The following is a 57,671-nucleotide window of genomic DNA, read 5'->3' on the forward strand; positions in this document are numbered from 1 at the left end:
GGCCAGATACATGGGGATACTTGCATCGGTATTTGGACTTGCAGATGTCTTGGGGCCCATTCTAGGCGGTGTAATTACCGATACGTTAGGTTGGAGATGGGTTTTCTTTGTAAATGTTCCAGTTGGGATTGCTGCTGTAACCCTGATTTTTCATTCCCTTCCAAACTTTAAATTGCCAGATGTTAAAAAAGTCATTGATTACCCTGGAATCCTTACCTTCACATTAACCCTAAGTGCACTGTTTCTGGGATTAACACTTGCAGGCGATCTAAATAGATACTCATTAACGGAGATAGGCGGATTTCTCATATTTTCAGGATTCATGTTCACCCTCTTTATCTTGGCTGAGAAAAAAGCTGTGGAACCTATTTTCCCATTACACCTCTTCAAAAATTCAATATTCACTGTATCTGCTGTAGAAAGCTTTTTAGCAAGTGCATTAATGTTTTGTGGGATAATCTACGTTCCATTATTTGCTCAGGGTGTTTTAGGCATGAGTGCTACAAATTCAGGTATTCTAATGATTCCCATGCTTTTTAGCCTTACAATGACCTCAGTAATAACAGGACAGATCATATCCAGGGTTGGAAAATATAAAAAGCTTGTCGTTGTTGAATTTATCATAACTGGAATAGGGGTTGTGCTCCTTGCTACAATGAATGTGAATACACCTTATTCTCTCTTGGTAGCATATTCAACAGTTCTGGGTATTGGTTCAGGAATGGCCTATACCATATTCAATGTTGCAGTGCAGAATGCATTTACGCTGCGAGAAATAGGTATTGTAACAGCTTCTGTGCGATTTTTCAGAAATATAGGTACCATTGTATTCGTTCCAGTATTCGGGTACATAATGAATTTCACTTTAGGAAGTTCAGCTGGGGTTACTGCAAGTTATACTCAAGCTTTAGCACTTTCTATCCAGAATATTTTCCTTATAGCAATAGTACTGGCATTTGCAGGATTGATCGTTGCATTTTTCCTCAAAGAACTACCTTTGGGTGAAAATGCACCTACTAACTCATGATACAATTAAAATTTTAACTGGAGATGGATGAAATGATTAAAGTGGCTGTAACAGGTGCAAATGGAAGAATAGGTTCTAAAATAATTAAAGCCATACTTAAAGAGGAAGATATTGAAGTTGTGGCAGCTATAGGATCACCAAATACTACACTTGAAGGAAAAGATGTAGGTGAGGTAATAGGTGTAGGAAAGATGGGTGTTCCAGTAAATGGTGCACAAAAACTTGCTGAGGTTTTAAAGAGAAATAAAGTAGATGTTCTAGTTGATTTTACTGTAGCAGATGCTGCTGTGAATACCATCAAAATTTCAGCAGAATGTGGTGTTGATGTGGTGGTAGGTACCACAGGATTTTCAGAAGAACAATTAAGTGAAATTAAAGAGTCCATAGAAAAAAATAAGATAAAAGCAGTTATCTCTCCCAGCATGGCTGTGGGAGTTAATGTTTTCTTTAAAGTCATTAGAGACCTTGCAAAAATACTGAATGATTATGATATGGAAATAATAGAAGCTCATCACAAAAATAAAGTGGATGCACCTTCAGGAACAGCCCTTAAAACCTATGAAATTATAGCCGATGAACTGGGAAGAAATAAAGATGAATCTGGTGTCTATGATAGACAGGGAATGGTAGGTGCACGAACTTCTGAAGAAATAGGAGTACATGCAGTTCGGGGCGGAGATATTGTTGGAGATCATACTGTACTCTTTGCAGGTGATGGTGAAAGGTTAGAAATTATCCACAGAGCACACAGCAGACAGTCATTCGTAAAGGGTGTGATTAAAGCGTTACGTTATGTTTTGGAAGCTCCTGAAGGAAAAATTAGTGATATGGCTGATGTTCTTGGTATAAAATAAAAAGATGAAACTTATTTTTTTATCTAAATACATTATAAAGCATCTGAAATTCAAGAAGATGAATGGAGTAGTTTCTTAGTACTCCTAAAAATTCCTAAAAATTATTTTATATTCATACAATCCCTTAGATATTGTTTGGACTCATCTCTTCGTTTAGGATATTGATTCTTACCAATTTTTCCACTTAGCACAGGGTAATTACTTAAAGGTTAGAAAAATTACTTTAATTCATGTCTTAAATAATGATTTGTTTATGGTGTTATAGATCTTTGAGAAATTTTAATAGAAGAAAATGATGATCATAAAAAAAATGAGGATTATAAAATGAATGACATGAAAATTAGAGGGAGATACAAATAATGGACTTTTTTACACATTTTCTCGTTCCATATATCATTTTATTTGCTATTAAGAGCAAAAACAAACTTGAAGGGGCATTTGGTGGTATTTCACTTGACCTTGATACCATCTTCATAGCATGGATAGGATTTTTAGTTCCATATCTCTTTGTCTTTTCACACAGGGGAATTACACATTCTTTTATCTTTGCTGCAATTACCTCTACACTGTTTTTGTATGTGATATCCAGACGGAGTATAAACGGATTCATAGGAAAAATAATAAAACGAGACATATCAGTTGAATTCACTTTAAAAACCGTTGGAATAGCATATTTTGGTGCTCTTACCCACTTGTTCCTGGATTTCTTAACTTCAAAGGGCGTACCCCTTTTATACCCCTTCACACTTCAAAGATTCAGCGCTGAAATATACTACTACATCGACGTTACAACAGCAGTTATCGCCCTTGCTGTTCTGTTGATCCTCTATTTAAGAATGGATATGAAATACAAGAAAGCTGCAATGGTAATTTTTATGATAATCCTGGTGTCATTTGGAGGTATTAGAGCCTATGAGAAGAATGCTGCCCTTGCTGAAAACCCTGTAAGTGAAAACCTCGTTTATTCTGCAGCTTATCCTACAGCGGACATGTTTACATGGACCGTGGTTCAAAGTGACAGTTCAAACAGCACATATTATTCCTTCAACTACAATACACTGAATAAAGAAAAATCAGATGTTAAAAGGGTTCAAAGTCTAACTGTGCATGGAGGCACGGTTCAATCTGCTCAAGAAGCCATTGATAAAGCAGATGAACTGCCAGCAATTCAAAATTTCAGATGGGATGCCTATGATCCATGTATCAACGCCAGTTACAATGGAAAGGAATGGAAGTTAACCTACTTCGATGTTACAGACGACGGATATCGCAGCAACAACATAACAGTGACTGTATAATTAATTTTTTACCTATTTTTTTATTTTTAGACAGTATTTTTCATGTAGTAAGATTCATATTACTAAACTTCGCCACTTACCAATTGGTAATTACCCAATGGTTAGAAAAATTACTTTAAATTAGTTTAATATTTCAAAAAATAGTGGATTAATTAATAATTTGATTAATTCAGGTTTTAAAAGCTTTTTAGATTAGAGGATCCGGTATTTTGGCGTGGGCTTTGTCTTTTAATCCTCCAATTTTTTCTAGTCTTGTTTTTAGGAATTTTTCTCCAGCTTCTGTAGCTCCAAATATAGGTACAGATGCACCGACCTTGAAGACTTCCCTCTCTTTACCCACTTCGTTGATGTATTTGGATGCACAGCTTGTGATAACATCTGCAGTGTCGAACAGGGTTTTTGCATCTTCTTCTGACATTTCAGTTACATGGGCTGCAAATATGTAAATATTGACGTCTTCATTTTCCTTTTCGATTTCACGAAGCTTTTTGGTATCCTCTGCTGATACAACTGAAACTGCAATGTTCCTGTAACCCATGTCAATGGCCTTTAAAACACCTTTTATCTGGTTAATTTCAGCTGTTTCCGGGTTGAGAACATTTTCAGGTCCAATAGTTTCTATGATCTTGGTAATGGGTGTTGTGCTTATGAAAGCTGATATTCGACCGGCCATTCCCTGAACAAATTCAGGATCTGCTAAGATCACTGTTCCGCACCCTTCACTGACGATAACAGCACAATCGATCATGTTTTCATCGAGTAGTGTGCTCAAGGTTTCAGATACTCCGAAGGATAAAAAATCCTTCATACGTAATTTTCTTTCAGGTGTGCACATTCCAAAGTCTTTAATTCGAAATTCTATATTTTTTTGCACGGCTTCAGATGTGATCTCTTTGATCCCTCTGTTTTTATCAAAAATAGGACAGTAATTAATTTTAGGCTCTCCCACCTCAACAACCTTTCCATCCCTTACAACAACCCGTGTTCTACCAAGGGCTTCAATTATATGTTCATCCATATGTTACCACCTGTAAAGAATTGATGTAATATAATAAGTGAAAAGACAATTTAACTCTTTTTAAAAACAGTTGAATAAACTAAATTCCCATTTTTAGTACCAAATATTTTAAATGAATGTTTTCAAAAAGATGTGCAGCTCCGTGGGTATGAAATGGGACCACACAAGTAAAAATAGGGTTTATTTTTTTGTATAATGAATAAGTAAAAAAATTCCAGTTAAAACAAAGTCACCTTAAACTGGTATTTTTTAGAGAAAATGATGATTAAAAATAGGTTATATGGTAATTCCCTGTGATCATTCCTCTGATCCTATAGCAGTACATTCCCAAGGTTGGGCTTCGGTATCAATAGTGGCGAATAGATCAGTTTCTACATCCTCGAATAGATCCTCACAAGTGAATTTTAAATCTTCAGATTTTTTAACGGGATACATTCTGCCTCTTGCACTTTTAACAACTATATCACCCTCTCGGGTTATACCAACTACTAATTGTTTTATCTCTTTTGCCATAATCCCACACTCCCATTTTCAGAATTGATTGTTTATTGTAATTACTTAAAAAAATCTCTAGAAAACTAGGTTTTTCCATTTACATATTATATTAATCAACATATAAGTAGATTATTTTAATGAATTAATGGTTCAACTAGAACTATGAAATAAAAATAAGATGATCAATCGTTGAATTTCTCTTCTAGCTCATTAGCAGCAGCATATATTAATTTTGTTAATTCGATCCCTTCTTTTTCTCCCAATATTTTGGAATATCTTTTGTATAGGTTTTGCCAGCATTCCTCTATTTCTTCTTTCAAATTTTCTCCTTTTTCTGTGGGATAGATATGTGAAACTTTTCCTTCGGCCTTTCTGGTGGCTAATCCTTTGATTTCAAGTTGATCTATAAATCTTGAGGTTGTTGAAGGTTTGATATTTAATATTTTACTTAATTCAATTTGTGGAAGTCCAGGTTCTGTGTTAATGGCCATTAAAGCAAAGGTATGGGATGTTGAGAGTCCTATCTTTTTAAATTCTTCATCAGCCATTTTGTTTATGAGTCTGTTGAGTTTATTACTTGCAAAATATAGGCAGCTGCATAGGGTGTCTTCGCATCTGGCATCTTTTTTCATCTAAATTCACCTGATTTTATAGTTCTCTTGGAAAGGATATATCGAAACGTTTATATATTGTTTGTGCATACAACATAAAATTAGTTGTACATACAATTAACTGTGGAGGAAGAAGTATGGAAAAAATAGATATAGGAAGGAATGGATTCGTTTATCCAATGCCAGTTGCACTTTTAGGAACAAAAGTAAATGATAAAACCAATTTCATGGCACTTGGATGGGTGATGAGGGCAAGTATGAATCCCCCACTTTTAACTGTTTCTGTAAATAAAAATCACCTCACAAACAAAGCTATTCGTGAAAATAAGACCTTCAGCGTCAATTTTCCAAGTGTAGACTTGATGGAGAAAACTGATTACTGTGGATTGGTATCTGGAAAAAGCACAGATAAATCAGAGCTATTCGAGATCTACTATGGAAACCTAGAAACAGCACCACTGATTGAAGAATGCCCATTGTCTTTGGAGTGCAAGTTAAACGATATTTATGAAATGCCTACAAGCGATCTCTTCATTGGAGAAATAGAAAGCACGTACACTGAAAAACAATATTTATCAGATGGTAAACCAGACATCAAAAAGATGAACCCTGCAGTTTTAACCATGCCCGATAACAACTACTGGGGTGTGGGTAAAAACATAGGTAAAGCCTGGGACATTGGGAAAAACCTAAAAAAATAGAAAATTTAACCTATAAACCAGAGTAAAGAGGTTTTTTCAGGATTTTTTTTAAGCCAAATTGGAGATATTCCTCTTTGACCGAAAAGGTTTATAACACCAAATTATAATAGTTGCTTAAGCAATGATTATGGGGTGTTCCATGGAAAAAAATGAATTGACCGATCTGGATGATTTCTTGATATACCAAATATATGGATCCGCACGTTTGTTACGGTTTCACCTTCAAAAGTTATTGGATGCAAATGAACCAAACTTCACGCCAGAACAGGCCTTTTTACTCTACAAATTGTATATGGAGGATGGTCAGTCCCAGAGACAGCTTGCAGATAAAATTCTAAATGATTATCCTAACATAACTAGACTTATTGACAAACTAGAAAAGAAGGGATACGTGCGCAGGGAAATCGCTGAGAACGATCGTAGAATGTTTAAAATTTACATGTCAGAAAAGGGTAAATCCCGTTTTAATAGTTTTATTCCTCTAATAATGGATGAAAGAGAGAAATTATTGGAGGGTGTCAGTTCTGATGAGGAAAAAATTGTTAAAAATGTTTTAAAACGTATAGAAGAAAATGTACGGAAATATTCCTCATAATCTTTTGTTATTTTTTCCAGTTTTCCAGACTAAATCTTTAAATAATAGTTGCTTAAGTAACTATTATAAAAGTAACCATTACTAAAGTAACTGAATTAAATATATTAAAATCATGAAGAGATTGGCTTCATTTTTAGTCAATAAATTGTACAAACTGTTGAAGAGGGTCCAATGATAAAAGAAGCAATTAAAATATTTAAAAATGATCTTAAAACGATTAAAAACCTCCCATTACTTATAGTTTTTTTGATAGTGATTATTTCTTTACCTTCACTCTACATCCTGCTCACTGTTCCATCGGTATGGGATCCATATTCTCAAACCTCGAATATTAAAGTTGCTGTGGTTAACAATGATTTAGGTTACACCACTAATGGAACATACTACAATGTTGGAAATACATTGTCAGATGAATTAAAAAATAATAGAAATTTAAGCTGGCAGTTCGTTGATAAAAATACTGCATTATCTGGTGTTAAAAATGGAAAATATTATGCAGCATTAATAATTCCGAGTGATTTTAGTGAAAATTTGCTTTCCATCGAAACCACAACTCCTCAACGGGCTAAAATAGGATACATAGACAATGAAAAATTGAGTCCCATTGCAACAAGACTTACCAGTGCTGGAGCAGATGGGGTACAAAACAAAATTAACGATGAAATAATTAAAACCATTGACGGGATCATCTTTGGTAAGCTTAGTGATACAGGGAAGTTAGCTAAAGAAAACAAAGCACAGTTCCTTAAATTAAGATCATCAGTAAATGAGTTAAATGGAAAGATTGATACTATTGATGCATCGATATCCGAAGCAAATTCAGATATGAATACTGTAAACCAGATATGGCCCAAAGTTAGCACAGCACTGCCTGAAATACAAAAATATTCCAATTATGCAAGAAAAAATTATGATTCTCTCTACCATCAGATCTTATCTGATCCACAGAAATCTTTAACCAAAGTTCAGAACATGGAATCACAGGTCAACACCACCATAACTGGCCTCAAATATGTTGATGCTATTTTAACCAGTTTATACAACACAACAGGGGACCAAGAATTAAAACCAGTCATCGCCCAAATTGAAGACAACATCACCAAAGCAAATCAAGTTCTCGTTGTTTTGAAAAATGTAGAAACTGCTATAAAAGATGGTAAAAATCCAAAAGGAAAACTGGCAGAGTTAAAATCTTTAATTGACCAGATGGATGATGGAGTAAATACCTTAGCAGCCAATAAAGCAGGTATAAACCAGAAAATTAATAATGCTGCTGCCACATTAAGTTTGGTTAACTCAAAATGGCCTACAATTAAAAGTGCTATTCCAATAGCTGCAGCTAAACTTAACTCAATAGATGAGAATGATATAGATAAGTTGATCTCATTTTCAGATACTGATGAGGAGGATGTTAAAAATTATTTTGAAATTCCTGTGGAATTGGATAAAAAAAGTATGTATCCTGTGAACAATTATGGGTCCGCCCTTGCTCCATTTTACATTGCCCTATCATTGTGGATAGGGTGTCTTATATCTGTGGCCATAGTATCTGTGCGTTTGAAATCGAATAAAAAATATGGGGCTAGAGCTGCTTATTTTGGAAGAATGAATTTATTTTTAATGATAAGCATATCCCAGGCGTTATTAATTGCATTGAGTGCATTGTTCCTGAATGTACAAACTTCATCAGCAGCACTACTGATCTTAACTGCACTGATGATAGGTGCGTGCTTCATGGTAATCTTGTATTCACTGGTTTCAGTCTTTGGAAGTCTGGGAAAGGTCATGGCAGTTGTATTGTTGATTTTACAAATTGCGTCATCAGGAGGAGTTTATCCTGCAGAACTGCAATCTGGTTTCTTCCAAGTTATACAGCCATTTTTACCAATGACCTATGCTATTAGAGCCATCAGAGAAGTGGTTGCAGGAGTTTTATGGACGAGTTACTGGTACAACCTGGGGATATTGTTCATATTTACAGGTGTAACCATGGTGTTAACTTTGTTGGTTGTGGGAAAAATAAAAGATTCTCAGGGTCTTGAGGAAAAATTAAAGGAAAGTGGTTTGGTTGAATAAGTTCTAAAACATTTATTTTTCCCTCTTTTTTCCTCATAATAACCTATTGCCAGTATCTTCATCCATTCTTTTCCCTTTTTCAATGAAAAATGCCCAGAGAATCAAAATATTATAATCCCCAACTGATTTAACTTTTGAGTAAACAATTTAACTGAAGAAGTACTCAGGGAAAGATCCAGGGATAGTGGGATCATAATAATAGAAAAGATTTATATTATTAAACTTTTAATTAATCTATGGGGTAACCTACGAAAAGATGAAATCCCCTTCCTTTTCCATTGGAGGTGAAAGAATAGACAATAAAGTTATTGCAGCAATAATAATAGTTCTTTTGATTGTAGTTGGAGCAGTTTATGTTTTTGAAACTCAAAACTCCAGCACGCCCATGAATAATACCACAAATACAACCAATGATACAATTACACAGTCCAATGCCACAACCTCAACACAGAACACCACCACTAAGACAGAAAAAGCAACTAACACAACAAATAACAAGCCACATGTAAAAATATCTGCAGCAGAAGCAAAAAAACTTGTAGAACAAAACGGGCAAGATGGAGGAGTCCCAAGTTCCTATAAAGCAGGCACGCCTACTTTAATTAAAGTTGCAGGGGAATATTACTGGAAAGTACCCTACTTCGGTGATTACATGTATGTGAATGCAAACACTGGTGATGTGGACGCGCTATTATAAGTTTACTCTCCACTTTTTTTTATTTTAGAAATTTAGAAATCCTGATGTCTTTTCAACTTCTATATAGAAAATCATTGCAGGTTTATCACTTTAATTTTCTATAATTCTACTGAATGATGCTTGAAGGTTCTGTAATCACACCACTTAACACTGCTAAAAATACAATCACGACATTCACAATCAATTTTAATGGATTCAATGTATAACCGCAATTACTGTAACGGGTTGCGCAGGATTTTTCACTTCTCTTTAAAATTTTACCAATTTCCTTAAAGTTATAACCTTTCTCACGTAGTTTACACATTTTAATATCTTCATCAAAGGTCCATCTACAACCTAAACGGCTGTCCTGATTCTCACTCATTATAACCATCTTCTAAACAAATTAGAATTATACAGTTTTTTATCTATAGATGTCTATTATATCTGGCACATTTAAATTGATCTTTATGGATCAAAATTTAAAGATTTATGAATAATTTTTGTCAAGTGGAACTGAAATTAAAGATCTAAATTTACTTCGTTAGGATCGATTTTTTTTACTGCAAAGTTGTTATTTTAATTGAAAGTTTAAATTTAATAACTTTTAAAAAAAAATTATTTGATATTCTTAAGTTTATTCAGTTATCAAAACATTACAAACATGCAATAAAATAATGTTTGTACTGTTTATACTGTTATAATAAAAAACATGAATTAATACGAAGAATTTAAAAAGCTTCCATTTGTGAATAATAAAATTCCGGACAATATAAGTTTACTTGCAGGGCCCTTTTTTGATGAAGGTGAAAGAAATTTTAAAAGTTATATGTCAAGGCACAAATTTACTTCGTTAAACTAACCTATAATGGATTATACAGTCGTTATATTTATAATTAATAATTAATAAATAATATTATATGAATCCTGAAGATGAAGAATTAATTGAGCAATGGTTTTTACGGAGGAATATTAGTTCAGGAACCCAAAAGAGTTACCTGATAGCAATTAAATCTTTTTCTGAACTTATGGACAAAACACCATCGGAATTAATTGATGAAGCCGAAACTGAAGAAGATGCTGGTATTCGCCCACGAAAACGTAAATTATACTCTCATCTCCTTAAATATAAAAAACATCTTGAAGAAAAAGTGGCCTCTTCCACTGTAAATCTCTATTTTTCAGCAATTAAATCATTTTATAAAGCCTTTGACATAACACTCCCTGAGATAAAAATGGACAAAGGGGATATTGGGCTTGAAAAAAACATTGGGAAGCCTCTTACACGGGATGATATTCGTAAATTAATTGGTGCAGCGTCGATTAGGGAACGAGCACTCATATATTTGATGGTCATGTCAGGAATGGGTCAAAACGAGGCGAGAAATTTATCAATTAAAAAGTTTTTGACTTCTGCCAGTGTTGCCATAAACAAAGAGTTAAAGAATCTTGATGATCTATTTCAAAACGAAAATGAAGTCTTAAAAGAAGTTATAACTATTGAAATTCGACGTGAAAAGGTAAATTATCGTCATCATACATTCATACCTCCTGAGGTTAGTCGAGAGATCATAGGTTACCTTAAAGAACGTTGCTACGGGACTAATGAAAAAATTCGTATTAAAAATATCAATGAACCAATATTTGTAAATAAAAAAGGTAAAGAATTATCTAGAGACAGTGTAGTTACTAATTTCCGCCGAATAGGACAAGATGCAGGTTTTCAGAAAGAAGATGGAGCTTATGCATTCTGGAGAAGCCACGCACTTCGAAAATTTTTCATCTCAACTATCATAAACAAAAGAGGCGAAAAAATCATAGCAGACTACATGGCAGGACATAAAATAAACGACCAAGATCGCACATACTGGCAAGCGAATCCAGATGATTTGAAAAAAAAGTATATCCAAACATTACCTTACCTCTCTATAGATGAAGCAAAGGTTAAAGATGTAGAAACTGAAGAATTTAAAACCTTAATAGCAGATTCAAAGAAAAAGGACAAAGAGATTGATACTCTTGAAAGGAAAGTAGATGTTTTGGAGTCTTTAGTAGATGGGTTGATAGCTCGAAATGAATTGGATAAACCTAAAGACTAACCTTTTTATTTTTATAATTATTTTTAGATATTTTTCTTAAGTTCATTTTAACACTATTTTTTTAAAAAACCTTTTTATCCTTCTTGATTTTAAATTAGGCTCTTATAACAGGATTTATTTTTAATTTAATAATATTATTATAATTATTAGTAATACTTATATTCCAGAAACTTCATAAAAACTAGCACAACTAGTATGAGGTGATTGTTTTTGAAAGTTGCAAAAAGCGTGACATTGGATCTAAAAGACATGCATAAAATAGAAGAAAAGATAAAAAAAGGTGAAACAAGTAATTTCAGCCATTTTGTAAGGTTGGCAATTCAGGAAAAGCTTGAAAGGTGAGATAATGTCGGCGAAATTCAACGATAAGCTGAAAAGTATTTACCAAACCTACAAAGATGATGAAAACCCTCCCGTACCCATTAGTAAAATAAAAGAATATCTGAAACTTTCAGGCGTTGAACTGGATGAATAACCTCCGAGGTTTCAAATGTCTGAAGAACGAATGAATGGTGTTTACAGTGGGAACCCTCCAAATGATTCAGTATTAGACAATGGATTGGCAAAGTTACCTGAGAAGCTGAACTCCCCACCTGTACCCCATTTTAGAGGCAAACCTGTACAGCAGGCAGGTGATGGTTTTAGTTTATTTTTTAAAGAAGTCAATGGGTATGAGTACTGGCTGTCCGAGGAGAAAAGAGGTTCCTTTTACCTTGTGCAGTGGCTGGAGCTCACGGATTCTGAATCAAGAAGGTTTCACAGGAAGATCTCAAACCGTAACGGTCTGGACGTGGAAAACAAAAAACGGGACGTTAGTTTAACCAATTATCTTCATGATAAAACAGGGGTAGAAAAGGCAGAAATTTCCCAATATCTGGAAGAAGTGGGTATATTCATAGGGGAAAACAGGCTTGAACTCTCTCCAGTATTTGAAGAACCTGAATTACATGAAAAAATTCCACCAGAAAAAGAAGCTGACGATATCCCTGAAGAAAAAAGGAAAGAACTGATACAACTTTTAAAACGGCCTGACCTTCTAAGTTTTATTGATGAAGCCCTATATGAAAGGTCCCCAGACGACGGTTTTATCATAGGTGAAGTGGAGTCGAAGCACACCCTTAATTTTAATTGTTTGGGAGCTAGGTTGGGATTATCAACTATAAACACCCTGAAAGGAGACTCTTCTATCGGTAAAACCAACACAGCCAACGTGGTGACTGGACTGCACCGCACCAAGAAGGTTGGGAGTCTCTCTGACACTGCACTGAAGTACGCTGACGATTTAGAAAACATCGACATTCTCTACATTCAGGAAACCCTGGAGGAGGAGTTCAAGAACAAGGAAACCAGGCTAATGTCAGCAGATGATGGAGGGTTCATTGCTGAGACAACTGTTAAAAACCCTAAAACAGGACAGTTCGAGGTGCAGCAAACAACCATACCAGTTAAAACACTTGTTACAACCACCACAGCTATTGAACTTGACCCTGAATTCGCCAGCAGGAACTTCATAATACCTGTAGATGATAGTGAAGAACAAACAGAACGGATTTTGGGGGAAAACTTCAGATCCACAGAGAAAAAGCTCCAGGAGTTAAAGGGTGAGATCGATTTTAATCATAAATATGAACTTCTTAGGGAATCTTATAAAATATTAAACCCTTATCTTGTCTTGATTCCTTATGAAACCGATTTAATGGACATCTTTCCAACTTCCAACCCTAGGGCCCGCAGAGATTCTAAAAAGCTTATGCAACTCATAAAGGAGAGTGCCCTGCTCTTCCAGTATCAGCGATGTACAGCAGAACTTCACGAAAAACATGTGCTTGTGGCTTCTTGGGTTGATCTGGCCCATGCTATCCTCCTGAGTGGTCCAATAATGGAGGCAACGATTACGGGTTTTGATAGAAGACTGCTTGAATCCCTGCCCATTATATATGGAATAATAGATGAAACAGGGTACGTCACCACTAGATCGCTACAGAAAGAACTTAGAAAATCATCAAAATATGCCTGGCAAATATTGAACTTCTTTGAAGATAACTCGTATATCTGTCATGACAATGAGACAAAAAGAGAGTATGGCATCAAGGGAAAGACTAAAGTTTACGTAAAAACTGAATCAAACAAATATAAAAGTCTGATTTTAGATATCGGAAATATAGATTGGATTAAAATTAAAAATAAAGAGGAAAAATTCATAAAAACACAAATTCCAAATTCCTCACACACAGTAATAGATGAAATATACCTGCCACGATACGACCCATCTGTTCCAAACCATGTGGTTTACAACAAAGTCTCTTTATCTTCTGAGGAACTTAGAAATTACAGAACCAACGGCAGACACGAAGCTAAAATTCATAATAAGCAATCAGAAAATCTGATAGAAGATAATAGAATTGAAAATAGGGATAAAGTTGTTAAACAGGTAGATGGCGCCGACATTGATTACAGGAATCTGACAATTATAGAGAAGGCCGTGCTCACAGAACTTGCCAGCTTCAGCAAACATTCAATCAGATCCATCATCAAGGAGCTGAAGGACCGCTTCCACACAGACGAGATAATGAGTACTATAACCCACATGGAGGGTAAAGGATGGTTACAATAAGCCAAACCAAACTTTCTAACCTGCCAAAGAAGTGTAAGGTAGAAAATCAAAAACCTGAACTTTTACTGAAATGGGATGGAATTAGGCCAGATTTGAAAAAATTTGTTTTGTTACACTTGATCATGGTTGTTGAAGATTACAGGAACCCCTATGATAAATTAACTGTTAAAAAATTGATTAAGGAGTTAAGCAGGAACATGGGTGGAATAGTCAAGTCCCAGGTGAAGATTTTCGTTGAAAATTTAATCTATGGTGATTACATAGCTGAATCCTACATGGATGGTGTCGTTACCCTGACTGACAAGGTTTACACTGACTTGAAGGAGATCGACAGACTCATTTCTGGAAAGAATCTCAAAGAGAATGAAAATCTGGAGGTTGGAACATGAAGGGACTCCAAGCTTTCTACAATGATTTTTATGGGGGTGCATTTCACAGGCACTTCAGGCGTCCACCTGACTTCCACCAGCCCAAGTTCAGGATCCAGTTCACAGTTGAAAACCCAAAAAGTCTGTACCTCCATGTAGATAGGAACAGTGGCAACCACCCATGTTACGTGCACCTGTACGATCATGGAAGTAAGCGTAATTTAAAACTAGGAAACCCCAAGAGGATGGTTTTTGATAGGGCTTTCTTTGATTTTGATGTGATGAATAACAATATCAAAAAAGTTAAGAAAAAACTGGTTGAACTTAGAAGCCACGGCATCAACCACAAAAAGGATGAACAGGAGAAACTCAAGGAACATCTCCAGAACATGATAATAAAAGATAAAATAAGTGAACCTGCAGTAAAAGAAGCCAAGAACTTTGCAGTTGAGTTTAAAGAAACCTTTGGCAAATATCCAATGTTATTCTTTAGCGGATGCAAGGGCTGCCATGCCTACACTTTTTTCAGGGCCACAGGGTTCATAAGCCTCAACAGAACTATCTCGTGGTTTACAGAAAACGCCAAAAAAGCCTACAACTACCAGACCCTTGACACAGCAGTTTCCAAGGATGCCCAGGCCAGGCTCTCAAGGGTGCCCTACAGCAAACACCAGTTAACGGATTTAACTGTTGTACCCTTCACAATAGATGATAGTTACGATGAAATTATTGAAAAATCCTTGAATCCCAGCGTCGAATCCTTTGAAAGGGAACATTATTCAACGAATTTCCATAAACACCTTCAAGAGATAGATGTTGTTGAGGAGTATAACACTAAAATGAGGAAACCTAAAGAAACAGTTAAAAATCAGTTTAAGGGTTCGAAGGACTCTGGACCTGTTGAAGATCACCGCGTATTCTTCAAATCTTTACTGGGAGATCCTGTGAGGGAGTATCCTGAGAAGGAATATGTGATGTACCAATGCCCTTTTTCAGACCATGAGGATCTTAAACCTTCTTTTAGGGTACATAAAACTGGTTATTACTGTTATGGGTGTCAGAGGAGGGGTAATTATTGGCAGTTTTTGAAGGATTGTTATGGTTGGGGCTATGAAGAGATTAAAATACGATTAATATCTAAAAAAAATTAAGAACAACAAAAATTGGGGTTAAATTAAAACACTCTTATTAATGTTGAATGAAATATTGATAAAAGATATTTGAATTATAGGATGAAATATGAAAAAATATGTATTTATAAGCTTTAATTTACCCGTTTAAATTATTATGGGGGGACTTGTTTGTACAAAAATATTGATGCTGTTGTAAAAGGAGAACATGATCCTGATATTTTATATTTTTTTATTAAACAATCTATTAAAAATTTAGGAAAGGAAAAAAGGATAGATATAACGGTACCGGAAGAAAAAAAATTGAAAATTAATCTTATATTTGATTTAGAAGTATTCCGAGCAGTTATGCAATATATTGAAGAGTTTGGAATTTATTTTTTATCTAACATAAATAAATCGAGTGATTTATCCAAGAGTATAGTTGAAACTAGACCTAATGAAATCAAAACTGCTTTTCAAAACTTTATTGATGATGGGCATAATGATTTTGCTAAAAAGAAGGGTTATAAAGATTATAAAGATCTTTTAAAGCAAGTATTTAGCATAACTTCACAGTCAATCAATGCAGACAGAAAAGAAGTGTATGGTAACTTAAAAAACTGTATTGATATGATTGCATGGTTTTTCATATATTATTCAGATTTGTATAATGCAATAAAACATGGATCTAGAGTATTTCCACAAAATTATCATAAAATGGATATAATTGATAATAAAAACGAGACAATATTAACTGTCAATATAGATGAACCTTATTTTGAAGCTATTTGTAAAGATAGTAAAAAGAGTACTAGTGATGTATATGCAATGATTTATCCGGTAAATCTTTTGATCACAGATTCAATTAGGATATTGGAAGATGTTCATGAAATATTTAATTTTTTAAGAAAGACTAATAAATACAAAAAATCTTCTTCTTTCAACTATAAAATCATTGACAACTTTTTAGGATATAAAAAGATTTATAATGAGGATCATAGCATTTTTTTAACGGGTGTTCCTGAACTAGATAAAATAAGTTCAGGTGAACCAATACTATATGCTAAGATCTCAATTAAGGGTAACACCATTGAATATCATATTTCTAACAAAAAATCTATTGAATATCCATTTAGTGTACGTTTTGGGCAGGATTATAGTCATAGTCCTAAACCAGGTACCAAAAGTGATTTGAAAATAAGTTCCAGTTTATACATGGATGTAGAGCAGCTTCATAATATGATTAAACTTAAAGAATTAGCAAGTTCTCATAATAATATTAATGTTTTATTTATTGATGATAAAACTGGAATTAAATCAGATAAAATGGAATACGGTGGTTTAAATTTTCCTTATCTTCCTTTAAAATACGATGTTAAGGTCATTAAATTTTTGCTTAAATTAAAAAAGATTACAAATGAAATAATACCCACACCCACATTCCTGTCCGATTCACAAAAAGAAATATTAACTTCAAATATTAATCGTAAAAACTGGACTCAAGCCAAAGCTAAAAAAGTTTTAGATAACATAAAAAACAATAAAAAGGACATAGTTTCATTTTTCATCAAAAAAATATACCCTGATGGTACAGAATTAGAAAAACAATTTTTAGGAAGCACTGAAAATTTAAATTCATTTGGTTTAACCGCATTTAATGAAAACTCAAAAAAGAAGAAGAAATTTAATATTAAAGATTTGGTAAATAAAGACTGTAAAATTGAAAGAACTTTTACAGATCCTAATAAATTCATTGAAGGACTTAAATCTTCTTTAAGAGGCAATAACATTAATTCTACAATTGAAACAAAATATAATGATGAAGAGTTTGGAATGCAACTTACTGTTGAACTGAATGAGGAATACTGGTATAATGAGTATATTGTTTTAATAACAATAGAATTCAGAAACAAAACACAATCATGATCATCTATTATTCCAAGGGTGCATTTTTATTTCTTTGTTGATTATACTTCAAAACATTACTTCTCACACCCCCTTCCACTATGTCATAGAATTGTCTTAAACATAGTCAACCTGTGACTAACGAGAAGATCTACTGGCGTTTAAGGCCCAAGGTTACGTCTGAAATGCGATGGCACCACGTACTTATGATGCTGAATGATGTGTCTAGACAGATTCGGAGAGATAATCAGGATCCAAGACAGGTTACACTCTCCTATTATAAATTCAAAGGGTATGAAGTGAAACCTGGGCAGCCGAATTTAACTCCACCAAGAAGGAAAAAAGAAAGTAAGGAAGTTCAAGCTAAACTTTTTTGTTAAAAATTCATTGATCCTCACTAGCAAGGGTACTGGTAAGCTTAACATGCTCAACCCCTTTAAGCCTCATGATTTTTTCTGTTAAGTCACGAAGGTATTTTACGTCTCCATGAACTATTATAACTTCCAAACAGTACTTATCGGCCATATGCACGTGCATGGTTGAGTTTATGTAGTTCTTGTAATCGTACTGAATCTCAGTTAAGTCCTCCATAACCCCTGTGTAGTGATGATCGTAGATAGCAGTAATTACGCCAATTCGCTCCCCTTCAATCTCATTCATCCACTGATAGCGGAGTATGTAATCCTTTAGAGCATCTCTAATTCCCTTGGACCTGGATTGATATCCCCTATCCTTTAAAACATCATCGAAATCATTTAATATTTTTCTAGGTAAGGACATGCTGATTCTCATCATACCGTTTCCTCCTTTATTATCTATTATTATAATATTATTATGTATTAAATATTACTTTCTAGTTAATAAAATAATGCCAAATTGTCATTTCCCTTCAAAAAAACTAAGATTTTATATACTTTTATTCATAAAAGTATTACTAACAGATCGAGTGGTTGTATTTGGATGGAAAGGAGAATTAAAAAAGCCATTGAAGAGGTCCAGAGGGATACATTACTACCAAACCGTTTCCTTTTTGTCCAATATACCCGCTTTGAACGTGTGAATTACAACAAACTCAAACTTCTTGCTTTTGTTGAAAATCAGAGCTGTGGGGCTTTACTTAGAGATCTGACAACTGAAGCAATCAAAAACTATGAAAAAAAGAATGGAAGCCTAGTTAAACTAGCCAGGGAGGCTCTGAAAGATGAGGAGGTGTCCTGATGAACATAATGATTTTTGTGTCCGCCGTGCTTGCATCATCTGTGCTGCTTGTCCTCTGCACATCTTTTTTTGCAAAGTTCATAGACTTTGCAGCTTAGATCGATCCAAAAACAAAAGAATGTTGATAAAATCCCTTCCAGAAGCTTGAAACAGATTAAAACCTTAACTTTCAAGATCCTGCAAGTATTATTATTTATATAGGAGGTGAAAAAAGTTGATTTCTAACATGAAACTGACCGATATCATTCTCGTGAGAGATTTTGTAGATGAGCTGGATGCAATTGCTTCAAAGTACTGTGTTGACCGTGAGGAGCTCATTGAAACTGTTCATAGAATTGATAAGATACACGTTCCATGCATAAGGCCATAGTATATATAAGATTATTTACAAAATATTAGATTGTGTGGCGCTTCGTTCTCGTGGCGTCACCTATTGACCCTATTTTTTACTGTTCTATATAGTGCACTTATCCCGCCGGTAGGCGGGCCGCTCCAGAAATCAACTCTTTTTGTCAAAAATAAGAAAAAAGAAAGTATTTAATTTATTTGAAAAATCAAACCGTGTTCGTCTTCGTTCTCATGGATGTAACCGATTTCAACAGTGTTTTCATCGGTGCATTCCCATAAAAACCATGTTATTAAGGATTCAATGAGGAGATTCACTTTGAACCCCTCCACGCTTGCAGCCTGCCCTTGACTTTCTGCTGAAGATCCCTGTTCGTCATGTACTCGATAAGGAGACACTCAGCTATCAGGTTGATCTTGATCCCTCCAGATGCCCTTCTGACCTGTTGATTCATCCTTTCGGGGATGTTGAGACAGAACCTTTTCTTTTTCATCCTTCTAACTCCTCATAGTACTTTTCTGTTCTTTCCATGCCCCTTCTAAACTCTTCTGCATCATCGTAGACTTCAAGTACAAGGTCCCCTTCACAGTAGGTGAATATTGTACGGTCTTTGGCTGAGATCCAGACAAGCCTGAGTTCACTACAGCTCCACCTGCTCATGAGTTTGAAACTTGGTGGGATGAAGTGGAGAAACTCCCTGGGCGTCCTGAAGGTAAAGCCCCTGTATATTACGGATCCTTCCCTGTGCTCTGATTCTCCCTGCGCTGCCAGTTCCATGAGTTTTGAGAAAGAGAGGCTCATTATAAGCCCCTCCATGTTAATCTGTATTCTTTTCTGTAATCTGCTGCTTTAATGTCTCTTTCAGTTAATAAGTCGTTAAGGACATCATAAAGTATGTCCCATTCTTCACGGCTCAGTTCCTCATCCCTTGCGTTTTCTATTTTCTCTTTGAAGTCCTCGAAGATCCCATCCAGATCTAGAATCATTTCGTGCATCAGACTCCCTCCTGAAGTTCCATCTCTGCCAGGTTCTGTTCCACCTTACGGACTTCATGCAGTGCCTGGGGGATCAGGTTCTTGAGGTCCTCCATGACTTCATCGGCCCATTTTTCACCTGAGAAAAATATTTTTCCGCCGTCCAGGTTTTCATTTAAAACCATTTCATACCTTCCAGTCCTGCAAACTATGGCATTAAGCATCTTGCAGCCGAAGGCGTCCCCCTTAAATGGGTTCGTCACTTCAATCTCGATTTGTGCTTCTTTTTTGCTTATTCTCGCTTTCATTTACATCACCTATTGACCGGAGACTTAAGACTTTTCTGTCTCCAATTATTATTATGTAATCCGAGTTATATAAATGTTTCGCCCTCTACGTCCTTATTTTGACGTATAAAAAGATTATCATGATTTATATGCACTAATACCCCACCCCCATGTTTTTTAAACCGTAAAACGCCGACACAAAGAAAATAAAAAAAATAAGTTTTTGTGTCGGCGTTTTGCCCCAACACACACAAAGAAAATTTGCAATGGTTACTTTGATAGTTGTGTTAGTGGCGAGGATTTCCCGACCTAAAGAATAGGATGAGGTAAGGAAGTAAAACTAATATCAATGCTATTAAAGAGTGGTGTTTTCGATCCTAATCCTCTATAAAAATAAATCGGGCCGAAGGCCCATAAATGACCCCTGTCGGGTGGTGGGTGGTGGGTGGTGATATCGGCGCCCTAATACTACGTATTAGATCATCAATTAGAAGAAATAGCATTGTTAAAAGTAGTACCTCTCTTGCCTCATCCGATTCCAAAGGAGGGAAATCCTCGAAACCCACTAATAAGATAATTATAACGATATTTATAACATCAAATACAAAATATCAGAGATATTAAATGAAATGAAGAATTATCTCCTCTGGAAGATATAACTAAAAAATAATTCAACAATCATTTTGTTGGAGCTTTATCTTTTTCTGTTTGTGGTTTATAAAGCCAAAAATTAATGGGTTTATTGGGGTTATTTGAATGAAATCCTTTGGTAGAATTAAAAGATAATTGTAGTTTCTTTGATTTACAGGTTTTAGTGACTTGTTTTAAAATAGGGCATCGATATTTATCAGTATTACTGATTTTAATTACCTCTTTTGGTGGAAAAAGAAGAGACTGGCCATTATTAAGTATGTCCCATTCTTCAAATTTTTCGTAACTTTCCCAGGAATATCTTCCCATTCCTGCAAAAATATCTGCTAACTGAATGAGAGGAGTACTAGAAGTACTTGATTCTTTGATTTTAACCGATTTTGTAAACATTTCGAAACCAATAAATGATTTACTATCCTTCAATGTATGAAAACCATTGCTAAATAGTATATCTTCTAATAAATCCCAATTAATGGCACTATTTTGATCTGGAAATAAATCCCAAATGCTTTCATTTTCCCATCGACGTTCTAATACATTTTTAAAAACATGAAAATACATTCGTGCTAAATTAGCAACATCATCTCTATGTTGGATCTTGTGGCTACTATCTTCAATATCCCATGTTAAAACATCTATCCGAATTTTATTTTCGATTGATTTTTTTAATGCAAGATCTATAACTTCTGAAATACCACTTTGCATCGTTTTATTTTTTAATTTGCCCCATTTAAAATTTTTAATTGATTTTCCATGTGAAGAAACTATTTCCATAAATTCTTTTTCTAAAGGTTTGTATTCATTCATGGGCATGCTTATCATGCCAATTGATCTGTATCTGCCGTCATTGTAACTTGATTCATCAGAAAAAGCACAATGTGTAGTTTTGATGTCATCCATTCAAAGCCCCTAATTCAATTTAGTATTACATAGATATATAAATTTATTTTTAACTTAACTGAAATAATTAAAATTAAATTAAAATTAAGTAGTTATTAAAGATTCTGAGAATAAAACCTGAAGAATTAAGTTAAAAACAAAAAAAACAGACTCTGACCACTATTTTAAAAAAATTAGATAAATTAAACTTATCAAAATTAACCAATTCCAAAAAAGATATTCAGAAGTTGCTGACCACTTTCAATAAAAATTAAATAAACATATTTTCTAAAAACAGATTCTCTCCTTCTTTTTCCAACACTGAAAAATCAGCGTTTTTACCCTATAATAGACAAGCACCCGCAACAAATGGGCCACCCATGCGTTGGATCTGTGATTCAGTACATCCACTCTTCAGCTTATATTTCCATCAAGTGTCCAGTCGAAATTTGATCTTCCTATGCGTGCCGGTATCCCTGCTTGCACTACTATCCTGAGCTTTGGATCCTGTGGTGGACCCATGTTAAGCCTTGCATGGTGGTAGAAAGTTCAGCCCATGGTGCCTGAGCGAATAAATTTTAGATTCGCTTCGTTAAGGCAGGCGTCGATGGATAAGCTCTCTCAGAAGACCCAAATGGGCCACCCATGCGGGAGCCGTGTGGAAGCACATACTATTCAGCCCTTCGTTTCTTCCAAGTCCAGCTCCGCAATTTAATCCCCCACGGGTAGGTCCAGATTCTGCTCTACTATCTTGGATAAGCCCGCAGTCTGCCACCCTGCACCCGGCCAAAGCTCCAGTTTCTTCAAAGGGAGTGTTCTCATGGTTTATGGAGCTGGAACACTCCCCCTCTTTGAAACCTGCAGCTTCCCTTTATCTGAAAACCGTGCACCTGCCAATGGTTCAGGCCATGGTACTTAAAAATAAATCGGGCCGAAGGCCCATAAATGCCCCTCGCAGTGGGAATGGGAGGCGGCGGGGAAGGGTTGGGTTATATCATTTAAGCTGGAAACCTCTCATCACCATCTGCATCTCCATCCTCATCTGCATCTCAAACTAAACCCAAACTGAAACTCAAACTAAACTTAAACGTAAGCTCAAACCTGCACTTGAGCTGCTCCCCTGCCTCAAACTCAAGCTGAAACTCAAACTAAACTAAAACTCAATCTTAAACCTAATCTCAAACTCAAAACAATCCTCAACAGAAACTAAACTCCAACCCAAGCGTAAAACTGAATCTCCCGGGCTCCAGTTTCAAAACCTTCCAGCCCTGAGGCGGGCTTGCCCGCCTATTACACAGTTTATAACATGAAAAACCTGTGTCAGTGTATACAACTTCGTTAAACTGCCGAGTATGGCGAAATGTATCACCTCCAGCCAGCATAAATCATAGACACCGCAAGAATTGAATTTTCATCTCCCCCATCCCGCCGCCTCCGCCCTAGCGGCATCGGCGACCGATGGTGCTGGAACCCTTGAAAATTCAATTCATTGCCCCTATGATTTGAATCTGCTGAAACGTGGAATCCTCATTTTGTCATACGACAGTTTAACGATGTTGTATACGCTCCGCAAGATGATAAAGAAAATAAAAAAAATAAGTTTTTATCATCTTGCGTCCATTCCAATTCAACTGAAAATATATTGAAATAGGGATAGCGCTCGTGGGGCGGGGGCCCCTCGATAGGCTCCTCAACATATATTTTCAGGAACAAGGTCAGTTGCGAGAGGGGGCTATGTTTACAAGATGTGTAGGGGGCAAGGGGTTATGAAACGAATTGATTGTTAGGAGGATTGTTAAAAAAGCTGAATTTCTGCCATGGTCCAGGATCCTCTCATGTGCATGTGGAATTGTTGAGAGCAGTTAGTATTGTTCAAATCAGGCAATGTTGATGAAAAGAGAGTAAATTCTTGATTAAAGGAAATAGGGGGTGAGGAATGGTGCAGCTTTTTTCAGGGTAGATTGGGGTTTGATACTTGAAAAAATAGGGCGCTGCACCGCCTCCAATTCAAAACTCGTTTTCACAGTTATTTATATTTTGTTACTAAGAAATTGGGCTGATGCTCACAATGACCCGGTACAGCTCCAGAATCACTCACGGGGCCAACTGCAACTTAACACCAACACATGAAATGTAGTAAAATCGAGCCGAAGGCTCAAATATGCCCCTCAGCCGTGGGAATTAGATAGTAAAATGATATGATACTTTTGTAAGAATGACTGGAACTGTCAATTATTTCGGAAAAAATGAGGTTTTACATACAAATAAAAAAAAAGTTAGGGAATTAAAATTTTAAGCTTTATGCTTGTATACCCTGAGAACCAACTTATAATACAGAGGCGGTTAAGTACTGGTTTTCACAAATTTAGTATTTGCCACCCACCCACAAGCATAAAGTTGAGATTTTTTTACAATTTATTTATTATCCTTCTATTGAAAGTGGAGTGTCTGAGAGCGCCCATCCTTCGATGACCCTGGCACCTGTGGGTTCTGGGTTGTTTTTGAAATTTACGAATTCCATTGTCTTCAGTTCAGACTTTTCACCAGTTTTCTTGTTTTTTATGTAAACTGAATAACGGATTGCTCCCCAATCATCTTCTACAAGTACGTTATCAAGTTCACCTAATTCTATATCAAACACTGAGAACAACTGTCCCATCATGTCTTTGTATTGTTGAAGGGTCAATCGTTTGCCGTAGACGTTGTAATGGGCATCGGGTTCGTATAAGGTATTACACCATTTTAACCATGCCTCATAGCCCTGGTTCCATTCATTAAAACCCTACTGAAAACGTTCCTTTATTGCTTCTTGAAAATTTTTACTCATTTTAAATCACCTCTTATTTAAATATCCACGGTAAAACTCCGAGTAGATTTCTTTTATTTTATTTTTCTGCAATTCTTCATCAATTACTTATGATAATCCGAAATTTTTACGAAACGGTCTACTTTAACCGTTTTTTAAGTCGTATTTTTGGTCTTAAGTGTATCCCGTTGTGTTTTATATAGGTAAGGACACACCAGCCTCGTTAAGGGTTCGAGCAAGCGCTTCCATGTACTCATCGGCGCCATCATGGAATGGGCCATGAACTCCGATTGCAACGTCAAGAAAAGCACTGTACTCTTCACTGACATGGGTTTCCCAGCGCGTGATCTCTCCCTGGTTGTTTGTCTCAACGAAACCATAAGAATAAAAGCTCATTTTCTTGCCGTCTTTTGTGTGCCCCTCGAACTGGGTTTTCATTACGAAACCATTGTCAGAAGGCCAGCATTTGAACTCTGCAGGTCCCCAGTCAGGTAATCTGAGTGAATATGCTTTTGCTTCCATTGTTGCGCTTGTAGACACAGATATGGGATGTTCGCTCAATTTTATGAGCTCATTGCCAAAATAAGGCGACCAGTATACGGCGTTGTCTGCGAACTTCCATTCGTCGTAGGTTGCGCCATCTTTTACTGCTTTTTGATCGTAGGCATTGTGATAACTTTCAGCCATCCTGCGATGCAGTGCGATTCGCTCTTCAAGTTTCAATTTTTCCATATAATACACCTCTCTCATTTTTTTAAGTCATGAACTCCAGTTACATTATATAGTACCATAGTACTAAATAAATCTAACCATAGTACTTAACTCATGTAACTACAATAGTACCTTAGTACTATATAAACTTAACTAAATTCCAATTTTAATTCACTTATAACATACATTTATATTACTGAAATAACATATTGGGGTACACAGTTCAAAAAAAGCAAGAGAAAGAGTTGGATGAAATGAGTGCAAAAGCTAACGATTCAAAACAAAGGATACTTGCAACAGCAATAGATCTCATAAAAGAAAAAGGATACAATTCAGTAACCCTCAATGATATCTGTGCAACGGCAAACGTCTCAAAAAATACGTTCTATTACTATTTCAAGTCAAAGGAGGATCTATTGATCCATTTTTATGGTATCCCTACAAATAAGATAAAAATGAATCTTGCTTCAATTCTTATGGAAGAAGTCAATATAGAACAGTATTGGAAATTAATAGAACCTATGTTGGATTTTATTGTGGACAATGGGCCTGAAATTATTAAAAACATGATATATGCACTTATAAATCAACACATGTTAGAAGTCCAGCCTTCAAAATTTGGATTACCCAACAGTGATGTAGTAAATACAATTATAAAACGAGCACAATCATCAAACGAAATCCGTAACTCATCTGATCCAGTCCTTTTGGCTAATGCTATACGAGCACAGGTCCTAGGTATTATTCTATTCTGGTGCACTGAAAATGGCGAATTTGATCTCAAAAATGAAATTAGACTCATATTGGAAGTATGCTTCGATGTAAAACCTGAACTACGCAAAGCAACAACAAATACATATTCAAAAACTTAATTTGATTATTAACAACAAAATTAAAGAAATTAAAATATTTAAGCAAGGATAAGAAGCCCTTTTCACTTGAAACTGACCACCACAAACAATACTGTCAACGGCAAAATATGGGGACTTCACAGCCTTCAATTGAAAATCAGTGGTCAAACCATGCACATTTTCTTGAACAACAATCTTTTTTCTATTATATTTCAAGTAAAAATGTAAAAAAAATGAGGGGTGGTTAAGAATTTGATTAATTTTAAATGTTTTTTAGATTAGAGGATCTGGTATTTTAGCATTGGGTTTGTCTTTTAATCCTCCAATTTTTTCTATCCTTGTTTTTAGGAATTTTTCTCCAGCTTCTGTAGGTCCAAATATAGGTACAGATGCACCGACCTTGAATATTCCTCTATCGTTACCCACTTCGTTGATGTATTTGGATGCGCAGCTTGTGAGTACGTCTGCAGTGTCAAATAAAGCTTTTGCATCTTCTTCTGACATTTCAGTTACATGGGCTGCAAATATGTAGATATTGACATCTTCATTTTCTTTTTCGATATCTCGAAGCTTTTTGGCATCCTCTGGAGACACAACTGAAACTGCAATGTTCCTGTAACCCATTTCAATGGCCTTTAAAACACCTTTTATCTGGTTAATTTCAGCTGTTTCAGGATCAAGAACATTTTCAGGTCCAATAGTTTCTATGATCTTGGTGATTGGTGTTGTGCTTATGAAAGCTGATATTCGACCGGCCATTCCTTGAACAAATTCAGGATCTGTTAGGATAACTGTTCCGCATCCTTCGCTGACAATAACAGCACAATCGATCAGATCTTCATCGAGTGAAGTGCTCAATGTTTCAGATACACCAAAGGATAGAAAATCTTTCATACGTAGCTTTCTTTCAGAGGTACACATTCCAAAGTCTTTAATTCGAAATTCTATATTCTTTCGCACTGCTTCAGATGTAATCTCTTTGATTCCTCTGTTTTTATCGAAAATGGGACAGTAACTGATTTTGGGCTCTCCAACTTCCACTACTTTTCCGTCCCTTATGACAACCCTTGCTTTTCCAACTGCTTCTATTATATGTTCATCCATTGTTATTTCACCATTTTGCTTATCGGTCTATAGTTTTCCCAAGAGGCTATATAACTATTTTTATATTTGATCTAAATTAATTAATATTCAACTTTAAATGCTGATGAACAAGGACTCATTTAATCTAGAATTAGCAGGAAATGGAAAATAACCTGGTGAAACATTAATGCAAATCGAAGAATCATCCCAAGCAAATCAAAGTTCTCCTCAGGAAGATGATAAAACTGAGGGCGTCTCCCTGATCATGGGAGATCCAAAAAAGGCAGTGATCAAACTTTCAGGGCCGATGATCGTTTCAATGATCCTCATGACCCTTTACAACCTGGTTAATGCAATTTGGGTTGCTGGTCTTGGTGGAGATGCCCTTGCAGCAGTGGGGTTTGTAACACCATTATATATGATACTTGTTGGGCTAAGCAACGGCCTGGGTGCAGGTGCAGCATCTGCAATAGCACGTTATATTGGTGAAAATAAGAAAAAAGGTGCAAATAATGCTGCAATACATACAATATTCATTACAATAAGTATCTCAATCGTCTTGACCGTGTTTCTGCTTCTATTCCTTAAACCAATTCTTATATTCATGGGTGCAGGGAGCACTATAGACTTTGCAATTCCTTTTGGGCAAGTTACCTTTGGAGGAACTATTTTAATGCTTTTTACTGGTGCAGCTTATGGTATACTTCGTGCAGAAGGGGATGCCAAAAGAACCATGTATGCAATAGTAATATCATCAGTCATGAATATGATCCTTGATCCCATACTTATTTACTGGGCAGGTTGGGGTATTTCAGGAGCTGCATGGGGTACAGTCATATCCATGGCGTTTGTATCTGTTGTTCTGCTTTACTGGTTCTTTGTAAAGAAAGATACATATGTTTCCTTCTTAATTGGAGATTTTAAACCAAATCGAGTGGTTGCTAAAAGCATTTTAGGTGTAAGTTTGCCTGCAAGTGCGGAATTTCTTATGATGTCAATTTTGGTAGGTTTAGTTAACGGTCTACTTGTTGTAGTTGCAGGAACAGCTGCAGTTGCAGTTTATTCTGCAGGCTGGAGAGTTGTCATGATAGCTACAATGCCAATAATAGCTGTGGGGACATCAGTAATTACAGTTGCGGGCGTTTCATATGGTGCTCGGAAATATGAAAATATGTTCATAGCACACAGATACTCTATAAAGGTTGGACTCATTATTGCAGCAGCTACAAGCGTTCTAACATTTGTGTTTGCACCCTATATTGCCATGGTATTTGCATACACTCCTAAAAGTGCGTCCTTGGCACCCACAATTGCAGCATTCCTCCAAGTGATGTGCTTCTTCTACCTATTCATGCCGCCAGGAATAATGTCCTGCTCAACATTCCAAGGTGTCGGTAAAGGGATGACATCTCTCCTATTAACAGCACTAAGAAACCTGATTTATATTGAGTTATTTGCCTACATATTTGTAGTACTCCTTGGTTGGGGAGAACATGGAGTATGGTGGGCAATGGTTGCAGGAAATATTCTAGGAGGTATAGTTGCCTATGTTTGGGCACGTAAGTACATCAACAGTTTACGAAGGAACACAAATCCAGATTAGATGTAAAAAAAGTTTAATTTTCAAGACAAAATAATAGTGAAGAGCCGTGCAGCTCCTTGGGTATGAATTGGGGTCATTACACAAGTAATTAGGACGCTGCACTGCCTCCACTTGAAAATAGTTCGCCAAAGTATAAATCTTTTATTAAAAAAGTGTCCAACCCAGCCCGCCTCCACCTGCACACCTCCAACTCCCCACTCAGTACCCGGGCCAGCTGCAATTTAACACCGACGAGCCTGCAGTCTGCAATGAATATTGGACGAATTCCAGGTCCTGTGGTGCACCCTGAGGGAGGTTCAGCTCCAGGTCTTTACCGAGTCAAGCCGAATTGAGCAATTCTTTGCTACCTGGATGGGATCGGGTTGTGCTTGAAATACCTTTTAAGGTAATTAAATTTGGTTATAGATACTCTTTGATTTTAATCCAGTCTTGCTTTTGTTGTTCCCATGTTCTGTTTATGCATCCTAGTGGACTGCAGTGGTACATGGCAAAGAGTAGTTTATCATGACTTAGTTTAAATGGGTTTTTGTTAATGATTTCAGCCAGATTTTCTTTTTGAAGTCCATATATTCCTGCAACGGATTCATAAGCAGGTTTTCCCAGGGTTATAATAATCTTAGGGTTAACTATTTCGATTGTGGGCTTTAGAAATTCTTCGGCATGTTCTTTAACCCATTTAGCTTTGATGGGATTACTTTTGTTCCCTTCTTTAAGGCCAAGGACAACATTAGTGAAAAAACAAGGTGCATCCCTGTTGGGAGAGCTTGGATATCCTACTTCAATTCCTATTAATTCAAATGCTTCTTTCATGCGGGAATTGGTGATGCTGTCATCTTTATGATTACCCTTGTAGTCTAAATAATATTTTTCACTACCCCAATCCTGTCCAACAAGCATTATATCAGCGTTGAGGTTTCCCTGCCACTTAGACCAGGGTCCGATATGGTCTTCGCTGTCATAAATCCCACCTTCAATTTCAGAAGGATTTTTAAGACCTTCAGGAAAAATCGCATTCTTACGCCTTTCCACCAGCATTTTATATTCCTTTTCTTTATTTAACATATTAACACATCTAAAAATCCATTTAAAACTTACTTAAGGCTTTAGTAATTTATTTCCAGCAAATGATTTATTTCTTCAATTTGTTTTAATATTGATTCAACAATAACGGACTTATCAACTCCTAATTCTAATTTTAGGGGAATTAATGCCACATCACCCTGTGTGAAATATAATTTTTCTTCTAATTCTAATTTAGTAAGAGCTTTCATGACTTTAGGCCTTTCTTCAACAACATCATACCATCCTTTCCCAAAACACATTATCCATAAAGGCGTATTTTGTAATTCGTACCAATTTTGATTATTAAATTGGATGAAGTAATGGTTATCGTTAATGATAAAATATCTGCCGTAGTAATATAATCCTGCAGCGGATCTGCATCCTTGAGTAGAATAAATTTCCCTTGCCACACCAGTGTTCACGACTTTATCTACAATATCACAAAATTCCATGTTACGTCGGCCAATCATTGGTGAAATTTCTTGTGAATCTAAAGGTAAAAAAGATTCTTCGTCCATTTGTTCACATAAACCTTTTAATTGGAGTAAATCTGCCTTTGTAACATAATCTCCATTAGTATCTAGTTGCGTTTCAATAAAATTTAGCAAAGAACTCCATTCAGTTATTGCAAGATAATTTTTTTCATTTATTCGTGCATAGGTATATGAATTTTCTCTATTTTCAGTATCTAAAATTATTCCCTCATCTTTGCAGCGATTCTTAAGTTCAAGCCAGATGGTTTCTAATCTTTTTGATGGAACTAAAAATAATAAAATAGAAGTTTTTTTAGGATTTAATCTCTTTAAATAAGTAACTGGTTGATTTTCTGTTAATCCTGCCCAAAACTTAGATTCAATTATACAAACACTATTACCTTCATCATCAATTCCCACTAAATCAGGAATTGCATTATCCTCACCATAATCTTGAGTTTTAAAGTAAAGATCTTTTTCCAAATCCCTATCGATCATCCCTAAAAACTTTGATATTCCCCTTTTGGCATCCGAAGAGTTTGAAATAATATAATTTAATCCTTCTGTAGCTAAATTTTCTGCTTGTGATGTGAATCCCATCACTATATGGCCAAATAAACTTTTCATCTTATTTTAACTCCTTAAATCCATGTATAATCTAGATAACCATTCTATTATTAACTTAGAGAATAATGTTTTTTGCTAAATTTATTATAGTGAAGAAAAAACAATGGCCCAAACAACCCAAAATATAATAGAAATTAATACTAATGCCCATGAACCTTTTTTACCCTTAAATGCATAATATAATCCGCCAATAACTCCAATAATGGGAAATAATGCTCCAACTAAAAGCCAGGCATTACTAAGGCTATCATTAGAATTATCTATATTATTGTTGAAATTAGTTAATTCCGCTCCACAATTAGAACAAAAATTATTCTGATCGCTATTTCTGATCCCACATTTAGGGCAAAAAGCCACTTTAGATCCTGTTTGCCCCTTATTTTCATAATCCATTTACCTTCACCTTATAACCAGTTTATACTCTAATTTCCAATATTAGTAATGAATTATATATAAGAATATATATTATTTATTATTAGTATGATAAATTATCTAAACAGTTTTATTGATTAAAGAAAACGTAAAGATTTTAGGGGCTAAGATCAAGAGATGATTTGAATGGGATATCTGGTATGTTACGACTGCGATATTTACTACGAAGTCACCGAAGAGGAAGCTAGGGAAATCGCATGTTGTGGGGAATGTGGGTCTCCATTAAATTACTTTGAACGTCTTGAAGATAGTTACAGTCCAAAAATTAGATCTAATATAAATTTTAACCAGATTAAGAATCAAAAAACTTATACTGAAAAGAAAAAATCTTTTTATTTTAAAATAATGGGCTTTGGAGCATTATTAACTGTTGCAGGAGTTTTAGTTCAATTTTCAAATTTTATGTTTGGAATCTTTTTGATTTTTATAGGAATAATCCTAATAATAATGGGCAATTCCAGGGGTAGTAGTTGGATTGCAGGTGCCTATGGTGAAGAAATTGTATCAGATTATCTTCAAAAACTTCCAGATAGTTTCTATATTTTTAATGATGTTAATCCACGTGGAAACTGGGGTAACATTGACCATGTGGTTGTAGGTCCCACAGGAATCTTTGTAATTGAAACAAAAAACTACTCAACACCTTATGTTGTTAAGGGTGATGATTGGTACTACAACACACCTGACGGCTTAAAGTTAGCTGATCATAAACCTGGAAAACAGGTGAAAAGGAACACAATGAACTTGCGAGAGTTGCTCATAGAAAATCAATTAATTGAAGATAAGGTATGGATTAACTCAGTAGTGGCTTTAAACGGTAATGTATCAATTAGAGGAGAGTTATACGGTTATAAAATAATGAAACCCTATGAAATTCCACATTTTATCCTTAGACATGGTATAATATTTAAGAAAGAAACTGTTCGAGAGATATCAGCAGCCATGAATGAGATTTCGTTGCAATCCTTTTGAAAGAGAAATAATAATTTATATAATAATTAGTATTCTATGTATCTGAATAGTAGGACGTTTTTGAAATGAAAAACAAGAAAACAAATTTCAGTTCATCTAAAATAACAGTTAAATATGATGATATTGTCCAAAAATATGGGAAAGAACGTGTTGATGAAGATTTAAAAAATTTAAATACGGAATTTTTTAAAAAATTATTTGATGAATTAGAATATCAAGACGAATTATTTGCCTTAAGATACCCGTATTTATTTGGGACAGATTGGGAATATGATGAGGATTCAGACCCCATATTTGAACAGATTAATGTAAACCGGATTGTATCTGCAATTATGAATGATTTTCGTGATGAAAAGGCCAAAAAATTTGAAGAAATGCAAAATAAATATTATGAAGATTATCAAAACCTTCTTGAGCCTTATTATTTAGATATGGAACCATATATTCCAGATGATGTTGATATTGTTTTAGAAATTTTTCATGATTCTATAGATTATGAAGATCATTCAACACCAACTGACGTATATCTTAATGAATATGCGCACCCTGAAAAAATTGAAGAAAAATTTTGGTTAACATCTGATGGAATAAACGTAAAACGTGTTTTTCAGGGGATTGAAAACTTTTTGGAAACCCAACATTATGCTGAAATGATGGAAGATCATTGCTCTAACGTTTTAAATCAAAATGAAATTATTAATAATGAATATAATGATGTTTTTGCTTCTGATACTATTAATTTACTGAATGATCCGGATAATGTCCGTAAAGAAGATGAAAACACTTTAGGTAGAAGTGCTCATCCAGATGCTCTAAAATATTTAATAGAATCATTGAACGATCCTGAAGAAATTGTTGTGCTAAATGCTGTTAGAGCTCTAGGTAAAATTGGGGATAAAAGAGCTATAAAACCTTTAGAGAATCATTTATACGACAAAATAGTTGTTTCCAATGCTGTGACTAATGCCCTTAAAAAATTTGGATCCCAAGGTGAAGAAACCATTAAAAATTACTGGAAGAAAAAAGATGAAGAACGTGTAAAAAAAGCTAATTTAAAAAGCCTGAAACGAAAAGAGATACGTCGTATACAATTATCCCATCAAAAAGATGAAAAACAGAAAATAAAAAGAGTTAATGAAAAAAAGAGGAATTTATTGATATTTAGTGATGATAAAAATTTAATGAACATTTACGAATATGATGAGATTATTGAAATGTCCAAAGAATCAGAAGATCTTGAAAAGATGGTAGAAGAACATTGTTCCAAAAAAGAATCTAATGAATTATTCAGAACTGGACTGTCTGATGATTACGATGATTTAGAATTTGATTTTATAGAAAATATTGAAATAAAGGATACATCTTCCTCTAATCTTTCATCACGTGAGAGAACTAGAAGATTAACTAAAAGGCTCATAGATGAAAACGACAAATACATGGATGATATCATAGCAGGTTTATATGGTAGAAAATAAAACAATTTTAAATTTTTTTTATCACAACTTTCTCAAGAAAACTACTTTTTTGAAGTTATTTTTTCAAAAGATTTCATAGCATACAATCTTACTAGGCGATCTTCATCCTTAAAAAGTTTTTTTAGTGAGTTTACAGCCTTTACATCCCCTATTTTACCGAGTGCTGATGCTGAGCATCTTCTAACGTTTCCATCAATATCATTTGTGGCTATACATAAAGCATCAACATACTTAGGATCCCCTGTTTCACCTAAAATATTAGCGGATTTAGCTCGTTTTTTCCCATCAGCATCATGAAATAAAGTAAAAATTGTAGGGTCGTCATAATTCAGATTATCTTTTAATTGAATTAATTCTTTGATCTCCCTTTCAGGATTGGTAGGAGTAGGATTGGTAGGAGTAGGATTGGTAGGAGTAGGATTGGTAGGAGTAGGATTGGTAGGAGTAGGATTGGTAGGAGTAGGATTGGTAGACGTAATTTTTGAATTTTTATTAATTGTAATAGTAAAATCATGCCCCTTTGAATCTGAGGTTTTATCACAGTATTCCAATAATTTTTTCAACAAAAAGATAGTCCCTGATTTACTTCGAGGCTTTCGATCAACATTACATAGGGGTGAATGTATGCAGTGTACGCATCCATCTTCACAGTCACATTTTTGCACCATGTCCAATGTTAACTTAAGTAAATCTTCAAAGAAATATAAACCTCTTTCAGATAAGCCCATACCACCTTGGTATGTATCATAAATGAATATGCTGGCAGTTTCTGTGTCCTCATGGTGCTCAGTAGAGAAACCTTTTACATCGCAGCGATCACACAGAACATAAAAAGGGAACATAGCCGTTAATGAATGTCCCAAACCATTTATTGATTTTGATGTTTCATCATAATCATCGTTTTCAAAAAAGTAAGGATCGTATAATATATTATTAGGAATATTTATCCATATGCCCTTTGTTTCAAATACTATAGAAGGAACTTTAATCTTTTCACGGTTATGTGGTTTTCCATCACGATATTCAAATTTAAAGAATTCAGACGTTATTTGTAGGCTTACGAAATGAACATCCAACAACCCAATTTTTTTGGTTTTAATTGTATCTAAAATTTTTAAATTATCTTCTTTCCTAGAACTAAAATAACTTCCCAACTTTGTTTTTCGCATCCTCACAGTTTTTCCCTTTAAATCAAAATCTGTTACAACATAATTTGATCCCCTATATTTATGTGTGGCCTCTTTATATCCTAAAAGATAAAATTCTTCTCTACTAATCCTTTCCTCAAATCTTTCGTTTTCATAGATAATCCTAAAGTTTTCATCACCGAATTTTTTTAATTGAAAGTCGTGTGCAGGACTTCCAAAATATTTCCATTTTCCATTCACATTTTTTAAACCAAGTTCCTCCAGATATTCAACAGGTTTATTAAAATAGAAAAGTTCTTTTAGTTCATTCATTGTGATTGGTATCTCAGACGCAGCACATTTAATATGATTAGAATTCACATAATCATTACTTAAATCAACAACCGCATTCTCAGGAGAGTTATTTAAAAGATAATCCGGATTTTTTATAATATACTGATTTAAAGGATCCTTTTCAGCTATTAATATTACTAATGACTCTTTATTTTTTCTACCAGCTCTGCCTGCTTGTTGCCAAGTTGAGATTAATGTTCCAGGATAACTTGAAATTATAACAGCATCCAAGCTTCCAATATCAATACCAAGTTCTAAAGCATTGGTAGTTACCACTCCTAGATATGTCTTAGATTTTAAATTTTTCTCAATTTTTCTGCGAATATAATGACTGTACTGCCCCCTATAAGAGTATACACGTTCCCATAAAGGTTTAAAACCATTTTTGTGCTTTAAATTTTCATTGGTTGTTAAATAATCTCGTAGATAATTTATTGTTGTATTTGCAATGCTTTCTGCTTTTTTTTTAGTTCTTGTGAAACACAGCGTTTGTAGATCATTTAAAAGTAACATAGCAAAAATTTTTCTGGTATCATGAGAACTAGAAACATCCTCATTTGTGATTAAATTTTCTTCTTTTTCAGGAGAATCCGTGTCCTCTTTTTTATCAAGTTTTTTGTGGGGGTTATAAAATATAAAAGACTTCTTAGCATTTGTTGAATAATCGTCAGAAACTAATTCGAACTTTTTTCCAACCAACTTTTCACTGAATTCCACAGGATTGTCCAGAGTAGCTGAAGAAAGAATATATTGAGGATCTGAACCATAATAAGAACATATCCTCTGAAAACGCCTTAATAACAATGCAACATTGGATCCAAATAGTCCTGTGTAAGTATGGGCTTCATCCAAAATAACATACTCTAAATTTGAATAAAATCTTTCCCACTGCTTATGCCAATCAAGTATAAGATGCAACATGTGGGGATTTGAAAGTAGTGCACGAGCCTTGTGACGAATAAGTGTTCTTTTTCCTTCAGGGGTATCTCCATCGTAGATGTATGGATCGAGTTTTATTCCAGTTTCCAGTTCATATTCCTTAAATTTTTCTAATTGGTCATTACTTAGAGCTTTTGCGGGGTATAAATATAGAGCAGTGGCTTTCGGGTCATCTGCAAATTTTTCTAAAACAGGTAAGGTGAAGGCAAATGTTTTTCCAGATGCAGTAGGGGTTGTTATAATGACATTTTTACCTTCTCTAATGAGGTTAGTAACTTGGCTCTGGTGTTTATACAATTTAATGTTCTTAGAGTTTAAATAATTTATTAAAAGGGGATTTAATTCATTTAAATAATCATATTTGCCTTTTTTAGGCGGAATTTCCTTTATAAACTCAACTTTCTTAGATAAATCCGGATCTTTCTTGAAAATTTCCAGAACATCATTTATCATTAAAATCACCCAGTGTAATATAGGTATTACTTCATCTATTAATTTATACACACGTTATATATAATTTACATTTTAATTCACCATATTAAACAAAAAAATGAATCAAAAACCCTTATATTATACTCCAAGCCCATTAAAAATATTCTCTGATTTTTAAGATTTGTAAGGAACTATATTTCAAATCAGATATTAAATTGGACAAAAAAAATCAAACATAAAATAAATATTATTACAAAGTCTTTTACGCTTAAATTGTTTAATTTGTATTACTCCCTATTTAAATCTTTGTCCTCCAACGGTTTTTAGGTTTGTCATCCTTAGATATTCCTTGTCTTTTTAAAGCTTCCAGGGAGGTGAAAAATTGATAGGAAAAAGACATGGGATAATGTTTCTCTGCGTACTCATTGCCACAATGAGCTGCGGATTCGCATTCCAACAGGCATGGACCTCAGACACCGGACAGCCACAGAAGATCACAGGGGACGGTCAGAACATACTCGTCACAACCTCCTCAGCCATCAAGGAGATCGACCCCACAGGTGCACAGGTCTGGAGCCAGGACATCGCAGTCTCAGGAAACGGATCCGCAGTTAAAGCAGGAAAATACGTCTTCATAGGAACAGCAAACGATGCAAGGGCACTGAACAAAGCAGACGGTTCAACCAAGTGGACCAAAACAGACGTTCTAGGTGCAGCACAGCCTGTGAAGTACGTGTTTGTCAAGGGTACGTGTGTCATCTTCTCAAACAGCGAGAAAGCCATAGTCCTCGATAGAGAAACAGGGAACAACCTCACAGCAGTTCAGGACGCCCCCACAGTATCTGAACCCTCAGTCTTTGGAGGTTACTACCTTGCAGGAACCAGCACAGGAGTCACAGCCTACAAAGGATTCATGCTCCCAGATTTAAGGGTTAAAAGCATAACCAAAGCCACTGACAAGACCACTGCGAAAATTGAAAACATCGGACTCTCAGATGCATCCAAAGTCCTAGTTAAATTCGTTGTCAGGAAAACGGACGGAACCTACAGGACCATTCACTTGAACGCAGGAACCATAGGTGCAGGACAGAGCAAGGACGTTGTCATCAACGGTGCATTCAGTCGAGGTTACACCATAGTCGATCCCTACTACGCAATAACAGAACTGAACGAAGGCAACAACCAGAGATACTTCAGCTAGACCTGTCTTTAAAACCAATTTTTCAAACTTTTTTTCTTTTTTTTGAAGCACAAAAGGACTGATAAAAACATTTTATTTGAAAGGAGGAATAAGCATGGATTTAGACGAAATTCCAAGGGTCCCCCTTATCTTTGGACTCCTGATATTGGCATTGGTCGCTGGTGTGGCTGGCTACTCCTACTTCAATAATTCCGGCTCTCAACAGATCGCCACCCCGGCCCCTGCAGCTCAAGAGCCCCTTACAGATGAGCAGATGAAGGAAAACCTTGAAAACCCAACTGCAGATATGAACGCTTCAGATGTGGATCTTGATTCTGAAAGCGTTGACTCTGGAACAGTATCAGACCAGGAAACATCATCTGTTAAAAAGACAAGCAAAAAAGCAGTTTCAGCAGTAGCAATCGTAAAACCAAAACCAGCAGCACACCCTTCCAAACCTGCACAGCCACAGAACCCTACAAACCCAACCAACCCTACAAATCCCACAAACTCAACTGACCCTGCAGAAGATTCAGAGTACACAGATGAGCCATGGGACCCACTAGAACCCCCAGTAGTGAACCCTGACGACCCAGGAGATTACGGTGGAGACGACGACCCAGAAGGTGACAACGGAGGACAGGGAGATTTAATGCCTTAAATTATTTAAATCTCCATTTTTTGGTGGTAGGATATGAAAAGGGTTTTAAGTCTTCTGATCTTCTTCTGTTTCTTTGGCATAATCGGGTTTTCAGGAACTTCCCATGCTGCACAGGTCTCTGAAGTAGAGATCCCGGATGACGATTGTCTGGATGGATCCAACTTCGACAATATGAAACCAGGGGAAGTCTTGATAGACGATACAGAAAACATGGACAGGACCTTAATCGACCAGAGCTACACGAATGACTACAACTATCAGCGCGATTCCGTGCGTATCTCTGACAGCAGGCTCTCAAACCTACGTGGCCGTCAGGGACTGAGAACACTGGCATTCTACATCCAGCAGAACTTCGACCACAGTAAGGGTGCATCAAGAACAGCTCAGGGAGTTATAGAAACTGGATACGGTGACTGTTGGGGTCTTTCAGATTTTGCACTGCAGGTCCTCACAAAGAATGGGTACACTGTTAAACTCGTTCAAGGACGAAGCTCCCAGTCAAATGCACACAGGTGGCTTGAAGTTCAGCTCACTGATGGCTCATGGACTACATTCGATCCGTCCATAGTGACTAAAAAGTACAATTACAAACCCTACTGGTACAGATGTGCTGAAAAAACCGCCGTTATAGGGGTGTACTACCCATGATAGACAAAAACAAGGGGATTGCCTATGAACAGGAGCTTGTGAGGCTCTTCAAGGATGCACAGTTCACTGCCTGCCGTTTGCCTGGGTCATCTGCCCGTTCCCCTGACATCGTTGCAGGTGATAGAAATTCAGTATTTGTGATTGAAGTGAAGACCACGAGAGATTCAAGGGTCAAGATCCGGAAAAGTCAGATGCACACCCTGCTGAAGTTCGCACATGATCTCAATGCAGAAGCCCGTGTTGCCCTGCGCTTCATCGACAGGGACATATCATGGCGTATTGTGAAGGTCAACGCCCTTGAGATCCATGATAAGAGTTTTTCAATAGACTACAACACTGCCTGCTTGAAGGGTCTTGAGTTCTCTGAGCTTGTTTCAAACGAACTGCAGAAGCGATTTTCATGCAAACAAGGCAACCTGAGTGTTTAGAAAAGATCTTGGAGAACATTAAAACTGGAAAGAACTCCCTTGTCTGGAGAAAGAATGTATACAGTTACGTTGAGGCTGTTTCAGAGAGTTACTCCGTTGTTTACCTGAATGAACTTGCCCCCATCAAATCCAAACTCATTCAGCTGATTTCAACGATTCAGGAGATCCGGGACCGTAAAGTCCCAACCTCAACACAGTTCCAGAGGATGACCATTGAAGAGTTAAAAGAGATGTTATTTAAAAAAGCTTCAGGCTTCAAGGTCGTTGTTGTGTTCAACCACTTTGAGCGCCTGACACCTGCAACTTCCAGGTTCTGGCTCTCGGTTTCCTCCCACGAAAGGATAGTTTTTCTGGGATCCATCTGCGGGAACTTCAAAAAAGAGACATTTGGGCTCTACCAGACCTTTGAAGTTGTTAATGAAAAATTGATGAAAACTGAAGGTTCAGGATCTGAAATGGACATAACCATGCCCTTTGTCCTCATTGTCGGGGCTTTCATCTTCATTTGCTTCCTGAAGATCAGTTTGATAGGGTCTGTCATGCTCGTCAGTGCCCTATGGTTTGCATTTCTCGTGGTGAGGACTCTGCTGTACCTAATTCGATAACAAGAGAGGTGGAACTATGCACAAAGGTGTTTTAGTCTTGGATGAAGAAAAGATGAAGCTGAAGTTTAATTTTAACGAACCAGAGAAGGTTGAATTCATTGAAGATGAGGTGATCTTTGCAATATTTGATTCAATAGATTTAGCAGTTGCCAACTTTGGAAAAGAAAATGTTTTAAAGGCCATGAAGGGTCATGAGGTTGAAACTTCCCTTGAATTTCCTGAAAGACTTAAAGAAGGAGAACCTGAGGAGGTTCCAGGTTATTGGTGAGGTCGATGAGGTTCTACACACATATACCTGCAGGGCTGCTTTTATACACTCTGCTCGTCTGGATATTCGGTCAGCCATACACACTTGCAGGTGTCCTTGCTGTTGTCCTGTTCTCTGTACTCCCTGACTTGATCGATAAAGTAACGGGTGAGCATAGGGGATGGGGGCACTCTGCAATATGGCTCATACCCGTTGTTGTTCTACTTTTTCTCAAGCCTGCCCTTGGAATTGCCTGTTTTTCAGCATTTTCCATGCACGTGCTACTTGACTCAATTACCAAAAAGGGAGTTCCATTCCTCTACCCCTTTTCAAAGACCAGATTGGTCATGCCCAAGAAGGAAAAATCACGTATCCAGACGGGTTCAAAACAGGAAACTGCTCTCTGTGTTGTTATTGTTTTCCTACTCATCCCCCTGACTTACTGTGTTTTGTGCGGTGTTCCTGGCGACCTTTTTGCATCAGCTTCAAACTCCACAAAACTCAATAAAACAGGAAACAACAGCACCAAAGGTTCATACAACCCATACACCAACTTGAGGAACTCAACAGGTTTCTCTGGTTATTCTAAGGGTAGCTCTGGAACTACTTCTGGTTCTGGATCTTTAACTAAAAACTTGAAGTCCAATGCAGGTACATCTCAAACTTCAAATTCAACAAACTCCACATCTGACGATCTTGATCAGGGTCTTCTCAACTGGCTTAATCAGGATTTGAGCAACAACAATCAAAATAATCAGACTACCAACTCAACGACTCCAACTACTGATGAATATGGGAACAACATTGCTGACGTCCTTGTGGGTCCTTCCCAGACCATTCAGGATCTGGCAGCGGGTTCAGATTCAAGTGATCAGGAAGATGCGAAAACCACATTTTTCTCTGATTTACAGAGTCAGTTCGACAATCTCGTTGAAGGGGTGCCGTATGAAACCAATTCAACAGATTCAGACCAGTCTATGTTCGATTTTGACGGCTCAGTTAACCCTGATGCAGATGGTGAAGAGAGTTCAGATAGTGACCAGCTCGGTCTGATGCTTGCAACCTTAACTCTATTTGCAGGAGGTGGCCTCGTTGGTAAGGTCTGAAATCGTCACCTGTGCCTTCCTTTGCCTCATCATCCTTTCCCTTTTTATCTCATCTATTGAGGCTGCGGGCTATCCTGATTTATCTGTTATTGGTGTTTCTCCCTGGGATGCCAACATGCCAAACAAGATGGTGAGTGGTTACAGGGTGGCGGTTGCCAACTACGGCTCTAGTCCCTCCCCAAACTCGACCATGGAGTTTTACGTTAGGACATACGACGGGAAAACCTTGAATAAGAACTTCACCGTGCCTTCAATACCTGCGGGTTCTGCACGAAGCCTGAAATTCTCAATGTGCAAAGGGACCGATGGCTCATTTAAGAATGGTTACGTTATCGTCAACAGGAAGAAGAGTTTCAGGGAGATTTCGTACAGGAACAATGCCCGTAACTTTGGTTTGAAGGAGACGATTCCCTCTTCATCCAACTTAACGGTTGAGGAGTTCAGGAAAGATAACAACCCTGTGAGCAGTTACAACTCCTACAGCGATTTGGTATCCTACAACTCCCCAATTTCCTCAGAAATGAATATAACTGAGGTCCGCGTCAGTATTTACAATGGGCCAGGTTACTGGTACGATATTGCCTATGCAAGGTTCCATATACCAGGTTATATGCATGAAAACACCACATTGTATGTCTCAGGTACATCCTACTCACCTACATCGTGGGATGCTGACACCATAACCTTTGACTTCCCTGATATCTACAGGACCTACAGTGCATATGTCATCGTAAGAGGAGAATCTTTAGAAAAAAAGAATGCCTTTAGGGAACCCTTCGAGTTCGTGGACACTTCAGGAAACAACGTGGTTGCAGACGGTAACACGTGGCGCAGGGGTGCTGTTGAATTCTACACATCACCCTACACATGGGTAAAACTCAGCACCAAAACGGCTCCGTTCGGATCTTCCTACACAGCCTCCTCAAGTGCAAATAGGATAACTGTCAGAGCAAACAACGGTGGCCGCTACGTTGCAGGGTGGTTCCTGATACCACGCGGAAACTTCAGTAAAATTACTGCTCTTTATGGCCCTAATTCTGCTCCTGCCACGAATGCAACAAATGGTTACTACGGGGTTTTTTATCCGTGTGCAAGGCAAGATTCTATCGGTTTCCAGATGGAAGGGTCGAACCTGGGGTTTTCGAACTTTAAAAGTTTTGGTTTCAGTCCGTGGACTTGGAAGGAGCAATATTAAAAAAATATTAAGAAATATTTTTATACTCATATTACAAACATCAAATTATATTATTAGAAGCAGGGGGTGTTTTCTTTGAATAAGAAGTTAGTGGGCTCGATAGGTTTAATAGTTATTTTAATTGTTGTAGTAATGGCTTCAGGGTGTACCGATAACACTCAAAATTATGGTACAAATATTTATCAGGGAAATTGGAAGGTAGCTACAGATCATTTTGGTGGAGTTCCACAAGAAGTTATAGATGCTTTTGCAGGTGAATATGTAGCTTATAAAAACGGAACCACAATTTCATTAATTGGAACTGGAAAACAAATGAGCCTTCAAAATGATACAGAACATCAAATTAAGATAGTTTTCACACAAGATGGACAAAACGTTAACGCAACATATTATCTAGATGGAAAACTAGGCGGATACAGTTACACCACACAAACCAACACAGACCAAATGTTTGAAATAAATAAAAAGGTCTGGGAAATAAGTCGAACCACTGCAGATGAACAATTAACCAATGAATTAGATAGCAGAACAGAAAGTGTTAAACTTTAAAAATCTTTTTCATAAGCAACGAAAATATAATATTTTGAAGTAAAACTAAATCTAAAACAATCATTCAATGGTATGATCAAATAAGGTTATTAAAAATATTTTTTTATCTCATATTTTTTTTAGTATTACATTTTGTTTTTAAATTCATATTTAGTGTGGGTGACTGGTACAATAAAGAATTTATGAAAAAGAGGAAATAAATAGAAATATTAGTATTTCAAACTCTCCTCAACAATTCTTCTCTCTTTAGGTGTCAAATCGTATAGATCATAGACCATTTCATCAATTTCAGAGAATGCATCCATAATAAAATCGTTTTGAGATTTTAAAGAATCTTTTTCCCCATCTAAAAACTCTAAAATCTCTTTTTGTTTTTTCAAGGATATTTTTTTATGTTTTTTTAGTTCTTCCATAATCTCTTCCTGACTTTTAATGAAAAATTGTTTTAAATTATTAGAAATTTTATCCACTTCAAGGGATGATTTAAGTATTTGTATGATATTAAACATGGAATGATCAAATGAATCCAATTTTAATGATAATTCTTCTGCTTTTTTTTCTATATCATTAAATAAAGACTTATTTTGCGTATTTAATGCAGGCAAAGGAAAACTCTCAATAACCTCTGTTGGGATATTAGTATTAGATTCACCATACATTTTTTTGTAATAATAGTCCATTGCTTTTGAATTTAATATTCCTAATAATGTAAATAGCGAGACATTAACATCTTCTTTGAGATTAATCAGATTTGTGTTTGGCATTGCTATTATTTGATCCTGATCAAAATAAGACACTAACCTTCTTTTGGATTGTCCAGTAATTCTTTGCATTATTATTTTATCTTGCTTATGCCAAGAATAAGTCCTCTTGGACATTTTAGAGGTATTTACATATTTTTCTGTATTTCTTTTGAAATATCTTCTTATATCTTCTCCTTCAACACAACTTTCACACTTCTTTTTTAAAGAAGGATATGAATTTAGATCGGCATTGCTAAAAATTTCTTTTTCTAGAATTGTTCCATCAACTTCAGTTTTTTTAGGAACACTCATCCATCCTTTATGAGCTATTGCATATTTTCCAAAATTAAATTCAGATACATGCATTTTAAGAGATAAAGGGGTGGCAGTTATAAATAATTTATATTTATCTTTATTTAAATTAAATTTAGACTGTTCTACAATGTTTAATTCATGATTTTTTAAGTTGAGAGTGTTTTCTTTTAAAATAACATCTTTATTAATGGAACTTATCCTAATGGAATTGTCTTTTGGACTACTTTTTTCAAGAATTATGATTGCAGTTTCCTTATTAGTATCTTCAAATGGGAAAAATCGATACGGAAAATCGATGATATTATTTATAGATTGTTGAAGAAGTAATTTTCTCATATAAACAAAGCTAGACGCTGTATAAAATGAATTGGGGATAATAAATCCTAATAATCCATTATCTTTCAATAAATATTTTATTGATATAATAGTGAAAAGTTCATACGTGTCCATTTCACTAAATAAATATTCTCTGTATTTGTCCCAAAAATAATCCCTTTCTCCTTCTTTTATTTGTTTAGTGGATATATAAGGAGGATTACCTACAATTATATCAAATTTACCTTCCTTGAATATTTCTTTAAAATTATCCTTCCAAGTAAAGGCTTTTTCACTTATTTTTGTATCATCTATGATTGAATTTCCACATTTTATATTATTATTTAAATCAGGTAATTGAGATTTTTTTTGCGCAATTTTTAAAAACATTCCTAGTTTCGTTATTTCAACTGATTCATCATTAAGATCAACGCCAAAAATATTGTCTTTAAGGATTCTACGTCGTTCTTTCTTATTGTCAATGAATTTGTCTAAACTTGGATCATTTTTATACATCTCGTCATGGATTGCTTCCTGGATTTCAACAAGTATATCTGCAGCTTTATTTAAAAAAGCCCCTGAACCACACGCAGGATCTAATATTTTTATTTTTCTAACTTTTGCATCGAGTTCACTTATATCTGAACCCCTGTATTCAAATATTAATTCATTAACTTCTTTCGTTTTTCCAGATTTACTTAGATAAGGTATTATAGTATTTTTACAGATGTATTCTGTTATGTAACTAGGAGTGTAAAAGATTCCATCCTTTTTACGCCGACCCCTAGATCCTTCTTTAAGATCTTCAATATCCCCTATGGAATTCTCAAAGATATGGCCTAAAATATTAACATCTAATTGACTTTTAAAGTCAAAACTAGAAATTAAAATTAGATTTTTGTATATGGGGTTAAGATCTTCTTTGTAACCTTTAATTGTGGTTTTAATATCTTTAAAATCTTCTTTAAAATCATGTTCTTGCTTTGTTTTTTCAAAAAATTTAGGATCTTCAACTAAATCCCTTATTGGTAATGAACTTAAATCTTCTTCAAAAAATCTTCCATTAAATTTACTTATACTTTCACGCTCTCCAGTGTTTATATCGGAGAATAATTCGCTTAATCGTTTCCAAATTTTGTTTTTACCAATAATCCCTTCTTCAAGGGGGTTTAAAATAGTCTTTTTTGAAATTTTTGAAGGTAACAATCCTTTAGTATCTTCTGCAAAACATATGAAAATATAACGATTTAGGATAGTCTGGGCGTATTCTATAGATTTTTCTCTGTCACAACCTCCATATTCGAGTTCTTTTATTAACATGAGTCGGGTTTCATGAAAAAGGTTATAAAAATTCTTTTCAAGTTTTTTATCCGCTACAAATTTATCCTCTAATAATTTTTGAGGATAATCTTTGTCGACGTGCGATTTTTTTGAGAAAGCCAACATAAAATAATGCAATTTTTTGGGCAACTCTTCAGATTTGAAAGAAATAAATTCATTTTCATTACGGTCTTGATGATAAAGTCTAAATTCATCATAATTAGATACCATTGCCCATTTAGCATCTCTTTTAGGTAAATATCCATAGGCTTGCTCCACAGGAGTTTGATTATTATGACTTTTTTGTCGTATGTCAAGATCGGCTTTTTGGCCTTTAAGTTCTACTATCATGAACTCGTTACCATTATCTAAATGTAAAACAAAGTCACTAGCCTTTCCACCCACTTTTACAGGCTTTTCAGGACGAATACACTCTTCTTTATAACCTAATATTTCTTTTAATATAACATCAGAAAAGTAAAAATAGTTTTGTTTCTCTGATTTGAGCTCTTCACGTTTTAATTTATTAATATGTTTAGTAATCAATTCTTTTTTTGCAAAGTTTAAGTTTAAATCTTTATCTTGAGCAAATTTATCCATCATCTGTGGGTTAAAGAGAGTGTTTTCCATGATTATCACATCTTAAATGATCTACAATTCTTTTTAAACCTTATATTTTTTTACATTTCAAAGAGATTGTAATGAAAATTCACTGATTATGGCTGAAATCTCTTCAATAGTTGATTTATTTAATATTAATCCATTTCTTATAATAAATTGGTGCAATTCATTATAATTCATTATTTTATAACCGTTTAATCTTCCTTCGATTGATACTTCACCTTTCAATGCAACTATTGAGTTAATCCAGACCGTTGAATTTATTGAATGCGTTTTAATGAGTATTTCCCTCAATTTCATGCTGTTCCTTTTAACCTGCTTTCCAGGGGCATGATCTGCTAATTTCAAACCGTCACGAGTTCTGTAGTACCAATCATCTCCTTTGACCACGTATGGAGTTCTATAATTTTTAGTCTCAATGACAAATATCCCAGTAGGTCCCACGACCACATGATCAATATTTCCCCTGTTTCCAGGAGGAGTAACATCATTAAAAATATAGTAACTTTCTGGAAGTTTTTGGAGCTCCTTGGAAACTGTACGTTCTCCTTTAGCCCCCACCATCCAGTTACGACCAACATCATAACTGATTCTTGTAGTAAGGATACCAGCAGCTGTTATTATTACAGCACCCCATGGAGGTCCTGGTGGATCAGTTATTACACTTGGCCCCTGGAGCATATTAAAGACCTTGATGAACTCAAAAATGCCAACAACTATTAATATAACTCCAAAACCCATCCCTAATAAAGAATACAAACTCTTTTTTTCCGCATAAGTACGTTTGTTTTTGGCTGACTTTGAAACTGACTTATGACCGTAACTATCTTTCAGATTCTCAAAATAAGTTAAAGGAAATCCACATTCACCACAACATTCAATCTCCTTAGATTCTTCTTTGGTGACTTCATAATAAATATCGCAGTTGTAACATACCAGATATCCCATTCAAATCATCTCTTGATCTTAGCCCCTAAATCTCCACACTTTCTTCAATCAGTGAAATTGTCTAGATGATTCATCATATTAATAATAAATATTATATATTTTTATATATACATTACTAAAAGGCATAGGTTAAGTTTTAATAAATGTGTGGGGAATTAATTTGGATCCTATTATAAAGTTGGCTGCTAGTGCTTTACCCGGAGAGAAGAAATATATATTATTTGCAGGTGCAGGTGTTTCAAAAGACGCTGGAATCCCTACAACATGGGATTTAATGCTTAAGACTGCAGGTTTGTTATATTCTGCAGAAAATACAGATACAGATGTAAATCTAGAAGAATGGTTTATTAATAGTGATTATTCTAAAATGGAATATTCTGAATTAATAGGTGAAATTTATCCAACTTATCCAGAACAGCAAAATTTTCTTAAAGGATATTTGGAAAGTTCTGAAGTTGGGGATGCACATAGATCTATCGCGGAGTTGGCTAGATTAGGAATAATCAGATGCATAATCACTACGAATTTTGATCATTATATTGAAAATGCATTAATTGAGAAGGGATTAGAACCTCAAGTAATATTTACAGAACAAGACTTAGAAGATTCTGAACCATTAATCCATTGTAAATCCATTCGCGTTTACAAACCTAACGGAACCTTGGGGAAAGGTGCCCTGAAAAATACTCCTAAAGATTTAGAAGAGTTATCCTCCGAAATGGAAGATGAATTAGTGAAAATAATGAGTGAACACGGATTAATAACATTAGGCTATTCTGGGAGAGACCCCAATATTCAGAAAGTCTTTAGAAAAGCTACATTTAAACATTATCCTCTTTTTTGGGTGGATCCTAATCCTCCAATTAAGGAAATGGAAGATATATTAAAATTAAAGAATTACATTTATATACAATGTAGAGGGGCTAATCAATTTATCACTGATTATTTAAGAATTCAAGATACAATAAGAAATTTAGAACCAAATGTCATATCCGGACCAACCTTAATAGACTTGAAAAATGCATTTACATCAGATACACCCAAAGCACCTTTATATTTGGATTATTTGAATGACAAGATCAAAGAATTGAAGAGGGGATCACCTGATTTTGATAGGTTTGTGGAATATGACGATGCTATCGTTGAACAAATAAATAATGGAAAATTAATTTCTTATAATTTTATAGAAGCCATTTCATTAGCTTGTAAATATGGAGATAAAGAATCAATCAATACGATATATGACTTTTTTGGAAACTTCATGAATTTGAACCGAACACCAAAATCTGAAGGATATTCCTTTTTGATATATGAGTTCTTTGTTTCATTCATTGCTCAATTAATCAAGTATAACCAGTGGGATTTAATCGGAGAGATACTTAATAAAGAACTTTTTGTTGAAAATCATTTTAAAAAATATGTTACTTTTCCGTATATTAGCAAATACATACGTGTGTTAGATGAAACTAGAAATAAAAGACTTAAATCTGATAAACTTAGTATAATGGCTGATATGATATGTGAGAGATTCACTCAAACTGAATTGTCTAAATTAATTACCCATAAACAATTTATGGAAGCTGATTATTTCCTTTTTATGAGGACTATTTGCCAAGATGTAAAGAATTGGATACCCCGGAGTTGTGTTTATTTAGAGGAAGAACCTCCTAGTTATATAAATAGAGCTTTAAGTCAAGGTTTCTTAGATAAATTGAGTGAAGCATCAGGGTTTGCAGATTCAAAAGATTTTGCACGAAAACTAGAAGCTACTCATAATAAATTTGATGAATTATTTGATTTTAATCTTGAAAGTCCATTATATTATTTTGATTTTAACCAATTAGGCTCTCGGAAATAATATTTTAAAAATTCGTTTTATTTTTTAATTTCTACTAAATTAAGAGCCTTTTGGGTTTCTAGACTAAGATGCCCTAAAGCCCATTCAAAACCCCTATAATAATCAAAAAGATATAATAAGTCATTAACTACATCTAAAATTTCCAATAATTCATCTTTATCAATTTTAGAAATACCAGTGTGTACAAGCTTATTCCTTTCTTCTACAGCTTTGTTAATGGCCCTCACAATGTGGGGAGGAACTAAAACTTTCCCATTAATTTTTAATTTTGTAGGTAATAATGGTAAATAATCTTTTAACATTTTACGTAGTGGTGGCGATTGTATATTCTCAAGTAACCATTCATTTTGAGGATGAAGTTCATTAGCCAATCTTTTAAATCCAACTTCAGCAGATGAAACTGCCATGATCAACGAGCTTCTAGGATTAGTATTTAAGTTAGAATATGCTTCTCTATACATTTCATGTTCCAAAGGTTCCCGGTCATAGATTTGCATTAAATTTTGTGCTTCATTGATACGTCTGTAGTCCATGTTTGAAATCAATTCAGGCCTAATTGTTAAGCTTTTTTTAGAAGGGGGCATTTTAAACCAAATTTTTCCATCTAATGAAAAATTATAATCTTTAAAACTTTTTAGATAATTATGTTCCCCTTTCAGAGCAAATCTCCACCTCAACATATCAATAGTCCTGATTATGTATGAACTCAATTTCTCATGAATATACATACTAAAAATCCAGAAATCCTCTTCTGCATGTCTAACATCCATAAGGGGATAAGAAGGTATAATACTGCATAAGATAGATTCTATATCACTTGGAACATCAATAAAAGATGTAATATAACTTTGAGTAATTTTTACACCAGTAATAGGTAATAAAACAATAAAATCTTTATAGAAAAAAACTATACAATAATTACTTACAAAATGAGTATCAGGAGGAAGAATTTCTTCTTTATCTTTATCCAAAACAATATCTGCTATTTTAGGGAAATTAAATTTGTGGATAGTAGTTTTCATTTTAAAATACATTAAATCACTTCTTAAACTTTAAGTAGTCATTTATACATACAATTTGGTCTTTATTTAAAAAGGAACCCTTCATAAAGGAGTTAAAATATAGTAGATCAGTTTGTAACATTCGTAATAGGATTATTCAAGTAGTACTTATCTAAAATGGGTTTAAGCGCATCATACAATCTAATCATGGCTTCAGATCCCCATTTTATGTTTTTTTCATCTAAATTTGCACTGTTATTGTGAATATAGATTTGCATCCAATTTTTACCAAAATTTTCATCAAAGATAACCTCTTCATTGGATAATCTTTCTTTAATTAATTCTTTTTGGGAAACGAAGTATTCAAATATCTTTTTATTATCACTTCTAGATGGTTTTTCAAAGTGGAGACAAACCATTAAACGTTCGTTTGGTCTTTTTTTAAACGCCCACTCAAAGTGAACATTCTTATATTCCGTATTCACTGGGAAATAAGTACTCTTGTATGGTCTTCTATCAGGTATTTCTGGTTTAAGTCTTCTGACCTCTTTTAAAAGCTCGGCCCAAAATTCAGACATTTCATTAGGCTTTTTAGTTGCAGTGATCTTAGTTTTTTCCTCTCTAAACATCATAAACTGCTTAGCTTCAGGTAAAGGAATGATAACTGAGGGTGTTATCACTATTTTCTTTTCGACTTGGTGTGCGTCAAGTTTGACACATGTAATATCAATTCCACTATCTCTCAGCCATAAAACAGCCGCTAAAGTATCCTCTTTAAAATCATTAGCAACTAAAATAATCCGGGGTTGATTATCAAACTCAGAAAAATCTTTATTATCAATAAAATCGTTGATTTTTAATTCTACTTCATCTTTAGATATGCTATGATATTCTGCTGCTATTTCAGTAACATCATCTAAAGTAAGAGTTGAACAGTAAGCTGCATAATGAATAGCCTGCAAATCAACAAATGTTTCAGCAACATCCCTCTTCAATTCAATAACAACTAATTTACCATTATTATCCACTGCTAATATGTCTAATCTTTTATTAGTTTTATCAAATCCATCATATTCAGTTGTAATTGTAAGTAATTCTTCTCCCAGTATCTCTGGATGCTCAGCAATCCACTCTTCCATGTGTGTGCGTTCCCATACACCCATCTCAGAAAAATTAGACTCATTAACAATTTTTTCCAACTGCTTGTCTGCACCTACTACAAGAATCATTTAATTAACCCCCTATCATTAAGAAACCTATTATAAACTAGTAACTGATTAATAGTTATTAAATCTAACTAAATAAAATACTACTAATATAACATACTAGTTGTATGTTTAAATAATAAGTATTAAATGCATATTCTACTAACATAAATTAGGTGTTAAAATGTGCTATTTAGTATGTGAGAAATGTGGGGGCTATTATAAGCTTCAGAGAGGGGAATCTCCAAACGATTTTACTAAGAAATGTGAATGTGGTGGAAATTTAATATATTCAAAAACTATGGTCAACAATTATATGTGTGTGGATATAAAGTGTAAATTCGCTGGAACGCAGCATATTGAAGGGCGTTGTCCCGAATGCAATAAACAACTTCATAAAGTAGATTCTAAAGAAGCAATAAGGATTACAAATAATAAGAAAGAATACTCAAAGAACCCTAAAACTTATCAAAAAACTAGAAAAGATGTTACTGGATTAAGTGAACAGATAAACGGTAGAAAAAGAAAACTCGATGAAAAAAGGATTTTCGGAGAGGATGCTTCAACTGATATAATTAAAAATCAAATATTCAACGAAATGGACAATTTTGCTTCAAAAGGATCAGTTTTTAAGCTTGGAAGTATAGGTTCAGCTCTGACAGCAAATGCTATGCCCACAAATTGGTTGTTAGTGAGTGGATTTAATGATTTAATGGAACAAAATAAAATACTTAATAAAATAATTATTCGTCAGAATGAACTTGTTTACAGAGAATTGAAGCGTTTAAACGAGAATTTAGAAAAAAACAATGAATCCACAAATGAAGAGTAGCAATTTAAGGATTAAACAGTTCAATTATTCATTTTTTTGTTATGTATGGTTTTTTAGTTTTTGTAATAATTTACCTTGTTAAAAGTTGTAGCTAAAACGACCTCAGATAATTTAAAAATTATGATATAATTAGGAAATCCTATAATAATGATAATATCCCTAAAATATTTATTTATAAAAAATATGGGAGTTGTTATGATTAAAAGTAAGTTTAACACTTGTAATATTGGTGGTGGCATAGTAGTCAAAAATTACCAGGGATACTTTGTTAGGAGTCATCCTGATTTCCTGAAGGATTTTTCCCATAATGAACATGTTTTCATAGTAGGAATGCAAACATCCCACGAGTTTGTAGATCAAATCAACTACTTATTTGATAAGTTGGATGAAACTATGGGTATTATTAAAAAACAGTCCAAGCAAATTGAGGAATTAAAGATTGAAAATAAAAAATTAAAGAAATCGGATTAGTGAATTGATAAATGTATTTTTTATCCAAAAACTGTGATAATAAATAAAGATAAAAGTTTACTTCGTAATATTGTAGTATAGCGAAATAAATTTGGACTCTAAATTTCAATTTTCACCAACCAAAATCACTCAAAATCATTGAATTTCGATCAATTAGTATACCCCATAGGATCACTTTAGCTCCAGTTTTCAATTTTTAAAAAATTTTGATGATATAAATCCTAAATTTTAGTAAACATTAAAATTTTAAGACTTGAAATTTAGAAAATTCTTTCTAATTTTAGAGTTAAAATTAATATAACGACTTTGTAGTAAATTATATAATAATATAAAAATTATAAAATAAGTTTAATTGACTTCTTTTGAATTTTTTAGTAATTTATCTTAGTAATTTCTCCATCCTTAAAAGTATAATAAGTTTTTAATAATTTACTGGTTTAATTTTTGAGTTATCCTTATCATTAAACCAAATAGAATCAATCTCTTCAAGAAATTTGTCTTTAGATATATTTGAGTATTTCAATATAGCTTCAAAAAGAATCAATCTCACTATTTCCCTTAAAATATTAACAGCATGATCTAATGAGATTTTATTTCCTTCAATTTTGATAAATTCAGTTTCAGAAGATCTTAGACTTGCACTTCCATGAACTATTTTACTTCTCATATCATACATTTCTTTAACGATTTTTTGTATCTGCTTTGGGTTTAATTGGTATTTATGAAATAAAAATAAGGAACTTCTTTGACTAAATCGATACCTCATTTCTGATTTATCATTATGTCCTGATAGCAATGATTCTAATGCAATCATTAAGTCAATTAATTGATCTGATATAAATGAGGAATTTGGGTATCTTTCAAAATATTCTGATGCAATAAGCCACCAATATTTTTTATAATTAAAATTGGGAAATTCATCATATGAATCTAATAAACGCTTCCAAATAGGTAATATAACCCCCAAGTCCTTTTTTTCTATTGTGCAACCTTGGATTTCATGAAAAAATTTTTCTGAGGGTTTTTCCCATATGTCATCGGATACACTAAAACCATCATAAAAAAACTGCTCATAAATTTGACAAGGCTCCTTTTTACAAATGTTAATTGCATCAACTAATTTAGTTATTTGAAAAAAGCCTTCATCCATCAGATAATCTTCCACATATTCTTCTAATAATTCTAAAGGTAAAGATTCCCATTCACAAGACTTATTTTTTCTTAAAATCTCTTTTGGAATTGATTCACCAATTATATCCAGACATTTTCCATTTAAGGTAAATCTAATGCAAGTAAGTTCAGGTTCATCTGATTTTTTAAGTTGGATATTTTCTGTAAAATTGATATCTTGATTAGTATTAATACCTGCTACACTTATTGCCACATATTTGTCCATTAGTTCTTCAAACATTTCAAAAACCTCTAATACTAATAATGAATCAATGAAAACTTTTATTTAGATAAAAGAACATCAAATTGTATTATATGCTTATTATCACATGCGATCATATTAACCTTTCAAGAGTTTAAAGTTTATCATGTAATCATGACTTCATAGCTAGCTTCATTATGCTTAATAATTATTATTTAGAGACTCAGTCATCTTTATATTTATATGGTTTTGATGTTTTCAAATATTCTTTGAACATTTTATCCCTGAGTTTATACCTACCTCGTGCTTCTTTTAAAATAAGATTTTTGCCAATCATATTGCTCAAAACTTTAGATGGTTCTGATTTAATATTTTTGTTTTCTTTAATGAATTTATATGATAAAACATCGGAACCATTTTCTGCCATAATCGTGAGGATCTTTTTTTCCTCATTAGCAGCTCTTTCATACATGTCCCTAAATTCTCTTTGTGCTAAAAAACTTAAAGCCGTAGACCAAGCATTTAAAACTAGAAAAAATAGATAATACAAATTATATCTCTAAAATATGATTATTTCAGTTAATTAAGAAATACAAAACAAACTTAAAAGGCGATAAGATGTGGGATGTATTTATATGTCATGCTTACGAAGACAAAGATGAAATTGCTAGACCTTTAGCTGAGAAATTAAATGAATTGGGAATAAAAGTTTGGTATGATGAATATTCTTTAAAATTAGGGGATAGTCTCCGTAGATCGATTGATAAAGGTTTGACCGGTTCCAATTTTGGTGTTGTTATATTGTCACATAACTTTTTTTCTAAAGAATGGCCTCAAAAAGAGTTAGATGCACTTTATATTCGTGATACACATAAGAAAGTTATACTTCCAATTTGGCATAAAGTTAACGAAGAAGATCTTAGTACGTATTCTTTAACATTAGCAAGCAAATTTGGTGTAAAAACAAGTGAAGGTTTAGATAAAGTTATTAAAAGTATTTTAGAAATAATATATCCTGAAGCTGATTTTTTTGTTAGTAAAGGAGATGTGATAAAAATTTCCCCCTCCAAAATTAACTTAACTGCTGAAGAATGGGCTGTTGAAACCAATTTTACAGTTAAAAACATGTCAAATCATCCTTTACATGATATTGCGTTGGTTATAACATTTGAAGGATCTCATATAAGCTCTGATGACGTGGAGTTTGAATTAATAGAAAAAACAAACATTGCTAAAGGCAATATTGGTTCTGTTGAGATTGATGGAGAATTACTTGGATTAACGATGATAAATAGCGAAGGCAATGAATTCAAAGAATATCATTTATATCAACTAGGGCCTCAAGAACAAAAAACAATCCGTGTAAAATCTAAAAAATCATTTAAAACCGGTAATTTTATCAATTTATTAGTTTCAAATTTTGAGGTAGGAGCTGGGAAAATATTTATTATCTAATTCATTGACAATATTAAATATTATACTCCTTTAAGCCCTCTAGTTAAGTATAAAATAGAGCAGAAGCAGAGTAGGCACTAATCAAAAAATTTATTAGGAATATGATACATCTGTTTTAAAAGTCTTTGATTAATAATTGGATCCTCATGAAGATTATATTTACTACTAAATTTTCCCGTTGTACTATTGACTAAATAAACATAATCATCAAGTTTAATATTCATAAGAGTAGGATACTCATGGATAAATTCCATAAATTTAGTATCTTTTCTACATTTTTCCAGTATTGGATAAGGAGTATTTTTAGAATCTAAATAATCAATTAAATTAATATTTGTTTCTTTAAATATTTCAACTAACTTTTTATGGAAGCTAGGATATTTAAATTGAATTACAGTGAGTTTAGCCCATATTTCAGGTTCTATCTCAAAATTTTGGGTTTTTACTAAGTAATTTTGAATCTCAAGAGTATTTATTAGTTTTTTAATTGTTCTAGGATTACTACCCACCTTAGCAATAATTTCAATATATTCCTCCTTTTTTATATCTGTAAATTCACCTAAGCTATTAATGAACTGTTTAATTATTTCTTCCCTTAGAGGAGGTATAAAGAATGGTATATGTATTATTTTATCTAAATAACCTTTTTTCCAGTTTAGATCCATATATGCATATTTTTTTTCTAAATATTTCTCAATTACTTCCTTATCAACACCAATGATAAAAACGCAATGTTCAACATTTAAAAAAAGCTTTAGAGCCTCCAAAATATCTATAGCCTTTTCAGGAGTACATCTATCAAGATCATCAATGAAAACTATTAATCTTCCACAATTATCACTTGCATTATGATCCCCACAAACATAATCTTTAACAATTTCCTCAAAATCCATTTCAAATTCACTTAAATACTTTAATGTTTTTACTGAATCTTCTTTTGATAGTTTTAATAGCCGATTTGTTGATTCCTGAAAAGTCAATTGTCTCGGTAAAAATTGGTTAACAACAGCCATACTTGCTCCAAACCAATTAATATTTTTAATGAGCTTTTTAACTTTTTTCTTTATTCTTGAATTGTAATCATTATCATTTTCCATCTCTCTTAAGATTGTTAATATAAGTGCTACCCGTAAATCATGAGTTTTTTCAAATTTCCAAGCATCAAACCAAACTGTCTTAATAACTGATTTTTTATCCACATTTCTATTTATATATCGCAGAATTCTTCTCGTCAAATGAGTTTCTTTGGTAATCTTCTTTTTCGTCTCTAACTCATTTTTAATCATCTGCATCAAACTAGTCTTTCCGGAACCCCATTCTCCATATAATCCAATAGTAAGGGGAGTTTTTTGTGTCGTGATTATTTCTTTCAAAATATTGGCAAAAACCTTATAATTTAATAAGTCTATACCTTCAAAAGTATCAGTAAGCAAATTAAGAGAATTATTTTGTGTAGTCTCATTATTAATAGTCATCTAATCACATCACATTTCCATATAACAATTATTCTTAATTTATCAAATGGAAAGTCTGATTTCTGTAACACTATGATATTAACTATGTTCTAAATGTTATTTATAATTTCTAAAAAAATATTTGTCATACTTATAACAACTATAGAGTAAACAATACTAACCTATAACGAAGTAAAGTTTTATCTTCAGATCTGGCCTGTTTGAAAACTGTAAAAACCTACCAATTTCATCCCTATGGTATACACCTAACGATCTATTTAGAGCAGTTTTGTAAATTTTTAATTTTCGAGGAAAAACTTTGGAATTTTCAGGAAAAATCATGAAAGTAATATTTGTATAGTTCAAAAATAATACTTATTATCTTGACTCA

At 34.3% G+C, this 57,671-nt stretch carries 61 protein-coding genes (1 of these 61 only partly in view); 36 read left to right on the forward strand and 25 right to left on the reverse strand.

Features of this window, described 5'->3' with window-relative positions; all coding sequences use genetic code 11:
• The 3 genes from J2756_RS01705 to J2756_RS01715 form a co-directional block, all read left to right on the forward strand.
• Window positions 1–1,027 carry the 3' portion of an MDR family MFS transporter gene (locus tag J2756_RS01705; RefSeq protein WP_209581705.1) on the forward strand. The gene continues 410 nt to the left of window position 1, outside the view, so the window shows 1,027 of its 1,437 coding nt (coding positions 411–1,437); its start codon lies off the left edge, out of view; its stop codon occupies window positions 1,025–1,027.
• Between the two features lie 32 nt (window positions 1,028–1,059).
• Window positions 1,060–1,881, forward strand: a complete 822-nt coding sequence (dapB, locus tag J2756_RS01710) for a 4-hydroxy-tetrahydrodipicolinate reductase (protein WP_209581707.1) — start codon at window positions 1,060–1,062, stop codon at window positions 1,879–1,881.
• 359 nt (window positions 1,882–2,240) lie between these two features.
• The gene (locus J2756_RS01715) at window positions 2,241–3,179 is read left to right on the forward strand and encodes a metal-dependent hydrolase (protein ID WP_209581708.1); all 939 of its coding nucleotides are present in this window, start codon (window positions 2,241–2,243) and stop codon (window positions 3,177–3,179) included.
• 187 nt (window positions 3,180–3,366) lie between these two features.
• On the opposite strand, the gene J2756_RS01720 is transcribed toward J2756_RS01715, so the two are convergent.
• The 3 genes from J2756_RS01720 to J2756_RS01730 all read right to left on the reverse strand — a co-directional run bounded on the left by J2756_RS01720 (window position 3,367) and on the right by J2756_RS01730 (window position 5,324).
• Window positions 3,367–4,197, reverse strand: a complete 831-nt coding sequence (locus J2756_RS01720; protein ID WP_209581710.1) for a methanogenesis marker 8 protein — start codon at window positions 4,195–4,197, stop codon at window positions 3,367–3,369.
• Between the two features lie 297 nt (window positions 4,198–4,494).
• The gene (locus J2756_RS01725; RefSeq protein ID WP_209581712.1) at window positions 4,495–4,710 is read right to left on the reverse strand and encodes a hypothetical protein; all 216 of its coding nucleotides are present in this window, start codon (window positions 4,708–4,710) and stop codon (window positions 4,495–4,497) included.
• A gap of 164 nt (window positions 4,711–4,874) precedes the next feature.
• Window positions 4,875–5,324, reverse strand: a complete 450-nt coding sequence (locus J2756_RS01730; protein ID WP_209581714.1) for a MarR family winged helix-turn-helix transcriptional regulator — start codon at window positions 5,322–5,324, stop codon at window positions 4,875–4,877.
• Window positions 5,325–5,440: 116 nt separating this feature from the next.
• Between J2756_RS01730 and J2756_RS01735 the strand changes: the two genes are divergently transcribed.
• The 4 genes from J2756_RS01735 (at window position 5,441) to J2756_RS01750 (ending at window position 9,372) form a co-directional block, all read left to right on the forward strand.
• Window positions 5,441–6,004, forward strand: coding sequence for a flavin reductase family protein (locus tag J2756_RS01735; protein WP_209581716.1), 564 nt, complete (start codon window positions 5,441–5,443; stop codon window positions 6,002–6,004).
• 175 nt (window positions 6,005–6,179) lie between these two features.
• Entirely contained in the window at window positions 6,180–6,599 is a 420-nt protein-coding gene (locus J2756_RS01740) for a MarR family winged helix-turn-helix transcriptional regulator (RefSeq protein ID WP_209581718.1), read from the forward strand.
• A gap of 171 nt (window positions 6,600–6,770) precedes the next feature.
• Window positions 6,771–8,675, forward strand: a complete 1,905-nt coding sequence (locus tag J2756_RS01745) for a YhgE/Pip domain-containing protein (RefSeq protein ID WP_209581720.1) — start codon at window positions 6,771–6,773, stop codon at window positions 8,673–8,675.
• Between the two features lie 256 nt (window positions 8,676–8,931).
• On the forward strand, window positions 8,932–9,372 hold the full coding sequence (locus tag J2756_RS01750; protein WP_209581722.1) for a hypothetical protein: 441 nt from the start codon (window positions 8,932–8,934) through the stop codon (window positions 9,370–9,372).
• A 106-nt stretch (window positions 9,373–9,478) separates the two neighbouring features.
• Here the strand turns inward: J2756_RS01750 and J2756_RS01755 are convergent, their stop codons facing one another.
• The gene (locus tag J2756_RS01755; RefSeq protein ID WP_209581725.1) at window positions 9,479–9,736 is read right to left on the reverse strand and encodes a hypothetical protein; all 258 of its coding nucleotides are present in this window, start codon (window positions 9,734–9,736) and stop codon (window positions 9,479–9,481) included.
• Window positions 9,737–10,271: 535 nt separating this feature from the next.
• On the opposite strand from J2756_RS01755, the gene J2756_RS01760 reads away from it, so the two are divergent.
• The 7 genes from J2756_RS01760 (at window position 10,272) to J2756_RS01785 (ending at window position 17,470) form a co-directional block, all read left to right on the forward strand.
• Entirely contained in the window at window positions 10,272–11,450 is a 1,179-nt protein-coding gene (locus J2756_RS01760; RefSeq protein WP_209581727.1) for a tyrosine-type recombinase/integrase, read from the forward strand.
• Between the two features lie 210 nt (window positions 11,451–11,660).
• On the forward strand, window positions 11,661–11,792 hold the full coding sequence (locus J2756_RS01765; protein WP_209581729.1) for a ribbon-helix-helix protein, CopG family: 132 nt from the start codon (window positions 11,661–11,663) through the stop codon (window positions 11,790–11,792).
• 4 nt (window positions 11,793–11,796) lie between these two features.
• On the forward strand, window positions 11,797–11,925 hold the full coding sequence (locus tag J2756_RS11610; protein WP_281063370.1) for a hypothetical protein: 129 nt from the start codon (window positions 11,797–11,799) through the stop codon (window positions 11,923–11,925).
• Window positions 11,926–11,940: 15 nt separating this feature from the next.
• On the forward strand, window positions 11,941–14,064 hold the full coding sequence (locus J2756_RS01770; protein WP_209581733.1) for a hypothetical protein: 2,124 nt from the start codon (window positions 11,941–11,943) through the stop codon (window positions 14,062–14,064).
• The gene (locus J2756_RS01775) at window positions 14,052–14,453 is read left to right on the forward strand and encodes a hypothetical protein (protein ID WP_209581737.1); all 402 of its coding nucleotides are present in this window, start codon (window positions 14,052–14,054) and stop codon (window positions 14,451–14,453) included. The genes J2756_RS01770 and J2756_RS01775 overlap by 13 nt, the downstream gene beginning before the upstream one ends.
• On the forward strand, window positions 14,450–15,583 hold the full coding sequence (locus J2756_RS01780) for a CHC2 zinc finger domain-containing protein (protein ID WP_209581740.1): 1,134 nt from the start codon (window positions 14,450–14,452) through the stop codon (window positions 15,581–15,583). The genes J2756_RS01775 and J2756_RS01780 overlap by 4 nt, the downstream gene beginning before the upstream one ends.
• Before the next feature lie 150 nt (window positions 15,584–15,733).
• Entirely contained in the window at window positions 15,734–17,470 is a 1,737-nt protein-coding gene (locus tag J2756_RS01785; RefSeq protein WP_209581743.1) for a hypothetical protein, read from the forward strand.
• 363 nt (window positions 17,471–17,833) lie between these two features.
• Here the strand turns inward: J2756_RS01785 and nikR are convergent, their stop codons facing one another.
• Window positions 17,834–18,244 (reverse strand): nickel-responsive transcriptional regulator NikR, encoded by a 411-nt coding sequence (gene nikR / locus J2756_RS01790; protein ID WP_209581745.1) that lies wholly within the window; start codon window positions 18,242–18,244, stop codon window positions 17,834–17,836.
• Window positions 18,245–18,409: 165 nt separating this feature from the next.
• Between nikR and J2756_RS01795 the strand changes: the two genes are divergently transcribed.
• Window positions 18,410–18,667 carry a hypothetical protein gene (locus J2756_RS01795; RefSeq protein ID WP_209581748.1) on the forward strand — a complete coding sequence of 86 codons (258 nt, stop codon included), beginning with the start codon at window positions 18,410–18,412 and terminating at the stop codon, window positions 18,665–18,667.
• A 214-nt stretch (window positions 18,668–18,881) separates the two neighbouring features.
• Window positions 18,882–19,037, forward strand: coding sequence for a hypothetical protein (locus J2756_RS01800; protein ID WP_209581750.1), 156 nt, complete (start codon window positions 18,882–18,884; stop codon window positions 19,035–19,037).
• Between the two features lie 167 nt (window positions 19,038–19,204).
• Here J2756_RS01800 and J2756_RS11615 read toward each other — a convergent pair whose 3' ends face one another.
• From J2756_RS11615 to J2756_RS01825, 6 genes are all read right to left on the reverse strand, one after another.
• Window positions 19,205–19,330, reverse strand: a complete 126-nt coding sequence (locus tag J2756_RS11615) for a hypothetical protein (RefSeq protein ID WP_281063371.1) — start codon at window positions 19,328–19,330, stop codon at window positions 19,205–19,207.
• Complete coding sequence (locus J2756_RS01805) at window positions 19,327–19,506, reverse strand: hypothetical protein (protein ID WP_209581752.1); 180 nt, start codon at window positions 19,504–19,506, stop codon at window positions 19,327–19,329. Before J2756_RS01805 ends, J2756_RS11615 begins: the two co-directional genes overlap by 4 nt.
• Entirely contained in the window at window positions 19,503–19,814 is a 312-nt protein-coding gene (locus tag J2756_RS01810; RefSeq protein ID WP_209581755.1) for a hypothetical protein, read from the reverse strand. Before J2756_RS01810 ends, J2756_RS01805 begins: the two co-directional genes overlap by 4 nt.
• Complete coding sequence (locus J2756_RS01815) at window positions 19,814–20,008, reverse strand: hypothetical protein (protein WP_209581757.1); 195 nt, start codon at window positions 20,006–20,008, stop codon at window positions 19,814–19,816. Before J2756_RS01815 ends, J2756_RS01810 begins: the two co-directional genes overlap by 1 nt.
• Window positions 20,008–20,295, reverse strand: coding sequence for a hypothetical protein (locus J2756_RS01820; protein WP_209581761.1), 288 nt, complete (start codon window positions 20,293–20,295; stop codon window positions 20,008–20,010). Before J2756_RS01820 ends, J2756_RS01815 begins: the two co-directional genes overlap by 1 nt.
• Before the next feature lie 657 nt (window positions 20,296–20,952).
• Entirely contained in the window at window positions 20,953–21,825 is an 873-nt protein-coding gene (locus tag J2756_RS01825; RefSeq protein ID WP_209581764.1) for a DUF3800 domain-containing protein, read from the reverse strand.
• Between the two features lie 635 nt (window positions 21,826–22,460).
• Here J2756_RS01825 and J2756_RS01830 point away from each other — a divergent pair.
• Together J2756_RS01830 and J2756_RS01835 are read left to right on the forward strand one after the other, a co-directional pair.
• Entirely contained in the window at window positions 22,461–22,862 is a 402-nt protein-coding gene (locus J2756_RS01830) for a hypothetical protein (protein WP_209581768.1), read from the forward strand.
• A gap of 871 nt (window positions 22,863–23,733) precedes the next feature.
• Window positions 23,734–23,934: a hypothetical protein gene (locus J2756_RS01835; RefSeq protein WP_209581771.1), complete on the forward strand. Its 201-nt coding sequence runs from the start codon at window positions 23,734–23,736 to the stop codon at window positions 23,932–23,934.
• Between the two features lie 292 nt (window positions 23,935–24,226).
• Here J2756_RS01835 and J2756_RS01840 read toward each other — a convergent pair whose 3' ends face one another.
• Window positions 24,227–24,454 carry a hypothetical protein gene (locus J2756_RS01840; protein ID WP_209581774.1) on the reverse strand — a complete coding sequence of 76 codons (228 nt, stop codon included), beginning with the start codon at window positions 24,452–24,454 and terminating at the stop codon, window positions 24,227–24,229.
• A 351-nt stretch (window positions 24,455–24,805) separates the two neighbouring features.
• The gene (locus J2756_RS01845; protein ID WP_209581776.1) at window positions 24,806–25,171 is read right to left on the reverse strand and encodes a hypothetical protein; all 366 of its coding nucleotides are present in this window, start codon (window positions 25,169–25,171) and stop codon (window positions 24,806–24,808) included.
• Window positions 25,172–25,575: 404 nt separating this feature from the next.
• Here J2756_RS01845 and J2756_RS01850 point away from each other — a divergent pair, with 404 nt between their 5' ends.
• Complete coding sequence (locus J2756_RS01850; protein ID WP_209581778.1) at window positions 25,576–26,193, forward strand: TetR/AcrR family transcriptional regulator; 618 nt, start codon at window positions 25,576–25,578, stop codon at window positions 26,191–26,193.
• A gap of 252 nt (window positions 26,194–26,445) precedes the next feature.
• Here J2756_RS01850 and J2756_RS01855 read toward each other — a convergent pair whose 3' ends face one another.
• A complete protein-coding gene (locus J2756_RS01855; protein WP_209581779.1) occupies window positions 26,446–27,276 on the reverse strand; it encodes a methanogenesis marker 8 protein in 831 nt (276 codons plus the stop codon).
• Between the two features lie 166 nt (window positions 27,277–27,442).
• On the opposite strand from J2756_RS01855, the gene J2756_RS01860 reads away from it, so the two are divergent.
• Together J2756_RS01860 and J2756_RS01865 are read left to right on the forward strand one after the other, a co-directional pair.
• Complete coding sequence (locus J2756_RS01860) at window positions 27,443–28,858, forward strand: MATE family efflux transporter (RefSeq protein WP_209581781.1); 1,416 nt, start codon at window positions 27,443–27,445, stop codon at window positions 28,856–28,858.
• A gap of 152 nt (window positions 28,859–29,010) precedes the next feature.
• Window positions 29,011–29,190 carry a hypothetical protein gene (locus J2756_RS01865; RefSeq protein WP_209581783.1) on the forward strand — a complete coding sequence of 60 codons (180 nt, stop codon included), beginning with the start codon at window positions 29,011–29,013 and terminating at the stop codon, window positions 29,188–29,190.
• A 67-nt stretch (window positions 29,191–29,257) separates the two neighbouring features.
• Here the strand turns inward: J2756_RS01865 and J2756_RS01870 are convergent, their stop codons facing one another.
• The 3 genes from J2756_RS01870 to J2756_RS01880 form a co-directional block, all read right to left on the reverse strand.
• Window positions 29,258–29,920: a uracil-DNA glycosylase family protein gene (locus J2756_RS01870; RefSeq protein WP_209581786.1), complete on the reverse strand. Its 663-nt coding sequence runs from the start codon at window positions 29,918–29,920 to the stop codon at window positions 29,258–29,260.
• A 41-nt stretch (window positions 29,921–29,961) separates the two neighbouring features.
• Complete coding sequence (locus tag J2756_RS01875; protein WP_209581788.1) at window positions 29,962–31,020, reverse strand: PD-(D/E)XK nuclease family protein; 1,059 nt, start codon at window positions 31,018–31,020, stop codon at window positions 29,962–29,964.
• 84 nt (window positions 31,021–31,104) lie between these two features.
• Window positions 31,105–31,413 carry a zinc ribbon domain-containing protein gene (locus J2756_RS01880; RefSeq protein WP_209581791.1) on the reverse strand — a complete coding sequence of 103 codons (309 nt, stop codon included), beginning with the start codon at window positions 31,411–31,413 and terminating at the stop codon, window positions 31,105–31,107.
• Window positions 31,414–31,578: 165 nt separating this feature from the next.
• Here J2756_RS01880 and J2756_RS01885 point away from each other — a divergent pair, with 165 nt between their 5' ends.
• Entirely contained in the window at window positions 31,579–32,424 is an 846-nt protein-coding gene (locus J2756_RS01885; protein WP_209581795.1) for a nuclease-related domain-containing protein, read from the forward strand.
• 65 nt (window positions 32,425–32,489) lie between these two features.
• The gene (locus tag J2756_RS01890) at window positions 32,490–33,899 is read left to right on the forward strand and encodes a HEAT repeat domain-containing protein (protein WP_209581797.1); all 1,410 of its coding nucleotides are present in this window, start codon (window positions 32,490–32,492) and stop codon (window positions 33,897–33,899) included.
• Window positions 33,900–33,940: 41 nt separating this feature from the next.
• On the opposite strand, the gene J2756_RS01895 is transcribed toward J2756_RS01890, so the two are convergent.
• Window positions 33,941–36,772, reverse strand: a complete 2,832-nt coding sequence (locus tag J2756_RS01895) for a DEAD/DEAH box helicase (RefSeq protein ID WP_209581801.1) — start codon at window positions 36,770–36,772, stop codon at window positions 33,941–33,943.
• Between the two features lie 361 nt (window positions 36,773–37,133).
• On the opposite strand from J2756_RS01895, the gene J2756_RS01900 reads away from it, so the two are divergent.
• The 9 genes from J2756_RS01900 (at window position 37,134) to J2756_RS01940 (ending at window position 43,370) form a co-directional block, all read left to right on the forward strand.
• The gene (locus J2756_RS01900; RefSeq protein WP_209581815.1) at window positions 37,134–37,952 is read left to right on the forward strand and encodes an outer membrane protein assembly factor BamB family protein; all 819 of its coding nucleotides are present in this window, start codon (window positions 37,134–37,136) and stop codon (window positions 37,950–37,952) included.
• 94 nt (window positions 37,953–38,046) lie between these two features.
• A complete protein-coding gene (locus J2756_RS01905; protein WP_209581816.1) occupies window positions 38,047–38,592 on the forward strand; it encodes a hypothetical protein in 546 nt (181 codons plus the stop codon).
• A gap of 33 nt (window positions 38,593–38,625) precedes the next feature.
• The gene (locus tag J2756_RS01910) at window positions 38,626–39,240 is read left to right on the forward strand and encodes a transglutaminase domain-containing protein (protein ID WP_209581818.1); all 615 of its coding nucleotides are present in this window, start codon (window positions 38,626–38,628) and stop codon (window positions 39,238–39,240) included.
• Complete coding sequence (gene hjc / locus J2756_RS01915; protein ID WP_209581819.1) at window positions 39,237–39,668, forward strand: Holliday junction resolvase Hjc; 432 nt, start codon at window positions 39,237–39,239, stop codon at window positions 39,666–39,668. The genes J2756_RS01910 and hjc overlap by 4 nt, the downstream gene beginning before the upstream one ends.
• Window positions 39,641–40,273, forward strand: a complete 633-nt coding sequence (locus J2756_RS01920; RefSeq protein WP_209581820.1) for a hypothetical protein — start codon at window positions 39,641–39,643, stop codon at window positions 40,271–40,273. The genes hjc and J2756_RS01920 overlap by 28 nt, the downstream gene beginning before the upstream one ends.
• 16 nt (window positions 40,274–40,289) lie before the next feature.
• Window positions 40,290–40,541 carry a hypothetical protein gene (locus J2756_RS01925; protein WP_209581821.1) on the forward strand — a complete coding sequence of 84 codons (252 nt, stop codon included), beginning with the start codon at window positions 40,290–40,292 and terminating at the stop codon, window positions 40,539–40,541.
• A 5-nt stretch (window positions 40,542–40,546) separates the two neighbouring features.
• Complete coding sequence (locus J2756_RS01930; RefSeq protein WP_209581823.1) at window positions 40,547–41,626, forward strand: metal-dependent hydrolase; 1,080 nt, start codon at window positions 40,547–40,549, stop codon at window positions 41,624–41,626.
• Window positions 41,613–42,821: a CARDB domain-containing protein gene (locus J2756_RS01935; protein WP_209581825.1), complete on the forward strand. Its 1,209-nt coding sequence runs from the start codon at window positions 41,613–41,615 to the stop codon at window positions 42,819–42,821. Before J2756_RS01930 ends, J2756_RS01935 begins: the two co-directional genes overlap by 14 nt.
• 75 nt (window positions 42,822–42,896) lie before the next feature.
• A complete protein-coding gene (locus tag J2756_RS01940) occupies window positions 42,897–43,370 on the forward strand; it encodes a hypothetical protein (RefSeq protein WP_209581827.1) in 474 nt (157 codons plus the stop codon).
• A 209-nt stretch (window positions 43,371–43,579) separates the two neighbouring features.
• On the opposite strand, the gene J2756_RS01945 is transcribed toward J2756_RS01940, so the two are convergent.
• Complete coding sequence (locus J2756_RS01945; RefSeq protein WP_209581829.1) at window positions 43,580–46,693, reverse strand: Eco57I restriction-modification methylase domain-containing protein; 3,114 nt, start codon at window positions 46,691–46,693, stop codon at window positions 43,580–43,582.
• A 57-nt stretch (window positions 46,694–46,750) separates the two neighbouring features.
• The gene (locus J2756_RS01950) at window positions 46,751–47,632 is read right to left on the reverse strand and encodes a nuclease-related domain-containing protein (RefSeq protein ID WP_209581831.1); all 882 of its coding nucleotides are present in this window, start codon (window positions 47,630–47,632) and stop codon (window positions 46,751–46,753) included.
• Between the two features lie 160 nt (window positions 47,633–47,792).
• On the opposite strand from J2756_RS01950, the gene J2756_RS01955 reads away from it, so the two are divergent.
• On the forward strand, window positions 47,793–49,490 hold the full coding sequence (locus tag J2756_RS01955; protein ID WP_209581834.1) for an SIR2 family protein: 1,698 nt from the start codon (window positions 47,793–47,795) through the stop codon (window positions 49,488–49,490).
• A gap of 17 nt (window positions 49,491–49,507) precedes the next feature.
• Here the strand turns inward: J2756_RS01955 and J2756_RS01960 are convergent, their stop codons facing one another.
• Both J2756_RS01960 and J2756_RS01965 read right to left on the reverse strand, forming a co-directional pair.
• On the reverse strand, window positions 49,508–50,524 hold the full coding sequence (locus tag J2756_RS01960; protein ID WP_209581839.1) for a hypothetical protein: 1,017 nt from the start codon (window positions 50,522–50,524) through the stop codon (window positions 49,508–49,510).
• Between the two features lie 95 nt (window positions 50,525–50,619).
• The gene (locus J2756_RS01965) at window positions 50,620–51,720 is read right to left on the reverse strand and encodes a DUF4268 domain-containing protein (RefSeq protein ID WP_209581842.1); all 1,101 of its coding nucleotides are present in this window, start codon (window positions 51,718–51,720) and stop codon (window positions 50,620–50,622) included.
• Between the two features lie 160 nt (window positions 51,721–51,880).
• On the opposite strand from J2756_RS01965, the gene J2756_RS01970 reads away from it, so the two are divergent.
• Both J2756_RS01970 and J2756_RS01975 read left to right on the forward strand, forming a co-directional pair.
• Entirely contained in the window at window positions 51,881–52,528 is a 648-nt protein-coding gene (locus tag J2756_RS01970) for a hypothetical protein (protein WP_209582329.1), read from the forward strand.
• A 195-nt stretch (window positions 52,529–52,723) separates the two neighbouring features.
• On the forward strand, window positions 52,724–52,999 hold the full coding sequence (locus J2756_RS01975; RefSeq protein WP_209581846.1) for a hypothetical protein: 276 nt from the start codon (window positions 52,724–52,726) through the stop codon (window positions 52,997–52,999).
• A gap of 421 nt (window positions 53,000–53,420) precedes the next feature.
• Here the strand turns inward: J2756_RS01975 and J2756_RS01980 are convergent, their stop codons facing one another.
• Window positions 53,421–54,410, reverse strand: a complete 990-nt coding sequence (locus tag J2756_RS01980) for a HEPN domain-containing protein (RefSeq protein WP_209581862.1) — start codon at window positions 54,408–54,410, stop codon at window positions 53,421–53,423.
• Window positions 54,411–54,594: 184 nt separating this feature from the next.
• Complete coding sequence (locus tag J2756_RS01985) at window positions 54,595–54,843, reverse strand: hypothetical protein (protein WP_209581865.1); 249 nt, start codon at window positions 54,841–54,843, stop codon at window positions 54,595–54,597.
• A gap of 146 nt (window positions 54,844–54,989) precedes the next feature.
• Here J2756_RS01985 and J2756_RS01990 point away from each other — a divergent pair, with 146 nt between their 5' ends.
• Window positions 54,990–55,826: a toll/interleukin-1 receptor domain-containing protein gene (locus J2756_RS01990; RefSeq protein ID WP_209581867.1), complete on the forward strand. Its 837-nt coding sequence runs from the start codon at window positions 54,990–54,992 to the stop codon at window positions 55,824–55,826.
• Between the two features lie 77 nt (window positions 55,827–55,903).
• On the opposite strand, the gene J2756_RS01995 is transcribed toward J2756_RS01990, so the two are convergent.
• Window positions 55,904–57,301 carry a KAP family P-loop NTPase fold protein gene (locus J2756_RS01995; RefSeq protein ID WP_209581869.1) on the reverse strand — a complete coding sequence of 466 codons (1,398 nt, stop codon included), beginning with the start codon at window positions 57,299–57,301 and terminating at the stop codon, window positions 55,904–55,906.
• Window positions 57,302–57,671 lie beyond the last annotated feature (370 nt).

Origin of the sequence: Methanobacterium aggregans, from assembly GCF_017874455.1 — an archaeon.
In the GTDB taxonomy this organism is placed as follows: domain Archaea; phylum Methanobacteriota; class Methanobacteria; order Methanobacteriales; family Methanobacteriaceae; genus Methanobacterium_C; species Methanobacterium_C aggregans.

What these genes read in the sequence shown, in the direction of transcription:
- J2756_RS01995 (WP_209581869.1), bottom strand. Translation starts at nt 57,301, where the DNA reads ATGACTATTAATAATGAGACTACACAAAATAATTCTCTTAATTTGCTT.
- J2756_RS01750 (WP_209581722.1), top strand. Translation starts at nt 8,932, where the DNA reads ATGAAATCCCCTTCCTTTTCCATTGGAGGTGAAAGAATAGACAATAAA.
- J2756_RS01775 (WP_209581737.1), top strand. Translation starts at nt 14,052, where the DNA reads ATGGTTACAATAAGCCAAACCAAACTTTCTAACCTGCCAAAGAAGTGT.
- J2756_RS01875 (WP_209581788.1), bottom strand. Translation starts at nt 31,020, where the DNA reads ATGAAAAGTTTATTTGGCCATATAGTGATGGGATTCACATCACAAGCA.
- J2756_RS01885 (WP_209581795.1), top strand. Translation starts at nt 31,579, where the DNA reads ATGGGATATCTGGTATGTTACGACTGCGATATTTACTACGAAGTCACC.
- J2756_RS01760 (WP_209581727.1), top strand. Translation starts at nt 10,272, where the DNA reads ATGAATCCTGAAGATGAAGAATTAATTGAGCAATGGTTTTTACGGAGG.
- J2756_RS01825 (WP_209581764.1), bottom strand. Translation starts at nt 21,825, where the DNA reads ATGGATGACATCAAAACTACACATTGTGCTTTTTCTGATGAATCAAGT.
- J2756_RS01950 (WP_209581831.1), bottom strand. Translation starts at nt 47,632, where the DNA reads ATGGGATATCTGGTATGTTACAACTGCGATATTTATTATGAAGTCACC.
- J2756_RS01985 (WP_209581865.1), bottom strand. Translation starts at nt 54,843, where the DNA reads ATGTATGAAAGAGCTGCTAATGAGGAAAAAAAGATCCTCACGATTATG.
- J2756_RS01870 (WP_209581786.1), bottom strand. Translation starts at nt 29,920, where the DNA reads ATGTTAAATAAAGAAAAGGAATATAAAATGCTGGTGGAAAGGCGTAAG.
- J2756_RS01925 (WP_209581821.1), top strand. Translation starts at nt 40,290, where the DNA reads ATGCACAAAGGTGTTTTAGTCTTGGATGAAGAAAAGATGAAGCTGAAG.
- J2756_RS01910 (WP_209581818.1), top strand. Translation starts at nt 38,626, where the DNA reads ATGAAAAGGGTTTTAAGTCTTCTGATCTTCTTCTGTTTCTTTGGCATA.
- J2756_RS01725 (WP_209581712.1), bottom strand. Translation starts at nt 4,710, where the DNA reads ATGGCAAAAGAGATAAAACAATTAGTAGTTGGTATAACCCGAGAGGGT.
- J2756_RS01890 (WP_209581797.1), top strand. Translation starts at nt 32,490, where the DNA reads ATGAAAAACAAGAAAACAAATTTCAGTTCATCTAAAATAACAGTTAAA.
- J2756_RS01990 (WP_209581867.1), top strand. Translation starts at nt 54,990, where the DNA reads ATGTGGGATGTATTTATATGTCATGCTTACGAAGACAAAGATGAAATT.
- J2756_RS01780 (WP_209581740.1), top strand. Translation starts at nt 14,450, where the DNA reads ATGAAGGGACTCCAAGCTTTCTACAATGATTTTTATGGGGGTGCATTT.
- J2756_RS01815 (WP_209581757.1), bottom strand. Translation starts at nt 20,008, where the DNA reads ATGCACGAAATGATTCTAGATCTGGATGGGATCTTCGAGGACTTCAAA.
- J2756_RS01795 (WP_209581748.1), top strand. Translation starts at nt 18,410, where the DNA reads ATGGAAAGGAGAATTAAAAAAGCCATTGAAGAGGTCCAGAGGGATACA.
- J2756_RS01880 (WP_209581791.1), bottom strand. Translation starts at nt 31,413, where the DNA reads ATGGATTATGAAAATAAGGGGCAAACAGGATCTAAAGTGGCTTTTTGC.
- J2756_RS01850 (WP_209581778.1), top strand. Translation starts at nt 25,576, where the DNA reads ATGAGTGCAAAAGCTAACGATTCAAAACAAAGGATACTTGCAACAGCA.
- J2756_RS01905 (WP_209581816.1), top strand. Translation starts at nt 38,047, where the DNA reads ATGGATTTAGACGAAATTCCAAGGGTCCCCCTTATCTTTGGACTCCTG.
- J2756_RS11610 (WP_281063370.1), top strand. Translation starts at nt 11,797, where the DNA reads ATGTCGGCGAAATTCAACGATAAGCTGAAAAGTATTTACCAAACCTAC.
- J2756_RS01975 (WP_209581846.1), top strand. Translation starts at nt 52,724, where the DNA reads ATGATTAAAAGTAAGTTTAACACTTGTAATATTGGTGGTGGCATAGTA.
- J2756_RS01720 (WP_209581710.1), bottom strand. Translation starts at nt 4,197, where the DNA reads ATGGATGAACATATAATTGAAGCCCTTGGTAGAACACGGGTTGTTGTA.
- nikR (WP_209581745.1), bottom strand. Translation starts at nt 18,244, where the DNA reads ATGATGAGAATCAGCATGTCCTTACCTAGAAAAATATTAAATGATTTC.
- J2756_RS01855 (WP_209581779.1), bottom strand. Translation starts at nt 27,276, where the DNA reads ATGGATGAACATATAATAGAAGCAGTTGGAAAAGCAAGGGTTGTCATA.
- J2756_RS01860 (WP_209581781.1), top strand. Translation starts at nt 27,443, where the DNA reads ATGCAAATCGAAGAATCATCCCAAGCAAATCAAAGTTCTCCTCAGGAA.
- J2756_RS01920 (WP_209581820.1), top strand. Translation starts at nt 39,641, where the DNA reads ATGCAAACAAGGCAACCTGAGTGTTTAGAAAAGATCTTGGAGAACATT.
- J2756_RS01810 (WP_209581755.1), bottom strand. Translation starts at nt 19,814, where the DNA reads ATGAGCCTCTCTTTCTCAAAACTCATGGAACTGGCAGCGCAGGGAGAA.
- J2756_RS01945 (WP_209581829.1), bottom strand. Translation starts at nt 46,693, where the DNA reads ATGGAAAACACTCTCTTTAACCCACAGATGATGGATAAATTTGCTCAA.
- J2756_RS01755 (WP_209581725.1), bottom strand. Translation starts at nt 9,736, where the DNA reads ATGAGTGAGAATCAGGACAGCCGTTTAGGTTGTAGATGGACCTTTGAT.
- J2756_RS01970 (WP_209582329.1), top strand. Translation starts at nt 51,881, where the DNA reads ATGTGCTATTTAGTATGTGAGAAATGTGGGGGCTATTATAAGCTTCAG.
- J2756_RS01960 (WP_209581839.1), bottom strand. Translation starts at nt 50,524, where the DNA reads ATGTATTTTAAAATGAAAACTACTATCCACAAATTTAATTTCCCTAAA.
- hjc (WP_209581819.1), top strand. Translation starts at nt 39,237, where the DNA reads ATGATAGACAAAAACAAGGGGATTGCCTATGAACAGGAGCTTGTGAGG.
- dapB (WP_209581707.1), top strand. Translation starts at nt 1,060, where the DNA reads ATGATTAAAGTGGCTGTAACAGGTGCAAATGGAAGAATAGGTTCTAAA.
- J2756_RS01730 (WP_209581714.1), bottom strand. Translation starts at nt 5,324, where the DNA reads ATGAAAAAAGATGCCAGATGCGAAGACACCCTATGCAGCTGCCTATAT.
- J2756_RS01805 (WP_209581752.1), bottom strand. Translation starts at nt 19,506, where the DNA reads ATGAAAAAGAAAAGGTTCTGTCTCAACATCCCCGAAAGGATGAATCAA.
- J2756_RS01820 (WP_209581761.1), bottom strand. Translation starts at nt 20,295, where the DNA reads ATGAAAGCGAGAATAAGCAAAAAAGAAGCACAAATCGAGATTGAAGTG.
- J2756_RS01715 (WP_209581708.1), top strand. Translation starts at nt 2,241, where the DNA reads ATGGACTTTTTTACACATTTTCTCGTTCCATATATCATTTTATTTGCT.
- J2756_RS01745 (WP_209581720.1), top strand. Translation starts at nt 6,771, where the DNA reads ATGATAAAAGAAGCAATTAAAATATTTAAAAATGATCTTAAAACGATT.
- J2756_RS01895 (WP_209581801.1), bottom strand. Translation starts at nt 36,772, where the DNA reads ATGATAAATGATGTTCTGGAAATTTTCAAGAAAGATCCGGATTTATCT.
- J2756_RS01735 (WP_209581716.1), top strand. Translation starts at nt 5,441, where the DNA reads ATGGAAAAAATAGATATAGGAAGGAATGGATTCGTTTATCCAATGCCA.
- J2756_RS01980 (WP_209581862.1), bottom strand. Translation starts at nt 54,410, where the DNA reads ATGTTTGAAGAACTAATGGACAAATATGTGGCAATAAGTGTAGCAGGT.
- J2756_RS01965 (WP_209581842.1), bottom strand. Translation starts at nt 51,720, where the DNA reads ATGATTCTTGTAGTAGGTGCAGACAAGCAGTTGGAAAAAATTGTTAAT.
- J2756_RS01770 (WP_209581733.1), top strand. Translation starts at nt 11,941, where the DNA reads ATGTCTGAAGAACGAATGAATGGTGTTTACAGTGGGAACCCTCCAAAT.
- J2756_RS01930 (WP_209581823.1), top strand. Translation starts at nt 40,547, where the DNA reads ATGAGGTTCTACACACATATACCTGCAGGGCTGCTTTTATACACTCTG.